At 63.4% G+C, this 52,544-nt stretch carries 50 protein-coding genes and 2 pseudogenes; 19 read left to right on the top strand and 33 right to left on the bottom strand.

Annotation, left to right across the window (positions count from 1 at the left end):
- From CQ12_RS07430 to CQ12_RS07355, 16 genes and pseudogenes are all read right to left on the bottom strand, one after another.
- A pseudogene (locus CQ12_RS07430) lies at window positions 1-467 on the bottom strand (hypothetical protein); the annotation flags it as partial.
- Entirely contained in the window at window positions 464-1,345 is an 882-nt protein-coding gene (locus CQ12_RS07425; protein WP_057834685.1) for an AAA family ATPase, read from the bottom strand. The pseudogene CQ12_RS07430 and the gene CQ12_RS07425, both read right to left, overlap by 4 nt.
- Before the next feature lie 9 nt (window positions 1,346-1,354).
- Window positions 1,355-2,377: a xanthine dehydrogenase family protein molybdopterin-binding subunit gene (locus CQ12_RS07420; protein WP_057834684.1), complete on the bottom strand. Its 1,023-nt coding sequence runs from the start codon at window positions 2,375-2,377 to the stop codon at window positions 1,355-1,357.
- A 2-nt stretch (window positions 2,378-2,379) separates the two neighbouring features.
- Window positions 2,380-3,975, bottom strand: a complete 1,596-nt coding sequence (locus tag CQ12_RS07415; protein ID WP_057834683.1) for a xanthine dehydrogenase family protein molybdopterin-binding subunit — start codon at window positions 3,973-3,975, stop codon at window positions 2,380-2,382.
- A gap of 11 nt (window positions 3,976-3,986) precedes the next feature.
- Entirely contained in the window at window positions 3,987-4,466 is a 480-nt protein-coding gene (locus CQ12_RS07410) for a (2Fe-2S)-binding protein (protein ID WP_057834682.1), read from the bottom strand.
- Between the two features lie 6 nt (window positions 4,467-4,472).
- Window positions 4,473-5,291, bottom strand: coding sequence for an FAD binding domain-containing protein (locus CQ12_RS07405; RefSeq protein WP_057834681.1), 819 nt, complete (start codon window positions 5,289-5,291; stop codon window positions 4,473-4,475).
- Window positions 5,292-5,307: 16 nt separating this feature from the next.
- A complete protein-coding gene (locus tag CQ12_RS07400; RefSeq protein ID WP_057834680.1) occupies window positions 5,308-5,751 on the bottom strand; it encodes an SRPBCC family protein in 444 nt (147 codons plus the stop codon).
- Between the two features lies 1 nt (window position 5,752).
- On the bottom strand, window positions 5,753-6,190 hold the full coding sequence (locus CQ12_RS07395; protein ID WP_057834679.1) for an SRPBCC family protein: 438 nt from the start codon (window positions 6,188-6,190) through the stop codon (window positions 5,753-5,755).
- A 9-nt stretch (window positions 6,191-6,199) separates the two neighbouring features.
- The gene (locus tag CQ12_RS07390) at window positions 6,200-9,091 is read right to left on the bottom strand and encodes a flotillin family protein (protein ID WP_057834678.1); all 2,892 of its coding nucleotides are present in this window, start codon (window positions 9,089-9,091) and stop codon (window positions 6,200-6,202) included.
- A 24-nt stretch (window positions 9,092-9,115) separates the two neighbouring features.
- Complete coding sequence (locus CQ12_RS07385) at window positions 9,116-9,949, bottom strand: phosphoenolpyruvate hydrolase family protein (protein WP_057834677.1); 834 nt, start codon at window positions 9,947-9,949, stop codon at window positions 9,116-9,118.
- Between the two features lie 2 nt (window positions 9,950-9,951).
- Window positions 9,952-12,177 carry an ABC transporter permease gene (locus CQ12_RS07380; protein ID WP_057834676.1) on the bottom strand — a complete coding sequence of 742 codons (2,226 nt, stop codon included), beginning with the start codon at window positions 12,175-12,177 and terminating at the stop codon, window positions 9,952-9,954.
- A complete protein-coding gene (locus tag CQ12_RS07375) occupies window positions 12,170-12,952 on the bottom strand; it encodes an ABC transporter ATP-binding protein (protein WP_057834675.1) in 783 nt (260 codons plus the stop codon). The genes CQ12_RS07380 and CQ12_RS07375 overlap by 8 nt, the downstream gene beginning before the upstream one ends.
- A complete protein-coding gene (locus CQ12_RS07370; protein ID WP_057834674.1) occupies window positions 12,945-14,027 on the bottom strand; it encodes a branched-chain amino acid ABC transporter permease in 1,083 nt (360 codons plus the stop codon). Before CQ12_RS07370 ends, CQ12_RS07375 begins: the two co-directional genes overlap by 8 nt.
- A gap of 1 nt (window position 14,028) precedes the next feature.
- Window positions 14,029-15,039: a branched-chain amino acid ABC transporter permease gene (locus CQ12_RS07365; protein WP_057834673.1), complete on the bottom strand. Its 1,011-nt coding sequence runs from the start codon at window positions 15,037-15,039 to the stop codon at window positions 14,029-14,031.
- A gap of 129 nt (window positions 15,040-15,168) precedes the next feature.
- A complete protein-coding gene (locus CQ12_RS07360; RefSeq protein ID WP_057834672.1) occupies window positions 15,169-15,996 on the bottom strand; it encodes an AraC family transcriptional regulator in 828 nt (275 codons plus the stop codon).
- 126 nt (window positions 15,997-16,122) lie between these two features.
- The gene (locus CQ12_RS07355) at window positions 16,123-17,373 is read right to left on the bottom strand and encodes an ABC transporter substrate-binding protein (protein ID WP_057834671.1); all 1,251 of its coding nucleotides are present in this window, start codon (window positions 17,371-17,373) and stop codon (window positions 16,123-16,125) included.
- A 331-nt stretch (window positions 17,374-17,704) separates the two neighbouring features.
- Between CQ12_RS07355 and CQ12_RS07350 the strand changes: the two genes are divergently transcribed.
- Window positions 17,705-18,568 (top strand): DUF2066 domain-containing protein, encoded by an 864-nt coding sequence (locus tag CQ12_RS07350; protein WP_245309783.1) that lies wholly within the window; start codon window positions 17,705-17,707, stop codon window positions 18,566-18,568.
- A gap of 79 nt (window positions 18,569-18,647) precedes the next feature.
- Complete coding sequence (locus CQ12_RS07345) at window positions 18,648-19,415, top strand: SDR family oxidoreductase (RefSeq protein ID WP_057834670.1); 768 nt, start codon at window positions 18,648-18,650, stop codon at window positions 19,413-19,415.
- Between the two features lie 75 nt (window positions 19,416-19,490).
- Here the strand turns inward: CQ12_RS07345 and CQ12_RS07340 are convergent, their stop codons facing one another.
- The 4 genes from CQ12_RS07340 to CQ12_RS07325 all read right to left on the bottom strand — a co-directional run bounded on the left by CQ12_RS07340 (window position 19,491) and on the right by CQ12_RS07325 (window position 23,097).
- Window positions 19,491-20,468, bottom strand: coding sequence for a TRAP transporter substrate-binding protein (locus CQ12_RS07340; protein WP_057834669.1), 978 nt, complete (start codon window positions 20,466-20,468; stop codon window positions 19,491-19,493).
- A gap of 12 nt (window positions 20,469-20,480) precedes the next feature.
- Entirely contained in the window at window positions 20,481-21,788 is a 1,308-nt protein-coding gene (locus tag CQ12_RS07335) for a TRAP transporter large permease (RefSeq protein WP_057834668.1), read from the bottom strand.
- 1 nt (window position 21,789) lies between these two features.
- Entirely contained in the window at window positions 21,790-22,335 is a 546-nt protein-coding gene (locus CQ12_RS07330) for a TRAP transporter small permease (RefSeq protein WP_057834692.1), read from the bottom strand.
- Window positions 22,336-22,578: 243 nt separating this feature from the next.
- Window positions 22,579-23,097: a GNAT family N-acetyltransferase gene (locus CQ12_RS07325; RefSeq protein WP_057834667.1), complete on the bottom strand. Its 519-nt coding sequence runs from the start codon at window positions 23,095-23,097 to the stop codon at window positions 22,579-22,581.
- 123 nt (window positions 23,098-23,220) lie between these two features.
- Here CQ12_RS07325 and CQ12_RS07320 point away from each other — a divergent pair, with 123 nt between their 5' ends.
- Window positions 23,221-25,413, top strand: coding sequence for a DUF3141 domain-containing protein (locus CQ12_RS07320; RefSeq protein ID WP_057834666.1), 2,193 nt, complete (start codon window positions 23,221-23,223; stop codon window positions 25,411-25,413).
- A gap of 29 nt (window positions 25,414-25,442) precedes the next feature.
- Here the strand turns inward: CQ12_RS07320 and CQ12_RS07315 are convergent, their stop codons facing one another.
- From CQ12_RS07315 to pflB, 4 genes are all read right to left on the bottom strand, one after another.
- Window positions 25,443-26,288: a formate/nitrite transporter family protein gene (locus CQ12_RS07315; protein ID WP_057834665.1), complete on the bottom strand. Its 846-nt coding sequence runs from the start codon at window positions 26,286-26,288 to the stop codon at window positions 25,443-25,445.
- 113 nt (window positions 26,289-26,401) lie between these two features.
- Window positions 26,402-28,003, bottom strand: a complete 1,602-nt coding sequence (locus CQ12_RS07310) for an aspartate:alanine exchanger family transporter (RefSeq protein WP_057834664.1) — start codon at window positions 28,001-28,003, stop codon at window positions 26,402-26,404.
- A 27-nt stretch (window positions 28,004-28,030) separates the two neighbouring features.
- Complete coding sequence (gene pflA / locus CQ12_RS07305) at window positions 28,031-28,858, bottom strand: pyruvate formate-lyase-activating protein (protein ID WP_057834663.1); 828 nt, start codon at window positions 28,856-28,858, stop codon at window positions 28,031-28,033.
- Between the two features lie 18 nt (window positions 28,859-28,876).
- Entirely contained in the window at window positions 28,877-31,144 is a 2,268-nt protein-coding gene (pflB, locus tag CQ12_RS07300; protein ID WP_057834662.1) for a formate C-acetyltransferase, read from the bottom strand.
- 272 nt (window positions 31,145-31,416) lie between these two features.
- On the opposite strand from pflB, the gene CQ12_RS07295 reads away from it, so the two are divergent.
- From CQ12_RS07295 to fabI, 3 genes are read left to right on the top strand one after another with little or no spacing between them, the layout of a single operon-like run.
- Window positions 31,417-32,454 (top strand): phosphate acetyltransferase, encoded by a 1,038-nt coding sequence (locus CQ12_RS07295; protein WP_083519170.1) that lies wholly within the window; start codon window positions 31,417-31,419, stop codon window positions 32,452-32,454.
- Window positions 32,455-32,459: 5 nt separating this feature from the next.
- Complete coding sequence (locus CQ12_RS07290; RefSeq protein ID WP_057834690.1) at window positions 32,460-33,674, top strand: acetate/propionate family kinase; 1,215 nt, start codon at window positions 32,460-32,462, stop codon at window positions 33,672-33,674.
- Complete coding sequence (gene fabI, locus CQ12_RS07285; protein ID WP_057834661.1) at window positions 33,671-34,462, top strand: enoyl-ACP reductase FabI; 792 nt, start codon at window positions 33,671-33,673, stop codon at window positions 34,460-34,462. Before CQ12_RS07290 ends, fabI begins: the two co-directional genes overlap by 4 nt.
- Window positions 34,463-34,566: 104 nt before the next feature.
- On the opposite strand, the gene CQ12_RS07280 is transcribed toward fabI, so the two are convergent.
- The 3 genes from CQ12_RS07280 to CQ12_RS07270 are packed head-to-tail and all read right to left on the bottom strand — an operon-like array spanning window position 34,567 to window position 36,350.
- Window positions 34,567-35,025, bottom strand: a complete 459-nt coding sequence (locus CQ12_RS07280) for a MaoC family dehydratase (protein WP_057834660.1) — start codon at window positions 35,023-35,025, stop codon at window positions 34,567-34,569.
- A gap of 23 nt (window positions 35,026-35,048) precedes the next feature.
- Complete coding sequence (locus CQ12_RS07275) at window positions 35,049-35,699, bottom strand: 3-oxoacid CoA-transferase subunit B (protein ID WP_057834659.1); 651 nt, start codon at window positions 35,697-35,699, stop codon at window positions 35,049-35,051.
- 3 nt (window positions 35,700-35,702) lie between these two features.
- A complete protein-coding gene (locus tag CQ12_RS07270; RefSeq protein ID WP_057834658.1) occupies window positions 35,703-36,350 on the bottom strand; it encodes a CoA transferase subunit A in 648 nt (215 codons plus the stop codon).
- 596 nt (window positions 36,351-36,946) lie between these two features.
- Here CQ12_RS07270 and CQ12_RS07265 point away from each other — a divergent pair.
- Together CQ12_RS07265 and CQ12_RS07260 are read left to right on the top strand one after the other, a co-directional pair.
- Window positions 36,947-38,077: an AI-2E family transporter gene (locus tag CQ12_RS07265; protein ID WP_057834657.1), complete on the top strand. Its 1,131-nt coding sequence runs from the start codon at window positions 36,947-36,949 to the stop codon at window positions 38,075-38,077.
- Window positions 38,074-38,535 (top strand): potassium channel family protein, encoded by a 462-nt coding sequence (locus tag CQ12_RS07260; protein ID WP_057834656.1) that lies wholly within the window; start codon window positions 38,074-38,076, stop codon window positions 38,533-38,535. Before CQ12_RS07265 ends, CQ12_RS07260 begins: the two co-directional genes overlap by 4 nt.
- On the opposite strand, the gene CQ12_RS07255 is transcribed toward CQ12_RS07260, so the two are convergent.
- Window positions 38,513-39,196, bottom strand: coding sequence for a helix-turn-helix domain-containing protein (locus tag CQ12_RS07255; RefSeq protein ID WP_083519169.1), 684 nt, complete (start codon window positions 39,194-39,196; stop codon window positions 38,513-38,515). The genes CQ12_RS07260 and CQ12_RS07255 overlap by 23 nt on opposite strands.
- Before the next feature lie 300 nt (window positions 39,197-39,496).
- Between CQ12_RS07255 and CQ12_RS07250 the strand changes: the two genes are divergently transcribed.
- From CQ12_RS07250 to CQ12_RS07240, 3 genes are all read left to right on the top strand, one after another.
- Window positions 39,497-41,299 (top strand): sensor histidine kinase, encoded by a 1,803-nt coding sequence (locus CQ12_RS07250; RefSeq protein ID WP_245309782.1) that lies wholly within the window; start codon window positions 39,497-39,499, stop codon window positions 41,297-41,299.
- 9 nt (window positions 41,300-41,308) lie between these two features.
- Complete coding sequence (locus tag CQ12_RS07245) at window positions 41,309-41,920, top strand: response regulator transcription factor (RefSeq protein WP_057834688.1); 612 nt, start codon at window positions 41,309-41,311, stop codon at window positions 41,918-41,920.
- Between the two features lie 195 nt (window positions 41,921-42,115).
- Window positions 42,116-42,487, top strand: coding sequence for a response regulator (locus CQ12_RS07240; RefSeq protein WP_347337418.1), 372 nt, complete (start codon window positions 42,116-42,118; stop codon window positions 42,485-42,487).
- Window position 42,488: 1 nt separating this feature from the next.
- On the opposite strand, the gene CQ12_RS07235 is transcribed toward CQ12_RS07240, so the two are convergent.
- Together CQ12_RS07235 and CQ12_RS07230 are read right to left on the bottom strand one after the other, a co-directional pair.
- A complete protein-coding gene (locus CQ12_RS07235; protein ID WP_057834654.1) occupies window positions 42,489-43,064 on the bottom strand; it encodes an invasion associated locus B family protein in 576 nt (191 codons plus the stop codon).
- 6 nt (window positions 43,065-43,070) lie between these two features.
- On the bottom strand, window positions 43,071-43,937 hold the full coding sequence (locus CQ12_RS07230) for an alpha/beta hydrolase family protein (protein WP_245309781.1): 867 nt from the start codon (window positions 43,935-43,937) through the stop codon (window positions 43,071-43,073).
- A gap of 146 nt (window positions 43,938-44,083) precedes the next feature.
- On the opposite strand from CQ12_RS07230, the gene CQ12_RS07225 reads away from it, so the two are divergent.
- Both CQ12_RS07225 and CQ12_RS07220 read left to right on the top strand, forming a co-directional pair.
- Window positions 44,084-45,757, top strand: a complete 1,674-nt coding sequence (locus CQ12_RS07225; protein ID WP_057834652.1) for a SulP family inorganic anion transporter — start codon at window positions 44,084-44,086, stop codon at window positions 45,755-45,757.
- A 267-nt stretch (window positions 45,758-46,024) separates the two neighbouring features.
- Complete coding sequence (locus CQ12_RS07220; protein ID WP_057834651.1) at window positions 46,025-46,465, top strand: hypothetical protein; 441 nt, start codon at window positions 46,025-46,027, stop codon at window positions 46,463-46,465.
- A gap of 241 nt (window positions 46,466-46,706) precedes the next feature.
- Here the strand turns inward: CQ12_RS07220 and CQ12_RS07215 are convergent, their stop codons facing one another.
- Window positions 46,707-47,501, bottom strand: a complete 795-nt coding sequence (locus CQ12_RS07215) for a PDZ domain-containing protein (RefSeq protein WP_057834650.1) — start codon at window positions 47,499-47,501, stop codon at window positions 46,707-46,709.
- Window positions 47,502-47,768: 267 nt separating this feature from the next.
- On the opposite strand from CQ12_RS07215, the pseudogene CQ12_RS43460 reads away from it, so the two are divergent.
- A pseudogene (locus CQ12_RS43460) lies at window positions 47,769-47,882 on the top strand (IS5/IS1182 family transposase); the annotation flags it as partial.
- On the opposite strand, the gene ppk2 reads toward CQ12_RS43460, so the two are convergent.
- Window positions 47,879-48,685, bottom strand: a complete 807-nt coding sequence (gene ppk2 / locus CQ12_RS07210; RefSeq protein WP_057834649.1) for a polyphosphate kinase 2 — start codon at window positions 48,683-48,685, stop codon at window positions 47,879-47,881. The pseudogene CQ12_RS43460 and the gene ppk2 overlap by 4 nt on opposite strands.
- A gap of 37 nt (window positions 48,686-48,722) precedes the next feature.
- On the bottom strand, window positions 48,723-49,175 hold the full coding sequence (locus CQ12_RS07205) for a hypothetical protein (protein WP_057834648.1): 453 nt from the start codon (window positions 49,173-49,175) through the stop codon (window positions 48,723-48,725).
- A gap of 161 nt (window positions 49,176-49,336) precedes the next feature.
- Here CQ12_RS07205 and CQ12_RS07200 point away from each other — a divergent pair, with 161 nt between their 5' ends.
- The 5 genes from CQ12_RS07200 to CQ12_RS07180 all read left to right on the top strand — a co-directional run.
- A complete protein-coding gene (locus CQ12_RS07200; RefSeq protein WP_245309780.1) occupies window positions 49,337-49,786 on the top strand; it encodes a hypothetical protein in 450 nt (149 codons plus the stop codon).
- Window positions 49,779-51,011: an HlyD family secretion protein gene (locus CQ12_RS07195; protein WP_057834646.1), complete on the top strand. Its 1,233-nt coding sequence runs from the start codon at window positions 49,779-49,781 to the stop codon at window positions 51,009-51,011. The genes CQ12_RS07200 and CQ12_RS07195 overlap by 8 nt, the downstream gene beginning before the upstream one ends.
- 13 nt (window positions 51,012-51,024) lie before the next feature.
- On the top strand, window positions 51,025-51,441 hold the full coding sequence (locus tag CQ12_RS07190) for a hypothetical protein (protein ID WP_057834645.1): 417 nt from the start codon (window positions 51,025-51,027) through the stop codon (window positions 51,439-51,441).
- An 86-nt stretch (window positions 51,442-51,527) separates the two neighbouring features.
- A complete protein-coding gene (locus CQ12_RS07185; RefSeq protein ID WP_057834686.1) occupies window positions 51,528-52,328 on the top strand; it encodes a DUF2092 domain-containing protein in 801 nt (266 codons plus the stop codon).
- The coding region (locus CQ12_RS07180) for a hypothetical protein (protein WP_057834644.1) at window positions 52,325-52,544 on the top strand (220 nt) is incomplete at its 3' end. The genes CQ12_RS07185 and CQ12_RS07180, both read left to right, overlap by 4 nt.

Genomic DNA, 52,544 nt, shown 5'->3' with positions numbered 1-52,544 from the left:
TGGCCGCGGCGGCGCGGCAGGCGGGCAGGGGCCTCGCGCGCGAGCCGGCGCAGGGCATCGCCAATTTGGCTTGGCGCGAAGCGACGTTCGACCAGCGCCTCGGCGCGGGCCGCAACAAGTCCGGATTCGTTGGCTTCGTCGGCCAGCAATGTTTCGTCTTCGCCGCGGCCTTCCTCCTGCAGGCGAACGATCTCCTCATCTTCCGCACCTGCATGATCCACCGCCTCGCTGCCGAGGAAATGGAGGTCGAACAGCCGATCGTAAGTCGCGCGGCGCTCTGGCGGTGGGGCGAGCGTCGCCAGCCCGGCCTGACGGATCGTCTCCATGCTGCGCGGGCCGAGTAGCTCAATCGCTGCCAGGAACGCCGTCGTCTGTTCCGGCGCGACCGCAAAGCCGTTGACGCGCAGCAGCGCGACAAAGGACACGAAGACGCCGGCGGCGCGCGGTAATCGAAGTTCCTCGCTCACGCGGCGGCCTCCGCAATCAGGGCGTCGAGCCGGCCCGAGATGAAGGTGAGATCCTCCTCGTCCTTCAGCGCCACGCCGATCGAGCGCTTGAAGGCGTCGGGCCAGCGCGCGCCGCGTGCATGCAGCAGCGTGGCTGCCTCCGCCCAGTCCACGGCTTCCGCAATGCCAGGCGCCTTGCTCAGCGGCTCGCGCCGGAGTTTTCCGACCGCGGCGACAACGGCACGGGCGGTGGATTCGGCAACGCTCGAGGCCCGCATCATCACGATGCGCGCCTCGCGCTCGGCGGTCGGATAGTCGATCCAGTGATAGACGCAGCGGCGGCGCAGCGCCTCGTGCAAGTCGCGGGTGCGGTTCGAGGTCAGCACGACGACAGGTCGTTCGGCGGCGCGCACCGTGCCGCGTTCGGGAATGGAGATCTGGAAGTCAGAGAGGAATTCGAGCAGGAAAGCCTCGAATTCCTGGTCGGCGCGGTCGATTTCGTCGATCAGCAGCACGGTGGAGTCGGGCGCGCGTAAGGCGGCGAGCATCGGCCGTTCGATCAGAAATGTTTCGCCGTAGATATCGATGCTCTCCTCGCCGGCTTGGCGGATCGCGAGCATCTGGCGCGGATAGTTCCATTCGTAGAGCGCGGCTGATGCGTCGATGCCCTCATAGCATTGCAGCCGGATCAGGCGGCGGCCGAGCACGGCGGCGATCGCCTTCGCGGCCTCGGTCTTGCCGACGCCGGGCGCGCCTTCGAGCAGCAGCGGCTTGCCGAGTGCGAGCCCGAGATAGGCCGCCGTCGCGAGGCCGTCGTCAGCGAGGTAATACGCCGTCCGCAAGGCCCGTTCGAGCGCCTCGGGACTGTCGATGCCGACGATGTTGCCGCGGACCGTCATGCCCTGACCTCAGCGCCGCGCCTGCGGCCGCGCGCCGCCCTGCGCCTTGATCGCCCGCAAGACTTTCTCGGGCGTGATTGGCAATTCATCCATCCGCACGCCGACCGCATTGAAGATCGCGTTGGCGACCGCCGGCAGCACGGGATTGGCGCACATCTCGCCGGGGCCCTTGGCGCCGAACGGTCCGTCGGCCGCGGGGCGTTCCAGCACCGCGATATCGTGCGGGCAGATGTCGCCGGGGCCGGGCATCAGGTATTCGACGAAATCGCGCGGTCCATGCGCCGGATCGGGATAATAGGGTTCGGGCGTTTCAAACAGCGCGTGGCTGACACCCATCCACGCGCCACCGACGAGTTGCTGCTCGACGAGGCGCGGATTGAGCGCGCGCCCGAGTTCATACGCGCTGTCCATGCGCACCATCGCGATTTCGCCGGTCTCGTCGTCGACCTCGACCTCGGCGACCAGGCAGGCATGCGCGTAGCAGGTGGCGGGCGACATCTCGCCGGTCTCGGGATTGACCTCGGACAGCGGCACCAGAAAGATGCCGCGCCCCGATATCGTCTTGCCTTGCTTGAACTGCGCGGCGATGGCGACGTCCTTGGTGGAGATCGAGCGATGCGGCGCGCCCTTGACGTGAATGTTGCCGCGCCCGTCGGTGTCGAGATCGGCGGCGTTGACCTCCAGTTCCTCGGCGGCCGCCTCCATCATGACGCCGCGCGCCTCCTTTGCCGCTGCCATGACGGCGTTGCCGACGCGGTGGGTGCCGCGCGAGGCGAACGAGCCCATGCAGTGCGGGCCGGTGTCGGAATCCGCGGTGTCGACATAGACGTCCTCGACCGGAACGCCGAGCGTCTCCGCGCAGATCTGCCGCGTCACCGACTTCATCCCCTGGCCAAGATCGATCGATGACAGCGACACGGTGAACTTGCCGCTGGGGTTGGAATGAACCAGCGCCTGGCTGGGGTCACCGCCAAGGTTCATGCCGATGGGGTAGTTGATCGAGGCGATCCCGCGTCCGCGATGCTTTGCCATGGTCAGCGTCTCCTGGTGCCGAAGACGGAAGAGAAGCGGGCGGCGCCGTGCGAGGGCGATGGCGCCTGCGGCCTCGGAGGAGGAGGCGCGGGCGGCGTCGGCGTAGGGGGCGACGGTTGCTGGATCGTTGCCGGCGGCGCGCGATCGTAGCTGGTTCGCTGCTGCGAGACGGCGGCGCGTTGCGGCGCAGGTTCGAGCGGTGTCGGCGATATCGCGGCACGGCTGCCGCCGCCATCCTTGCGCGACGACATCCGCTTCACCTCCTCGCGCAGCGGCCATTTTGCCTTCTCGGCGGCGACCTGCACGCATTCGATCAAGGCGGTGTTCTTGGCCTCGCGCCGGTGCGCCTTCATGTCGCCGTCGCGATAGGCGTTGAGGATGCGGAACTCCATCGGATCCATGCCTACGAGATGCGCCAGCTTGTCCATCTGGCATTCGAGCGCAAAGTCCATCGCGGTGACGCCAAAGCCGCGCATCGCGGTCGCAGGCGTGCGATTGGTGAACACGCAATAGACGTCGCCATGGACGTTCGGGATCGTGTAGGGGCCGGGGAGATGGGCCACGCATTTCACCACGGCGTAACTCGAAAGCCGGGTGTAGGCGCCGCTATCAAAATAGGCGCGGATCTTGCGCGCAACGATGCGTCCGTCGCGCATCACGCCGTCCTTGATGTAGATGCGCTCGGCGCCGCGCGGCGAGCCGAACTGCATTTCCTCTTCACGGCCGAGCTGATAGCGTACCGGACGCCCGGTCAGCATCGCACCGAGAATGGCGAGGGGTTCGGTGAGCGTATCCACCTTGCCGCCGAAGCCGCCGCCGACGGTGCCGCCGATGAAGTGGAACGTATTGGAAGGTACATCGAGGATCTTGGCGGACGTATCGAGCGAGAAGAACAGAGCCTGCGTCGAGGTGTAGACGACATAGCGGCCGTTGGTGTCGGGGGCTGCGATGGAGCCATTGGTTTCGGTCGGCGCGTGCTCGATCGGCGACATCTGATAGCGCTGTTCGAGGACGTGGTCGGCTTCGGCGAAACCGCGTTCGACGTCACCGAAGCGCAGTTTCTGGTGATCGTAGACGTCGTGATACACGAAGGTGTTCTTGGGGTAGACGTCGTTGACGACGGGCGCGCCCGGCTTCAGCGCGTCCTCGACGTCGAACACCGCGGGCAGCGGCTCGTAATCGACCCGCACTTTTGCCATGGCCTCAAAGGCTTCGCGCGGGCTGTCGGCGACAATGGCGACGATCGGCTCGCCCTTGTAGCGAACCTTGTCGACCGCGAGTGACGGCTCGTCGTCCTTGCCGAAGTTGATGAGGCTGAGGAGGGTGTTGAGATTGACCGGCACGTCGGCGCCGCGAATGATGCGCCGGACGCCGGGCGAGCGTTCCGCTTCCATCGTATCGATGCGGCGCAGGCGGGCGTGGGCGTGCGGGCTGCGAAGAACCTTGAGATGCAGCATGCCCTGCAGCTTGTGGTCGTCGAAATAGGTCGAGGTGCCCGTGACATGGCCCAGCATGTCCTGGCGCTGCGTGCCCTTGCCGATCTCTTTTAAGTTATCATCGCGCTCGTCGGCGAAGATGTCCTTGCGCAATTCCAGCATGGTCGTTTCCTCTAGGCGCGGGCGCGTCCGCTCGTGGCGGCGGTGAGAACGGCATTGATGATTGGCTCGTAGCCGGTGCAGCGGCAGATGTTTCCCGATATCGCCTCGATGACCTCGGCGCGGGTCGGCGAGGGGTTGCGGTCGAGCAGCGCCTTCGCCGCCATCAGCATGCCGGGCGTGCAGTAGCCGCACTGGGCCGCGAATTGCTCCATGAAGGCACGCTGCAGCGGATGCAGGTTGGGTCCGTCCTTCAGCCCGTCGAGCGTTTCGATCGAGCGGCCGTTCACGGTTTCCGCCAGCGTCAGGCAGGAGAGATGGACTTCTCCGTCGATCAGCACGCTGCAGGCGCCGCAGCCGCCCTGGCCGCAGCCGAATTTCGGCGTCATGTCGCCGATCAATTCGCGCAGCGCGACCAGGAGATTGATGCCGCCATCGACGAACACGGCAACGTCGCGGCCGTTGTGACGAAACTGGAGCGGGGTCTTGGTCATGAATGCTTACTCCAGGCCGGACAGCAGCCGGCGAAGGTGGACGCCGACGATCTCGCGGCGGTACCAGGCACTACCGAGCGCGTTGTCTGCGGGCGATACGCCTTCGGCGGCTACCGAGGCGGCAGCACTGATCGCGGCGCCGTCGAGCGGACGCCCCTCAAGTGCCCGCTCGGCGGCCCGCGCGCGAATCTGCGTCGCGGCCATCGAGCCGAGTGCGATGCGCGCGCCCGAGACGCGGCCGCCGCTCGACGGCAGATGTGCCGCCAGCGTGATCACCGAGCCGCCCTTTGGCTTGATGCGGGCGATCTTGCGATAACGGAAGGCGTCGGCGCTCGCGGGCCGCTGACAAGATACGGCCAGCACCAGCGCACCGCTCTGGCGCTCGCGGGATTGCAGGAACTCCTCGATTGGCATGTCACGGGCGCCGAGGCCGCCTTGCACGGACACGGTGGCATCGAGCGCAAGCAGGGCGACGGTGAAGTCGCCATAGGGATTGGGCGCGAACAGATTGCCGCCCACGGTGCCCATGTTGCGCACAGCCGGCCCGCCGATCGAGCGCGCCGGCGCGTGGAGAAAGGCGAGATCGCGCTCGGCCAGAATTCTGGCGAAAGTGACGCCGGCGCCGATGGTGACGCGCGAGCTCGCGATATCGATACGCATCAGCGCCGGGTCGGTGGCGCGCACCACCGTCGCGATCGAGACATCGCCCTCATTGAGCGCGCGCATCACCAGCGTGCCGCCGCCGAGATAGCGCGCGCCGCGATCGGACGACACCGCCGATGCGGCCTCACCAAAGCTCGCGAATGTCTTCACCGTCACGGGCATGGTTTCACCTCCGCTTTCATGCGGCCTCCTTGAGGTGTCGTCGAATGGCGTCGAAGCCGGTTTGGTAGATCTGTTCGGCGACCATCTGCGTCAGCCGCTCGGCATCCGCAGGCCGCGTGGTGAACCTGGATTCCCAATGCCAGAAGGTGCGGTCGCCGTCGGTGACCGGCAGCAGGCGGACATGGGCGACATAGTTGAACATCGGGATCGGCGTATCGAGCAGGCAGTAGCTGAAGGTTTGTTCGAGGTCCGACAGCGCCAGCAACTGCTCGCGCAGCTCCGAGCCATCCTGCAGCTTGAAGCGCCTGATACAGCCGACCTTGTCAGACGATTGCGCGCGCTCGATCGTGCTGGTGGCCACCGCCGGGTGCCAGCGGTCATGACCGTTGAAATCGCGCAGCACATTCCACACCGCGCCGGTCGGCGCGTCGAGAACAGTGCTTTTGACGATATGCGGCACGCTAGCCTCCGAATGCTCGCTTGAGCGCGTCGAAACCGCCCTGGAACACGCCAGCGCCGATGTTGTTGACGAGTTCGTTCTCGCGCTCGGGCGCGCAGTCGAACTCGGCGGTCCATTCCATAAAGGTCTGGTCGCCGTCGGTCACCGGCGTCAGGCGCAAGGTGGCGACGTAGTTCTCCACGCCCATCGGCGATTCCAGGATCGAGTAGGTGCAGAACATGTCGTAGTCGGAGAGCCCGAGCAGTTTTTCGCGGATACGATCGCCGTTGCGCAGGCGAAAGTCGCGCACGCAGCCGATCTTGTCTGAGGGCTCGCCGCCCTCGATGCGGCTCTCCGCTATCGCCGGGTGCCAGTTCGGCAGGCCGTTGAAGTCGCGCACCCGCGCCCAGACGCGGTCGTTGCGGGCGTTGACGACGGTGGAGACGTAGACCCGGGCCATGGCGTGATCTCAACCTTTCTTGCGCGGTCCGCGTTCGGCGGGAGGCTCGCCGGGAGCGTCTCCCGAAGGAGCGGCGTCCGATTTGCCCTTGCGCGTCGAATCCTTGATGCCCTGCATGTCGCGCGCCTCGCGAATGAGGCCAGGCATTTTGGCGAGGCTGCCGCCCTCGACGCCGATGTCGGAGAGGATCGAGTCGATCAACGGCGCCTGCACGCGATAGCGCAGTGCCGAATCGATCACCTCGTCGGTGGCACTGCGGCCGCCGCCGCCACCACCGATGCCGTTGCCGTTGAGGCCGTCGACACTGAGAATCCGGATGCCCTCGATCTTCTCCATCGGCTTGACGCTCTCGCGCACAATGCCCTCGATACGGTCGAGCAGCTTGCGGCGGAACAGCGAGTAGCGCGCCTGGTCGGTGAGCACGTTCTCGGCTTCGTTGAGCAGCCGCTGCGCCTCGGCCTCGACGGCGGCGCGCACGCGCTCGGCCTCGGCCGCGATCCTGGTTTCTTCCGCCTGCTTCTCGGCGAGCAGCACTTCCACCGTCTTGCGCCGCTTGGCGATCTCGCTTTCGCGGGCGGTGACGACACGCTCGGCCGCTTCCGTCGCCCGCACGCGGGCATCCTCGGCGGCCACCTTGGCGGCGGATTCCTCCAGCGATTTCTGATAGAGGGCGATCGCCTTTTCCATCAGCGCCGTCTCGACGTCCTTTTCGCGACCAACCTCCAACTTCCGCAGATCACGCTCGCGGCCGATGCGCGCTTCATCGAGGCCGCGGTCGGACGCAATGCGCGCGCGCTCGACTTCCTCGCGGGAGGCGATCTCGGCTTCCTGCAGCGCCTGGACGCGGGCGACTTCGAGCTGCTCGATCGCGCGCCGACGGGAAAGCCGGGCAGCCTCGAGCGCCTGTTCGCGCGAAACGTCTGACGTCTCGACTTCCTTGCGCGCGATGATCTCGGCCTGCTTGACCTGGCGGTCGGCATCGATCCGCTCGGAACGCTTGGCGGCGAGCGCAATCACGCGCTCCTCGTCGGCGATCTCGACCGCTTTCTTCTGATCGATATTGAGCACTTCGCGGGTCTTCGACGAGGCGATGCGTTCCGCCTCCAACGCCAGTTCCACTTCGACGCGCCGCCGCTCGATCGCATCGCGCCGCTTGAGTTCGGCGGTCTCGATGGCTTCGGTACGGTCGATTTCGAGCCCTCGCGTTTCCTTCTCGGCCCGGATGCGCTGGGCGGCAACCGTCTTCTCCTGGGAAATGCGCGCGGCCTCGATGGCTTCGCGCGAGGCGATGTCGGCCTCCTCGACGGCGCGGTTGCGCGCGATTTCGAGCGAGCGAACGCGCTCTTCCTGGGCAATACGTGACGCTTCGGTTGTCTCTCGTGCCGTGATCCCCGCGACTTCCAGCGCCTGGTTGCGCTCGATCTCCAGCTTGCGCGTGGTGTGTTCGGCGGCGATCCGCTCGGCGGCGAGCGTCCGCTCGCGGGCGATCCGTGCGGCTTCCACGGCCTTCTGCGCCTCGATTTCCGCTTCCTGAATGGTGCGAACCTGCGCAATCTCCAGCGCGCGGGTGCGCTCATCGGAGGCGATACGTTCGACGTTGACGATCGTGGTCTGGGCGATGCGGGCCTTTTCGGTGGCCTCGCGTGCCGCGATTTCGGCTTCCTCGACCGCACGGGTGCGCTCGATCTCGCGCCTGCGGGTCTCCTCCTCATTGGCGATCCGCGCGTCAGTGATGGCGCGGTCCTGCTGGATGCGCGCCTTCTCGACCGCTTCGCGGGCTGTGATCTCGGCTTCCTCGACCGATCGCGTGCGCTCGATGTCGCGTTGCCGAACCTCGCGCTCCGATGCGATACGCGCGGTATCGACCGCGCGCTGGTTGGCGATTTTTGCCTTCTCGATCTCCTCGCGCGCGAGCAGTTCCTTTTCCTCGACTGCGCGCGTCCGCTCGATCTCGCGGTGCCGTGTCTCGCGTTCGGAAGCGATGCGGGCTTCGGCGATGGCAAGCTCATTCGCAATGCGGGCTTTCTCGATGGCCTCGCGGGCGGAAATCTGCGCCTGTTCGGCCTCGGTCTCGCGCAGCGCGCGTTCGCGGGCCACTTCCGTGCGTTGCAGCGCGCGGCGCATTTCGATGTCGCGCTCCTGCTCGAGACGGGCGGTCTCGCTCTCGCGCTCGATCTCCAGCGCCTGACGCTCGGCTTCGAGGTTGCGGGAGCGGATCTTGATCATCGAATCCTGTTCGATGTCGTTGCGCAGCTTCCGCCTGGCCTCGATGTCCTCCATCAGCCGGGTCAGGCCCTCGGCGTCGAACCGGTTCGAAGGATTGAAATATTCGAGGTCGGTCTGGTCGAGGTCGGTGATGGCGACGGATTCAAGTTCGAGGCCATTCTGGGCCAGCGCTTCGGCGGCGGCGGCCTTGACGCGGGCGACGTATTCGCCGCGCTGCTCATGCATCTGTTCCATGGTCATTTCGGCAGCGACCGAGCGGATCGCGGAGACGAACTTGCCGGAGAGCAAAGCGTGCAACTGCTCGGGTTCGAGGGTGCGCCGTCCGAGCGTTGCGGCGGCAATCGCGACCGCCTCGCGGGTCGGCTGCACGCGGACATAAAAGTCCGCCTCGATGTCGATCCGCATGCGGTCGCGGGTAATCACCGCCTCGTGCTTGGCCCGCACGATGCCCATCGGCAGCACGTTCATGTTGACGGGCGTATAGTCGTGAATGAACGGCAGCACGAAGGCGCCGCCGTTGATGACGACGCGCTCGCCCAACAGACCAGTGCGGACGAAGGACACTTCCTTCGACGACCGGTGATAGAGCCAGTTCACGATATAGACGACGATGGCGATCACGACGATCGCAACGATCAGCCAGAGGATCAACTCGCCAACCAGAGTCCCCGACATCTTCTCCTCCCTTTGCCCTCGGCGTTACCGCGCGCCGATCGCCTTGAATTTACGAACCTGTTCCGTGAGCGCCCGCTCCACCGGCAGGCGCTCCATCGAGGAGGCGCCGTAGAAGCCGTGGCATTTGCGCGTGTGTTTCATGATGAAGTCGGCATCGTCGGGCTCGGCGATCGGCCCGCCATGAGCCAGCACCAGAATGTCGGGATTGACGCTGAGCGCTGCTGACGCCCAGGTGTCGATCTGCTCCGGGCAGTCTTCGAGCCTGGGCGCGGTATGCGCGCCGATCGCGCCGCCGGTGGTGAGACCGAGATGGCAGACGATGATGTCGGCGCCTGCGATCGCCATCGCGGCGGCCTGGCTTTCGCTGAACACGTAAGGCGTCGTCAGCATGTCCTTGTCACGCGCCTTGGCGATCATGTCGATCTCCAGCGCATAGGACATGCCGGTCTCTTCGAGATTGGCGCGGAAGACGCCGTCGATCAGCCCGACGGTCGGAAAGTTCTGCACGCCGGCAAAGCCCAGCGCCTTGAGCTGATCGAGGAAGGTATCCATGTCGCGGAACGGATCGGTGCCGTTGACACCGGCGAGCACCGGCGTTTTCGTGACGACCGGAAGCACTTCGCCGGCCATCTCCACCACGATGGCGTTGGCATCGCCATAGGGCATCAAGCCGGCGAGAGAGCCGCGGCCGGCCATGCGGTAGCGGCCGGAATTGTAGATGACGATCAGGTCGACGCCGCCGGCCTCTTCGCATTTGGCTGATAGACCCGTGCCGGCGCCGCCGCCGACGATCGGTTCGCCCTTGGCGACCATGTTGCGGAACTTCTTCAGGATCGCTGAACGTTCGAACTTCGCCATGGTCACCTCGCGACTTTCCGACGCGTCCCCGGGCGTCCGACCAGCGGGCGGAGCGCGTTGACGATGGCGGATGCAAATTCGGGCTCGTTGATGTGACGCTTGATGCGGATGAGCTGACGGTTGCCGGTCTGGCGCACGCTGCGTTCCAGCGCGGTAAACAGCGCGGCATCGGCTTCCGGATCCCAGAACGGCTGGCCCGGCGCATCGAGTGCGGAGACGCCGCCTTCGGGGAGGAAGAAGCGCACCGGCCCGTCCATCCGGTTGAGCTTGTCGCCGATCCAGCGTCCCATCCGTTCATTCTCCTCCGGCGTGGTGCGCATCAGGGTCACCTGCGGATTGTGAACGTGGAATTTGCGCTGGCGGTAACGTTCCGGAATCGTATCGGGCGCGCCGAAATTGACCATGTCGAGTGCGCCGACCGAGCCGATGAAGGGCAGGCGGCTGCGGATGATCGCGCCGAAGCGGTCGTCGGTCGCCGGGAATACGCCGCCCATCAGGAGGTCGCATACTTCCGTCGTCGTGAGGTCGACGACCGCGGCGAGCATTCCGGAATCGACCAGCTTTTCCATCGAGCGGCCACCGACGCCGGTGGCGTGGAAGACCAGGCACTCGAAATCGTTGCGCAGATCGGCCGCGAGCTTCTGCACGGCTGGCGTCGTCACGCCGAACATGGTGATTCCGATGGCCGGCAGATCGGCCTGCGCCCTGCGCTCATTCGCGGCTTGATTGTCGAGCCGTGCCTTGACCATGCCGGCAATGGCGTTGGCGCCGTTGGCGAGCACGGCGCGCGAGATCGAATTGAGGCCCTGCACGTCGGTGACCGAATACATCATGGTGATATCGGCAGGGCCTACATAGGGGCCGACATCTCCCGAGGCGACCGATGAGATGATGAGTTTTGGCACGCCGACGGGAAGGGCGCGCATGCCCGGCGCGACCAGCGAGGCACCGCCGGAGCCGCCGGCCGAAATGATGCCGGCGATATTGCCCTGGCGGCGCAGCCAGTTGGCGAAGGCGTCCGCCATCGCCGAGACTGACGCACCGCGATCGGCGCCGAACACGCTCGATCCGCCGCGCCCATGATTGAGCGCGATTTCCTGCGCGGAGACGTCGCAGGTGGAGAGCTTACCGCTGGTGGAGACGTCGACCAGCCGCGTCCGCAAGCCCTGACCGGCAAGCACGTCGCGGATGAACCGCAACTCCTCGCCCTTGGTATCGAGCGTTCCGACGACGAGGACGACGGGCGGTCCGGGTACCGTTTGCACGCCCGCGCCGGCCTGACGCTTTTGCCGCGCAGCATCTTCGATGCGCGTCACGCCGACCGAGAGCGTGCGCGCTGCGTTCTCGATGCGGGCGATGGGTATCGGCTGTGACCAGCGCGTCGGCAGCGTGGGATTGGAGATGTAGATCCGAACCGGCGCTGCACTCGGGGCGCGAGGCGGCGCGGGACGCGTTTCGGCGCGTGCGTCGGCGGCGGCGATATCCAGTTCCGGCTCGGCACCATGGACGCCGACGCCAAGCAGGCGTTGCTGCAACTCGCGATCGGCCGCAAGGCGCGCGGAGTCGATGATGCGGTTGACGCGGCCATTGACCATGATCGCGACATTTTTCGAGATCGCAGTGGCGACGCCGATATTCTGCTCGATCACCAGCACCGACATGTCGCCGTCCTCGCCGAGCCGCACGAGCATGTCCTCGACCTGGGCGACGATGACGGGCGCAAGACCTTCGGTCGGCTCGTCCATGATCAGAAGCTGCGGGTTGGTCAGCAGCGCGCGGGAGATCGCCAGCATCTGCTGCTCACCGCCGGAGAGCTGGCCGCCGCCATGGTCCTTGCGCTCGGCCAGACGGGGAAAGGTTTCGTAGATGCGGTCGATGGTCCAGGCGCCGCGCCGCATCCCGGCCGCCAACGCCAGATGTTCGGCGACGCTGAGCGACCGCCACAGCCGGCGGCCCTGCGGCACATAGCCGACGCCCGCTTGCGCGATCCGCGCCGGGCTGAGACGGGTGATGTCCTCGCCGCGCACGCGGACCGAGCCGCCGCTCGCCCGCAGCAGGCCCATGATGGTCTTGCACAGCGTGGTCTTGCCCATGCCGTTGCGGCCGACCACCGAGAACACGCCGGAATCCAACGTCAGGTCGACGCCCTGCAGCGCATGCGAGTGGCCGTAGTAGACGTCGAGGCCTTTGACTTCGAGCGCGGGGGCGGTGCGGCGGCTCTCAGGCATGACCGGCCCCCAGATAGAGTTCCTGCACCTCGGGATCGGCTTCGATCTCGTGCGGCAATCCCTCCTTGAATACACGGCCGTTGTGCATCATCGTCACGCTTTCGACGACGCGGAGCGCGACATCCATGTCGTGCTCGATGATGATGTAGCCGATATGGGCGGGCAGCGACGTCAGGATCTCGATCAGCTCGCGCCGCTCGGTGGGGGATAGCCCCGCGGCCGGCTCGTCGAACAGGATGAAGCGCGGCGCGCCGGCCAGCGCGAGCGCGATTTCGAGCTGCCGCTGCTGGCCATGGGCAAGTTCCGCGACGCGCTGTTCTCTGACCGCTGTCAGATGCACGGCCTGGATCAGCGCTTCGCTCGCATGCATGAGGGCGTCGTTGGTACCCGGGCGCAGCACCGAAAATCGTCCGCGGGAAACGCCGCGGCAGGCGAGATAGACATTGTCCCGCACCGAGAGGCCGGGGAACAGCGCCGAGATCTGGTAGGTGCGGCGCAGGCCGCGCCTGATGCGCTCATAGGGCGGGAAGTGCGTGATATCCTCGCCGAAAAAGCGGATGGTGCCGGATGACGGCGGAAAGTCGCCGGTGACGCAATTGAACAGCGTGGTCTTGCCGGCGCCGTTGGAGCCGAGCACGGCGCGGCGCTCCCCCGGACGAACCGTGATGGTGACGTCGGTCAGCGCCGCGAGCGCGCCGAACAGCCGGGTCACGCCGCGCAGTTCCAGCGCCGCGCCGGCAGCGACTGATGAAAAGCGTGGCGCGCCATTATCCATGCGGCTTCCCTCCGCCCGGACGCGCGTCAGTGGCCGCAGTACGGCGGCGCCAGCGCTCCCACAGTCCGATCACGCCATCCGACGACCAGAACACGATGGCGAGGAAGCCGAGCCCGATCAGCAGCCGGAAGCGGTTGCCGTCGAGACCGAACTTGACCAGCAGATCGAGCGCGAAGGTGCGCAGGATGACGAAGATCAAGGCGCCGATGAAGGGACCGACGGGACGGGAGATGCCGCCGACCACCGCAATGATCAGGATGTCGATGCAGGCGCCGACGCTGACCGAGCCGGGCGAGATCTGCCGGTAGTTCCAGACCTGCAGCACACCGCCGAGCGCGGCGATGAAGGCGGCAAAGGCATAGGCGGCCACGCGGTGTGCGTTGACATTGAAACCGAGCGCCGCCATGCGGCGGGGATTGTCGCGCACGCCCTGCAGCGCAAGGCCGAACGGGGCGCGCGAGACATATTGGACGGCGAAATAGCAGAACGCGGCGACGCCCAGCGTGATGTAATAGAAGGGAATGTCGGAACGCCAGTCGACGCCCCAGAATTTCGGCGTCGCGACCGTGTTGATGCCGGTATGGCCGCCGAAGATCGCCCAGTTCTGGTTGGTGAAATAATAGAAGGCTGCGCCGATCGCGAGCGTGATCATGATGGTGTAGATGCCCTCGGTGCGCACCGCGAGCGCGCCGCCGAGCGTGCCGAATGCGGTCGCGAGCACCAGCGCCATCGGCGTTGCGAGCCACCACGGCCAGCCAAGGCTGATATTGGTGTTGGCGCTCATGCCGAACACGGCGACCATGTAGGCAGCAAAGCCCGCGACGGTGAGCTGCATCAGGCTGACCATGCCGCCATAGCCGGCCAGGAACATCAGGCTGAGCGCGATGGTTCCGAGGATCAGCGTCGTGGCGAAGATCTCGATCAGGAAGAAACCGTTGGCGATGAACGGCATGATCAGGAGGATCACGGCGACCAGCCAGACCGCCGGCTTGTTGAATTCCGGCCACGCCAGCAGTATCGCGCGCGCCTTTGCCGGCTGACTGGTCTGAGGATGGGTGCCCTGGACCAGCGACATGTCAACGCCTCGCCAGAAGGCCCTGCGGCCGCAGCGCCAGCACCAGAACCATGATGAGGAAAGTCACGACGATGGCGTAGGTCGGGATGTAGACCGAGCCAAGCTGTTCGGCGAGACCAATGATGACGGCGCCGAGCGCCGCACCCGGGATCGACCCCATGCCGCCGACGATCACGACCACGAGCGAAGCCAGCAGGAACCGGGTATCCTCGCCGGGCGAGATCGACTGAAAGGTGCCGCCGACGACGCCTGCGATGCCGGCTAGCCCGGCGCCGAGTGCGAACACGGCCACGAAGACGAGCTGGATCGGCACGCCGGTGGCCGCGAGCATGTCGCGGTCGTCGACACCGGCGCGCACCATCATGCCGACACGGGTCCGGTTGAGCGCCAGCCACATCGCGATGCCGATCACGACGGCGGCGACGAAGATCACGAGCCGCACCATCGGATAGCGCAGATAGACCGCCTCGCCGGAGGATCTGACCGCGGTGACCAGCGGCAATTCGACCGGGCCGACCAGCCAGCTCGGGGTCTGGATCTGGTAGAAGTCGCCGCCGAATGCCCACAGCATCAGGTCCGCAAACACGATCGAGAGCCCGATCGTGACCATGGTCTGGCGCAGATCCTGTCCCTCCATGCGGCGGAAGACCACGATTTGCAGCACGATGCCGACCAGGGCGACGCCGAGAAACGCGATGACGAAGCCGAGGATCCAGGAACCGGTCCAGGCGCTGATGGCGTAACCGATGTAGCCACCGAACAGATAGAGCGAGCCATGCGCCAGATTGACGTTGCGCATCAGCCCGAAGATCAGCGTGAATCCGCTCGCCACGAGGAAGTAGAGGCCGCCGAGCGTGATGCCGTTGAAGACGGCGTTGAGAAAGACCCGCTTCCTGCCGAACGCTTCTTCGAGGCCGGGCGGCCAGACGGCAAGGATCAGCCACAACAGCACCGCGACCGCGATCAAGACGATCAGCGCCCATGCCGGATGGCGTTCGATGAATCGTGTCACGGTAGCAGCGCGGCCGTCACCATGCCGTCCTCCCAGACGCGCGGCCGTTTCGGCTCGCGTTTTGGGACCATCCTAATGGGGCCGCGGAGCTTGCACTTGATTGTCAGTATCTTTTCGCGCGCTCTGCGCTCAGGGGCGCAAGACTTTGGCGGCGCGGCGGTATTCCGTCGGCGCCATTCCGACATTGGCGGCGAAGAAGCGGGTGAAACCGCTCTGAGAGGAGAAGCCGAGATCGAAGCCGATATCGGCGATCGGCACCTCGGTCGCGACCAGCGCGTCCAGCGCCTGTTCCATGATCAGTGTATTGAGATAGAGGTTCGGGGTGACGCCGGTCTGGGTGCGGAACAGCCGGTAAAAGTGCGGGCGCGACAGCCCGGAGGCCCGCGCGATCGAATCCAGTTCGATCTCCGCGCCCGGACTTTCCGACATCAGCTTGATGGATTTGCGAACGCGAAAGTCGGTGATGGCGCTGGCAGTGCGCATCTCCTGCACCGGCTCGGAACTCTGCCAGCTCTCCTCATAGCATCCGTCGATCAACTGCCTGAGTTCGCTATCGAGACTGCTTAGCGAGGGTGCGCCGCAGACCAGCGCCGCGGTTCGCCGGATATGCCTGTCGAGGGCGACCGTACGCTTGAAACAGGTGTGGCCGAACCGCAGGCCGTGAGCCCGCGCCGCGTCAGGGGCGAACCATTCGGCGTTGACGTAGAGCACGAAGAAGATCGCGCCGTTCTCCATGTCCGTCGGGACAAAATTGTGTGGTTCCCAGGGGTTGATGGCAACAATGGAATCTTCCGCGAGAAGCCATCGCTCATCGCACACATCGATGCGCGCCGGTGTTCCCCCGACATGAAAGATCAGGTGCCCTTCGCGATGCGCATGCATGTTGAAGGGGCGGTTCAACTGATAGACCGTCGCGCGACCGAACCGGCCGTGGAAGACGGCGAGAGCCTTGCTCATGCCTTCCCTCCCGCGGGATGTTCTTGTCTTTTCCGCCAGCGTTCAACATCCGGGGAGCGAATGCAAGCTTAGATGGCGTTTGCCCGGGCCCCGGCGTGACCGGGGCCCGTTCGCAAATGCGAAGAGTCAGTACTTCTTACATTCCGGAACCGTTCGGCTCGGCAGCCCGATCTTGGAGAAGACCGCCGGGTCGTAACCGAGCGTCTGGTTCACGTTCGGGATCACCTTCACGACCTTGCTGAACAAGGCGCCTTTGCCGTCATCCACCACTTCGGTGACGAAATTGGTGCCGATGGCCTGACGGTTGGAGTCGAGCTTGATCTTGCCGTTGGGCGCATCGAGCTCGATCTTGGCAAGCGCCTCCCTGTACTTCGCCTGGTTGTTGCTGAGGTCGCCGTTGACCTGACGCAGCGCGAGGATCAGCGCCGCCGTCGAGTTGTAGTAGTTGGTGGCGAGCAGCGACGGGCTTGGGAAGCGCTTGTTGGGCGGGAAGGCATCCTGATACGCCTTCACGAACTTTTGCCAACCTGGATCTTCCCAGGTGTCAGCTTGGCCGCTGGCGGCGATGGTGCCGATCAGGGCATTCTTGGCATTCCCCTTGGCCGAAAGGATGGTCTGGTCGACCATGATCGAGCCGCCCATCAGATGCGCCTTGCCGCCCGCCTGCTGATACTGGTTCAGGAAGTTGACGGCGTCGGCGCCGCCGAGGCCGAGATAGATCGCATCGACGTCGTCGGGCAGGGCGGCAATGACGGAGGCAAAGTCCTTGGTGCCGAGCGGCACCCATTGCCGATTGGTGACCTTTCCGCCGGCGCCGCAGAACTCCAGCACCAGCCCAAACACTTGCGTGTAGATAAAGGAATAATCGTCTCCGACCGTCGCAATCTTGCGATAGCCCTTGGTTTCATAGGCGTATTTGCCAAGGCCGACCTGCCACTGGGCGCCGTCCATGTTGTAGCGGTAGAAGTTCGGCGCCGGGTCGACATAAGTGGTTTCCTGCGCGCCGGAAGCGGCGTTGATGAAGGTTAGTTCCGGGCGCGTCTTGGCAAAGTTCTTGACCGCGATGCCTTCGTCACCGGACAGGGGTGAAAGCAGGATCTGGACCTTGTCCTGTTCGATCAGCTTGCGCACGGCACGAACCGCGGAATCAGGCGTGGCATCCGTCGACGCGATGATGAATTCGATTTCCTTGTCGCCGACTTTCTTGCCGAGCGTGTTGATGGCCGTCTGATGTCCGCGTATGCCGTCCTCGCCGAGCACGGTATAGGTGCCTTCGAGCGTCGCGGTGACGCCGACCTTGATTTTCTCCTGGGCCATGGCGGCGCTGGAAAGCAACAGGCTGCTCAGCGCGACCAGTCCCGCACAGCTTTTAAACATCGAACCCCTCCCTTGTATCGCCGGTTTTTGTATCGTCAGGTCGTTCCAAACCCGCCATGCCGTGGATGGCCGATTGCTTGATCGTGCAGCCGGAATGCATGGCGACCGGGACCGCCGGGCGAAAACTAGCTGATGACGAGGGCAACGCACGCAGCTTCACCTCTCACAACTTGACCGGTAGTCTCATTTTGCATGTTGCGCCGCGACGAGGTTTGCAATGATCGAGGGTCGTGATCGAAGATGGTGGAGCGCAAGGACGACGCAATAAGTCCCTGATTTCGCTGGCAAGCCACGCTGTTTGAAAAGCTGGCGTTTCCGCAATGACGAACGAATGCCCAAGAACAAGCACAAGAACAAACACATGATCGAAGAGAGCAGCATCCGGCAGCGGAACCGCCCGATTGTCAGCACATTGCTTGCTGCCGTCTTGATCTGGTGCGCCGGCAGCATGGCTGGCGTGGGCGCCGAGCTTTATCGCACGAAGGTCACCGTGACGGGGCAGGGCGAAGCGAACCGCATCGCCGGCTTCACGACATCTCTGGAAGACGTTCTGATCAAGGTATCCGGCGCGCAGAAACTCGCCGGCGACCGGCGGTTGGCGCCCTACAAATCGAAGGCAAAGGATTTTGTCACGACCTTCAGCTATCGCGATCAATTCCTTGGCAAACCCATTCGCGATGAGCAGGGCACCCGCGATCGGCCCTACGACCTCACGGTCGATTTTGACGAAGGCAAGATCAACGAGATCCTCAAGAAGCTCGGCCTCAAGCCCTGGCTTTCACACCGTCCCGTGCTTGCAGTCTTTGTCGCGATGGAGCAGGGCCCAAGGAAGTTTATCGTGACCATCGATGGAACCCAGTCCGACCTGCAGCGCGACGCGTTGCTCGCCGCGGCTGACAAGCGCGGCATGCTTATCGTGGTACCCGGCGCGGCGGCGTTGGCGAAATCGAACATCACGGGCGAGACGCTCGGCACGACGCCGTTGTCGGCGCTTGCGCCTGTTGCAGCTGAACAGGACGCGGAGGCCGTTCTGACCGGGCGGCTGGTCTGGGATGACCGGCAACTCGGCTGGGCCACGCAGTGGCAGATCGATTGGGCCGGCCGGACCCACCGCTGGCAGGTTAGCGGCGTGACGTTCGATGAAGCCTTCCGGCGCGGCATCGGCGGCGCGGCTCAAGTTTTGTCGGGGCAGTAACGGGCAGATTTTGGCTTGACCGCGGTGCGCCGTATTTCTACGTCCATTCGAATCCGTTCTTCATGGAGAAGGTTGCACCGTGGCATTTGAACTGTTCAATCTCGCCGGCAAGCGAGCGCTCATCACCGGATCGTCCCAGGGGATCGGGCTCGCCATCGCGCGAGGGCTCGCCGAGCACGGCGCCGCCGTCGTCCTGAACGGGCGGGAGCGCAGCAAGCTCGATGCCGCCGCCGCGAACCTGACCGCAGCCGGACATGCGGTTGCCGTCGCCGGCTTCGATGTGACCGTCGCCGAGGATGTCCGCGAAGGCATTGCCGCGATCGAACGGACCAATGGGCCGATCGATATTCTCGTCAACAATGCCGGCATGCAGTTTCGCACCGCGCTGGAGGATTTTCCTGCGGAGAAGTGGGAGCAATTGCTCAGGACCAATGTATCGAGCGCCTTCTATGTCGGCCAGGCCGTCGCGCGGCACATGATCCCGCGCGGAAAGGGCAAGGTCATCAACATCGCCTCGGTCCAGAGCGAGTTGGCGCGGCCGGGCATCGCCCCGTACACCGCGACCAAGGGAGCGATCAAGAATCTCACCCGCGGCATGTGCGCCGATTGGGCCAAACACGGGCTGCAGATCAATGCCATCGCGCCGGGCTACTTCAAGACTCCGCTGAACCAGGCGCTGGTCGACGATCCCGAATTTTCAGCATGGCTGGAGAAGCGCACGCCGGCCTCCCGCTGGGGCAACGTCGACGAACTGATCGGCGCCGCCGTTTTCCTGTCGGGAGACGCCTCGTCGTTCGTCAACGGTCACACGCTGTATGTCGACGGCGGCATCACGACCTGTCTCTGATCCCGCCTCAGTCGCCGCAAAAAATAGCGTCCGGCGATCAACGCCGGACGCCACGAGCCCACAATAAGGAGGGCTTTACTTCTTATACGTGGCAATCACGGCCTCGCCATCGGCGCCGGCCTTTTTGAGCCAATCGGCCGTCAACTGCTCGCCGATCTTCTCGAGCCCCGTCTTCAGCGCGGCAGGTGGCGGCAGCACCTTCATCTTGTTGGCCTGAAGCTGTTCGAGATACCACTTCGCCTTTTCTTCCGCGAGTTTCCAGCCGCGCTCTTCGGCGACCGCTGCCGCCTTGAGGATCGCATCCTGGGTCGGCTTGTCGAGCGCGTCGAACGCCGCCTTGTTCACGAAGGTGACGTTCTTCGGAATCCAGGCCTGCGTATCATAGAAATGCGTCATGGTTTCCCAGGACTTGCTGTCGTAGCCGGTCGAGCCCGAGGTCATGAACGCGTTGACGACGCCGGTCGCCAGTGCCTGCGGCAGTTCCGCCGCCTGGATGGTGACGGGCTGGGCGCCGACAAGCTCGGCGATGCGCGATGTGCCGACGTTATAGGCGCGCCACTTCAGGCCTTTCATGTCCTCAACCGTGTTGAGGTCCTTCTTGGCATAAATGCCCTGCGGCCCCCACGGCACCGCGAACAGCAGCATGAGGCCTTGCGACGCGAGCTTCTTTTCGATCGCGGGTTTCGAGGCGAGCCACAGCTTCTTGGCTGCCGGGTAGCTCGTCGATAGGAACGGGATGACGTCGATGCCGAACATCGGATCTTCGTTCTCATGCAGCGAGATCAGGACTTCGCCCGCCTGCGCCTGTCCGGTCGCGACCGCGCGCTTGATTTCCGGGGCCTTGAACAGCGATGCCGCGGGATGCACGGTGATCTGCAGCTTGTTGCCGGTGGCGTCGGCCACGTCCTTGGCAAATGCGATCAGGTTCACCGAATGCGGATTGTCCGCCGGATAGGCCGCGGGAAGATTCCATTTTGTCTGCGCCATGGCGGGAGCGGCGAGCGCCGCGACGCAGGCGGCGATTGCGCAGGTCTTTATAAGTTTGAACATCACAAATACCTCTTTCTAGCCGGGGAACGCTATCCGCGGCAGCAGCATCACGATATCAGGAAAAACCGTGATGATGGCCACCGCCAGTACTAGCAAAAAGAAGAAGGGCAGGGCGGCCTTGGCGACCGTGTTGGAATCCTTGCCGCTCATGGTCTGCAGGACGAACAGGTTGAAGCCGACGGGCGGAGAGACTTCCGCCATCTCCACCACCAGCACCAGGAATATGCCGAACCAGACCAGATCGAAGCCGGCCTGCTTCACCATCGGAATCACGATGGCGGTGGTCAGCACGATCATGGAAATGCCGTCGAGCGCGGTGCCCAGCACGATGTACATCACGGTGAGCGCCGCAATAAGCGCATAGGGGCTGAGCTGAAGGCTGTTCACCCAGCTCGCGAGCGCGAGCGGGATGCCGGTATAGGCCATCGACGTGCCCATGTAGGAGGCGCCCGCCAGGATCAAGAGGATCATGCAGTTGACGCGCGTCGCGCCCATGACGCTGGCCCAGAAGGATTCCCAGGTCAGCGCGCCCTGCCACCATGCGATCGCGAGCGATCCCAACACGCCCCAGGCTGCGCATTCCGTCGCCGTCGCCCAGCCCATCAATAGCGACAGAAAGACGAAAATGATCAGCAGCAGGCATGGAATGAGATTGAGCGATTCCGAGATGCGCTGGCGAAAGCTCATCGGCGGCTCGGCCGGCGGCGTGCGGCTGGGATTGGCGAGCGACCAGATTCCGATGTAGCCGGAATAGAGCGCCATCACCAGCAGGCCCGGCAGAAACCCGGCGAGGAATACCTGAATGATGGAGACGTTCGCCTGCACCGCGTAGACCACCATGGTGATCGACGGCGGAATCAGAATGCCGAGCGTGCCTGCACCGGCCAGGGATCCCAAGCTCAGGTTTTCGTCATAGCCGCGCTTCTTCAATTCGGGCAGGGCGATCTTGGCAACTGTGGCGCAGGTCGCGGCCGACGATCCCGACACCGACCCGAACACGCCGCAGGCCAGCACATTGACGTGCATGAGCCGGCCCGGCAGCCAGTTCAGCCACGGCGCAAATCCGCGGAACATTTCCTCCGACAGGCGCGTGCGAAACAGGATTTCGCCCATCCAGATGAAGAGCGGCAATGCCGCGAGCGACCATGACGCGCTGTTGCCCCACACGGTGGTCGCCAGCACGCTGCCGGCCGGAATGGCGCCGCCGGCGAATTGCATGCCGGCCCATCCCGTCGCCATCAGGGCGACGCCGATCCAGACGCCGGCGCCGAGCAGCAGCGCCAGAAATCCGAGCAGGATGGCGGCGATGGAGAGCAGCTCCATGTCAGACCCCGCTCTGCATGGCGCGCTCGACGATTTCCTCGGCGCTCTGCGGCTTCGGCAATTCGTAGCGCGGCGTAAAGCCGCGCAGCACATGGATCAGCTCATCCACGAAGGCGATGAAAAGAATGACGAGACCGCCGCTGTAGCCGAGCTGCGGAATCCATAGCGGCACCGCGATGACGCCTTGCGAAATGTCGGAGAACTTCCACGACTGCCACGTCATGACCGCGGCGTGCCAGGCGAAAAAGCCGATAAAGCCGACGCCGACCAGAAGTGCTGCGATCTCGACATAGTGGCGGACACGATCGCTGAGACGGTCGATCAGCAGGCCGACGCGGATCATCTCGCCGTGTTTGAATGTGTGTGCCAGCCCGAGGAAGGCGGTCGCCGCCATGCACCAGGAGATGAAATCATCGCCCGCGGGAATATTGATTCCGAGCGGCCGGCCACCCGACAGCAGCAGCATCAGCACAAAAATCGCAATGAGGAAAAGTCCGGCGAGATAGCCGGAGAAAAGGTAGAGCCGATCGAGAAACACGCGGATCATATTCAAGTCCTTACCCCCTCGCACGCTTATCGCCCGGAAGCAATAGACGTACCAACTCCCCTAGCCGTTCCCTTCCGGAAGGGCCTGCCGATCCTGGCCGGGCCGAAAGTGGATGGCGGAAATCAGTCCCCAGAAGAGGGCGCAGGTTTCCGGAGTTGTGCGAGGACGTCAAGGCGGGAGGGGGCAAATCCTGCGGATCAGGTCGCGGGAAGGGCAGCCCGTCTTCGGCGGGTTGGAGTGCGTTCAGAGTGTGAACGCGAGATGCACAACCTGTGGGTCGCTGCCGCGGCGGACGTGGAAGCCGAATTTGCTGAACACCTTTCGCATCGCGGCGTTCTCGGGCAGTACCTCGGCGATCAATTCCTTCAGCCCCGCCTTGCGGGCGATGACGGCGAGGTGACGCATCAGCAGCGTGCCGATGCCCTGGCCCTGATAGTCGTCGATCACGACAAAGGCGATCTCGGCCTTGCCAGGCTCGGTGACGATGTAACGCCCGCCGCCGACGATGACCTTGCGTCCGTCTTCCTCGGCAAGCGCGACGAGTGCAACGTGATCGGCAAAATCGATGTTCATGAAGAAGGCGACCTCCTTCTCCGAGAAACCGCGTTTCGCCACGAAGAAGCGGCGTTGCAGCGACTGTGCGCCGGTGCGACCGATGGCCGCCAGCATGTCGTCCTTGTCATCAGGTCGCAACGCGCGGATTTCGATCCCGCGGCCGTCACGCAAGGATTCGGTAGCGGAGTAATTTTCGCGCGCCGTCATCGAACTTTCTCCCGGTCCAAGCGCCCAAGCAAGGACGGCGAGCGCGCGGGCGGGATTGACCTAAATCAAAGTCTGCGGGGTCCGGACCGCCTTCTATCCGCATTCGCCAGAAGGATCGAAATCATGACCTTGGAAAAGCCGGAACTGCCGGGCCGTGCGATGTCCGGGCTCGTTGCAAATGCGGTCGAATACATGGTGGATGCCGGACAGCGCAGCGTGCTGTTCCTCGACATCATGCGTCAACGTGGCGACCAGTACCGGGACCATGTCGCCCAAACCGCGCCGCATGTCCTGTCCTATGCTGCGGAACTGATCATGGACGGCCGGAAGTTCGATCAGCCCGTCAACTACGCGCTGGTGCGCATCATCCCGCCCAGGGGCGTGGAGATCGACCCGAAGCGCCGTCCCTTCGTCGTGGTCGACCCGCGTGCCGGTCACGGTCCCGGCATCGGCGGCTTCAAGGCTGACAGCGAGATCGGCGTCGCCATGAAGGCGGGCCATCCCTGCTACTTCATCGGATTCCTGCCGGAGCCGATGCCGGGCCAGACGATCGAGCGGATCGCGCGCGCCGAGGCGATCTTCATCGAAAAGGTGATCGAGCGGCATCCCGAGGCCGATGGCAAGCCGTGCGTGATCGGCAACTGCCAGGCCGGCTGGGCGGTGATGATCCTCGCTTCGCTGCGGCCGGAACTGTTCGGCCCGCTGATCATCGCCGGCGCGCCGCTGGCCTATTGGGCCGGCGTCCACGGCAAATACCCGATGCGCTATTCGGGCGGTCTGCTCGGCGGAAGCTGGCTCACGGCGCTTACCAGCGATCTCGGCGCCGGGAAGTTCGACGGCGCCTGGCTGGTGCAGAATTTCGAGAACCAGAATCCCTCGAACACGCTCTGGACCAAGCAGTACAACGTCTATTCCAAGGTCGACACCGAGACCGAGCGTTATCTCGAATTCGAACGCTGGTGGGGAGGCCACGTCAATCTGAACGCCGAAGAAATCCAGTTCATCGTCGATGAACTCTTTATCGGCAACAATCTGGCCGCCGGCCGGGTCAAGATGTCCGACGGGACTGCGGTCGACCTGCGCCATATCAGGTCTCCGATCGTGGTGTTCTGTTCCAAGGGCGACAACATCACCCCGCCGCAGCAGGCACTCGACTGGATTCTCGACCTCTATGCCGATGTCGACGAGATCAGGGCCTACGGGCAGACCATCGTCTACACGGTACATGAGAGCATCGGACATCTCGGCATCTTCGTTTCCGGCGGCGTCGCCAAGAAGGAGCATGCCGAGTTCTCCAGCAATATCGACCTGATCGACGTGTTGCCGCCCGGCCTGTATGAAGCGACATTCGAGGCGAGGGGCCCCGACACGACCAATGACGACCTGACTGTCGGGCAATGGGTGATGCGCTGCGAGGCGCGTACGCTTGACGATATCAGAGCCATGGGCGGCAATTCGCCGGAGGACGAGCGCCGCTTCGAAACCGCCAAGCGCGTCTCGGAGAGGAACCTCGAGGCTTACCGGAAGTACGTGCAGCCCTGGGTCAAATCGATGGTCACGCCGCAGATGGCGGAAATGATGCGCAACTGGCATCCGCTCCGGCTGCAATATCAGGCGTTCAGCAGCAAAAATCCGTTGATGACCGTGGTGGAGAACGCGGCAGACAAGGCGCGCGAGGAGCGCAAGCCGGTCGACGACGACAATCCCTTCTTCGCCCTCCAGGAGAGGATATCGAAGCAGATCGTCAGCTCGCTCGATCAATGGCGCGACCAGCAGGAAGCGCTCAGCGAGGCGATGTTCCTGGCGATCTATGGTTCGCCGGCATTGCAATCGGCGGTCGGCGTCGATCCGCAATCCACCCCCTCGCGCCTTCGCGAGATGGACCCGAAACACCGCGAGAGGCTGCAGGCCCGCATCGCGGAGCTGAAGTCGAAGATCGGCGCCGGTGGCCTGAGGGAAGCCGGCCTCCGCGCGTTGCTCTATGTCGGATCGGCCCGCGGGATGGTCGACGAACGCAGCCTTGAGGCGTTGCGGCGGCTTCGCCGGGCCGACGAGTCTGCGCGGCTCACGCTCGCCGAGTTCAAGACGCTGGTCCGCGAGCAGTTCTTCATGCTGCTGATCGATCGGGACGCCGCGCTTGCCGCCATTCCAAAACTCCTGCCCAACAACAAGGACGAGCGTCGCAAGACCTTTGCGGCGATCCAGGAGGTGCTGTCGGCCAGCGCCGAAATATCGGGCGAGGTGGCAAAGCGCCTGAAACAGGTGGCCGGGCTGTTCGGCCTCGATGAGGGGCATACGGCAAAGAAGGCATCATAGAAATAGATCGCTGAGGGCGAAGCCGGTCCTCAGCGTTTCGCTGCCCGGTAGATGAGCCAGTAAACGATACCGACCAGGCCGGATCCGCCGACGATGTTTCCGAGCGTCACGGGCACCAGATTGTGCACGATTCCCGCGAGCGTTATTGACGAGGCATCAAAGCCGGCCGGTACGCCGCCGGTTTGCGTCAGCAGCCACGCCAACGGCAGGAAATACATGTTGGCGACACAGTGCTCGAATCCCGCAGCGATGAAGGCGGAGATCGGTAATATGAGCGCCACAATCTTGTCGGTGACCGACCGCCCCGCATAAGCCAACCACACCGCCAGGCAAACCAGCAAATTGCACAGAATACCTTTGACAAACAGGGTGAAGGTATCTGGTTGAATCTTTGCAACGGCCGTATTCAGGATCGACAGACCGATGCGGCCGCCGTTCATGTCGAGATGATGAGAAAAGAACACCAGCAGGACGAGGCCAAGCGCACCGGCCAGGTTGCCGAAATACACAGTGACCCAGTTGGCCAGCATCTCCTTCATTGACACGCTACCGCTCGCCCAGGCCATGACGATCAGGTTGTTTCCAGTGAACAGCTCGGCTCCTCCAACCAGAACCAGTGCGAGCCCCAACGAGAATACCAATCCACCCAGGACCCGCGTTGTGGCGAAACCGAGCTCCGCATCGCTGGCGACGATCGTATAGTACAGGGCGCCCAACCCGATGCTTCCACCCGCAATAACCGCCAGCATGAAGGAAGCCAGGAACGGGAGCCTTGTCTTCTTGACGCCAACCTTCTCGATTGCCTCCTTGATCTCGGCCGCACTGTAAGCGTTCAGGCTAAAGAGGGCGGGTTGTTGTGCCTCTTTATCCGACATGCTGTCTCTCCTGTTCCCTGCTCGCCGCCGTGAGCGAGAGCGCGTTCGGCAAGGTAGGCAAGTGCAGTCGGCTCAAGTTCTGCGACGCGCGGCCGTTCGATTTCGGCCGCCGGTCAGTTGACGCTGCCTGCCACCGTCAGGAGGCCGACAATCTGTACTGCGATCACCTTCACCAGCGTCATCGACGGGAAGATCATGGCGTAACCGATGTCAGGCCGCTCGGTCGGGGCCATCTTGGTCGAGTAGACGAGGATGGCCGGATTGCCGGTCGCCCCCGACGCCACGCCGACGAGATCGTCATAGGGAATTCGCATGACGTAGTGGCCAACCAGCAGGACGATTGCGACCGTGGTGAGGAGAACGGCGGCGCCAATGAACAGCATGGTGAAGCCGGATTCGGCGACGGTGCGGACAAAGGGTTGGCCGGCATTGACGCCGACGGTGGCAAGAAACATCGCAAGGCCGAAGTTTCGCAGCACGATGTTTGCCGGAAGCGGCATGGTCCAGAGCATAGGCCCGGTGCGCCGCAATTTTCCGAGGATGAGCGCCACGATAAGCGGTCCGCCGCCGATGCCGAGGGTCACGATACCCACGCCCGGAATCGGGATCGGGATCAGACCGAGCAGAACACCGAGCACCATCCCGAGCCCGAGGGACACATAGCTGAACTCGGCGGTCGCCTTGATCGTGTCGCCAAAATGCTTGCGGATTTCTTCCTTGCGATCCGGCGGCGTCAACACGCCGACCCGATCGCCAAATTCGAGCATCAGGTCGGGCGAAGGCACGAGGTCAGCATCATAGCGCCGAACGTGCAGCAGGTGCGCCGGAACGCCCGACGGCATCGGCAGGCTGGAAAGCGGAATGCCGACCACGTTTGCCTTGCCGACGAAGACCCTGATGTAATCGAGGTCGGCCCGGTCGCTGGCCAGCCGGCCCGGCTCGAGCTTTCCGAGCCTGGCTGCGGCGTTCGCAATTGCATCCTGGCTGTCGGCCACGACCAGCACCGCATCGCCGGCGGACAGAACCGTACCATCCCCGGGAACAACATTCTGTCCCGCCTTCCGAACCATCGTCACCTGGACGTCCCTGAGAAACTCCTTGTTCAATTCGCCGAGCGTGCGACCGGCAAAGCCCGCGCCGATGGAAATCTCACCCATGTGAAAGCGCTGCACCTTCGCCGGAAATTTCGGCTGCACCAATCGTGTCATAAAATAGATGCACAGAATGGGGCCGATGACGCCGAACGGATACGCAATCGAATATCCGATCGACGGATCCTTGGTCTTGGTGACGTCAAGGGCAGCCTGCAGCGTTGCCGTGCTCGTCATCGATCCGGCATAGATGCCGAGCGTGTGACCGATCTTGACGCCGAATATCTGTCCGAGCCCGAGTGCCATGCCGAGGCCTGCCAGGCACGCGACCAGCGCAAGCAGATTATATTTTTGCCCGGAGCCGACCATGCCTTCAAAGAACTGTTTGCCGTAGAGAATTCCGATGCCGTAAAGGAACATGATCAGGCCGGTAAGACCGATGGGGCCTGTAATCTGGGCTTTCGGCGCGAATGCACCGATGGCGAGGCCAACGAACAGCACGGCGCCCACACCGAGCGAGAAGCCACCGATATTGATCTGGCCTACGAGATAGCCGACACCGATCGCGAGAAATGCCGTCAGGATCGGCTGGCTTCCGATGATATCGCGGGCAAGGTCCAACATCTGTTTCTCCGGATCGGTACTGATCTGCTAGCGGGCGCGGCAGCCGGCATCGCGAAACTGGCCGAGAACCCGGTTGACCAGCTCGCGCGAAGGAGGCGGCGTATCGTGGTGCTTGTAGTCGAGGCCCATTGCCTTCCACTTGAACGAGCCCATCTGGTGGAACGGCTGCACCTCGACCCATTCGACGTTCTTCATGGGCGCGACGAACCTCGCGATGCCTTCGACATTTGCGGGATCGTCGGTGAGGCCGGGCACCAGCGTGAAGCGGACCCAGACCGGTTTGCCGATCGACGCGAGACGCTCCGCGAAGCGCAGCGTCGGCGCGAGGTCCCGTCCCGTGACCCTTCGGTAGGTGTCCGGATCCGAGCTCTTGATGTCGAGCAGCACCAGGTCGACGACCGACAAAAATGAGTCATCGGCGCGATCGCCAAGGAAGCCGGACGTCTCGATGGCCGTGTGCAGGCCCATTTCCTTGGCGCCGGCGAAGATGCGCTTGACGAAGGCGAGCTGCACCATCGCCTCGCCGCCCGATATCGTCAGCCCGCCATCGATGCTTCGCAGCGCCGGAGCAAATTCGCCGAGACGGCGCAGCACCTGCTCGGCCGATACATAGGTCCCGTCCTTGAGATGCCAGGTGTCGGGGTTATGGCAATAGGTGCATCGGAGCAGGCAGCCCGACACGAACAGCACGACCCGCAGGCCGGGACCGTCGTACCGGGATGAGGTTTCGTACGAATGGCAGTATCCGTACGCGCCTTGCTCGTCCTTGAACTTGTCCTCATCGGGCGCGTCGGGCGAGGCGCCCGTACGCAGGTCGTGACGGCTTCCCGATTCGAGTGCACCCGGAGTCGACATCGATGACTCCTTTGGGACTCAGATCTGGCCGTGGAAGGTGCGGCTGATCACGTCCCTTTGCTGTTCCGGCGTCAGGCGAACGAAATTGACGGCATAGCCCGACACGCGGATCGTGAGTTGCGGATACTTGTCCGGATTCTTGATCGCGTCTTCCAGCGTCTCCCTGTCGATCACGTTCAGGTTCATGTGGAAGCCACCGCGCCCGAAATAGAGATCGAAGGCCTTGGTGGCTTCGTCGACGAGCTGGGTTTCGGAGAGATGCGCCTTCTGCGGAGCGACGGAAACGGTGTAGCTGATGCCGTCGAGCGCATCCTTGTAGGGCAGCTTCGCGACCGAGAGGCATGAGGCAAGCCAGCCGTGGCTGTCCCGGCCATGCATCGGGTTCGCGCCGGGCCCGAACGGCTCGCCCTTGCGGCGGCCGTCGGGCGTGTTGCCCGTGGCCTTTCCGTAGACAACATTCGAGGTGATGGTGAGGACGCTTTGCGTGTGCGTCGCATTCCGGTAGGTCGGATGCTTGCGGATCTTCTCCATGAAGCTCGTGACGATTTTCGAAGCGATCTGATCGACACGGTCATCATTGTTGCCGAATTGCGGGGTCGATATGTTGCCTTCGTTCTGGTAGTCGACCACCAGGCCCGCCGCGTCACGGGCGACGCGGATCTTTCCGTACTTGATGGCGGCGAGGCTGTCGGCAACCACCGACAGGCCGGCGATCCCGAACGCCATGGTGCGCAGGATGTCACGGTCGTGCAGCGCCATCTCGAGCCGCTCGTAGAAGTACTTGTCATGCATGTAGTGAATGCAGTTCATGGCATGCACATAGGTCTTGGCGAGCCACTCCATGGTCGAATCGAATTTCGCCATGACGTCCTCATAGTTGAGGAAGTCGCCGGCAACCGGCATGCTCTGCGGCGCGACCTGTTCGCCGGTAACCTCGTCGCGGCCGCCATTGATGGCGTAGAGCAGGGCCTTTGCGAGGTTCACGCGGGCGCCGAAGAACTGCATCTGCTTGCCGAGCCGCATGGCCGAAACGCAGCAGGCGATCGCGTAGTCATCGCCCCAGTACGGCCGCATCAGGTCGTCGTTCTCATATTGCAGCGATGATGTGTCACGACTCACCTTGACGCAGTAGCGCTTGAAGGCCGCCGGCATGTGATTGGACCACAGCACCGTGATGTTCGGCTCCGGCGCGGCCCCGAGATTGTACAGCGTGTGGAGCATGCGGTAGCTGCTCTTGGTCACCAGCGCCCGGCCATCGAGGTCCATGCCGCCGACGCATTCGGTCGCCCAATAGGGGTCGCCGCTGAACAGCGCGTCGTAATCGGGCGTGCGCAGGAAGCGCACGATACGCAGCTTCTGCACCAGCTGGTCCCAAAGTTCCTGCGCGCCTGCTTCATCGAGGACGCCTTCCTTCAGATCGCGTTCGATGTAGATATCGAGGAAGCTCGAGATGCGCCCGATCGACATCGCAGCGCCGTTGGCTTCCTTGATCGCACCGAGATAGGCAAAGTAGGTCCACTGGAACGCTTCCCGCGCGTTCATCGCGGGCTGCGTGATGTCGCGACCATAGAGCTTCGCCATCGATGCGAGGTCTTGCAGCGCGCGCATTTGCTCGGCGAGTTCTTCGCGCATGCGGATGACCTCGTCGGTCGGCCACATGTCGTCAATCTGGGCGCGCTCCTGGCGCTTGACCTCCAGCAGGCGGTTGATCCCGTAAAGCGCGACCCTGCGATAGTCGCCGATGATGCGCCCGCGACCGTAGGCGTCGGGAAGACCGGTGATGATGCCGGATCGCCGGCAATTCATGATTTCGGGCGTATAGGCGTCGAACACGCCGTCATTGTGCGACTTGCGGTATTTGGTGAAGGCTTCGTGGACCTTGGCATCGGGCTCGAACCCCGCCGCCTTGAGGCCCGTTTCCACCATGCGCAGGCCGCCACACGGGAAAATCGCCCGCTTGAACGGCTGGTCCGTCTGAAGGCCGACGATCACCTCGTTGTCACGGTCGATGTAACCGGCCGGATGCGCCAGCAACGTCGATGGATTCTGCGCGTCCGCTGCAAGGACGCCCTTTTTTCGTTCTTCAGCAAAGTAGGGCTGCAGCTTGGCCCACACCGCCTTGGTACGTTGCGATGCTGGGGCGAGAAACGTTTCGTCCCCCGCGTAGGAAGTAACGTTGCGGACGATGAAGTCGCGTACGTTGATGGTAGATGACCAGTCACCCTGCTGGAAGCCTCCCCAGCTGTCGGTCTTGGCATCCTGTTTGCGCGCTGCGCTACCCTTCATGATGCGTCTCCCATCCCGAGGAAATTGGTGTCAAGCCCGGCCGGCGGTACCATGTTGTTTTCCGCATGCTAGAGACGGCGCAGCGGCGCTCCGCTTGATCTATGTCAAGCCGAACGAGACCTTGGGCGTGCGTCAGCAAAATTTTGCGCAGCGGTCCGCCTTTGGGCGCGGTCGGTTTCTGCGGGCCGCCTTCGTGCAGCTGACGCTTGACCTAGATCAACGTCCCCATCGCGGCGCGCTCCAAGCTCCAGTGAATAAGCGATAGTGGGTCGATGCTGCAGCTCTGCGGGATCCGCGGCGTCGCGGGTCCCGCTGCAACTTGTCGGAGCAACATGATGAGCACCAAGCCAGCCGCAGCGATGGGGACGCAACCGGGATCAAAATACGACAAGCTTATCGCCGCCGCGAAAGGCGTTCCGACGGTGTCGACCGTCGTGGTGCATCCCTGCGACGAAAGCTCGTTGCGCGGCGCCATCGAGTCGGCGGAGGCCGGAATTATCAAGGCGATCCTTGTCGGGCCGGCTGCCAGGATCAAGGACACGGCCGCCAAGCACAATCTGAACATCTCGGGCTGCGAAGTCGTCGATACGCCGAACACGGAGGCGGCTGCCGCAACCAAAGGCGTTGAACTGATCCACCAGGGCAAGGGCGAGGTCCTGATGAAGGGCAGCCTGCACACCGACGAGATCATGCGCGCCGTGACTGCAAAGGTCGGCGGACTGCGTACCGAGCGTCGCATCAGCCATGTCTTCGTCATGGACGTGCCGGCCTATACCGACACCGTGTTCGTCACCGATGCTGCGATCAACATCGCCCCGGACCTCGACGCCAAGCGCGACATCATTCAGAACGCCGTCGATCTGTTCAATCATGCCGGTTTCGGCACCATGCCACGGGTCGCGATTCTGTCCGCGGTGGAGACGGTCACCGCGAAGATTCCGTCCACCATCGAGGCCGCCGCGCTCTGCAAGATGGCCGACCGCAAGCAGATCACCGGAGCGTTGCTCGACGGACCGCTTGCCTTCGACAATGCCATCGACCTCGAGGCCGCCCGCATCAAGGGCATCAAGTCGGAGGTTGCGGGCCGCGCGCAGATCCTGGTCGTGCCCGATCTGGAATCCGGCAATATGCTGGCAAAGAACCTCACCTATTTCGCCAAGGCAGACGGCGCGGGCGTTGTACTTGGCGCGCGCGTGCCCGTCGTGCTGACATCACGCGCGGATTCGCCGCGGTCGCGGATGGCCTCCGCTGCCATCGCCGCCCTTCAGGCCAATGCGCGCCGCAAGACCACTCCAATCGCCGCAGCGTGATCGCCATGGATACGATCCTCGTCGTCAATGCAGGTTCCTCCAGCGTGAAGTTTCAGATCTTCGGGATCGATGGCGACGGCGGACTTCGGCGCCAGATCAAGGGACAGATGGACGGCATCGGCAGCCGGCCGCGGCTGCGCGCCAGCGGTCTCAATGGCGATCCGCTGGCCGATCGGGCCTATCCGATCGAAACCGTGGCCGATGTTCCGGCCGCGATGGCGGTGGCAGGTGCCTGGCTGCGCGATGAGCTCAATGTAAATCCCATTGCGGTTGGCCATCGCGTCGTGCATGGCGGGCCCGATCATACGCGCCCGGTGCTGATCGACCACGCTATCGTGGCGCGCCTGGAACGCTTTGTCTCGCTGGCGCCGCTGCATCAGCCGCATAACCTTGCGCCGATCAGGACGCTGCTCGGCAAATTCCCGACATTGCCCCAGGTTGCCTGCTTCGATACCGCGTTTCATCGCGATCATGACGCCCTGGCGGACCATTATGCGATTCCGTATCAGCTTCACACCGAAGGCGTCCGGCGGTATGGCTTCCACGGGCTGTCCTATGAATACATTGCCAAGAGCCTGCCGCAGGTCGCGCCTGACATCGCCGGCGGTCGGGTGATAGTCGCTCACCTCGGAAGCGGCGCCTCGATGTGCGCGATGCGTGGCGGAAAGAGCGTCGAGAGCACCATGGGCTTTACCGCGCTGGATGGGCTCGCGATGGGAACCCGGCCGGGCCAGCTCGATCCCGGCGTGGTCCTCTACCTCATCGCGGAAAAGGGCATGTCGGCCTCGAACGTGCAGAATTTCCTTTACCGCGACTGCGGTCTGAAGGGGCTGTCCGGCGTCAGCAACGACATGCGGGAACTGGAGACGAGCGCAGACCCGCGTGCGGCGTTCGCGGTCGACTATTTCGTCTACCGCGTTGGCCTCAACGCCGGCATGCTGGCGGCAGCGCTGCAGGGCCTCGACGCCTTCGTGTTCACGGCCGGGATCGGCGAGAATTCAGTCTCGATCCGCGCCCGCATTGCCGAAAAACTGGCCTGGCTCGGTGTCGCGCTCGACCAGGCGGAGAATGCAAGGCACGCTACGAAAATATCCCGCTCCGACAGCCGGATTCCCGTCTACGTCGTGCCCACCGACGAAGAGCTGATGATTGCGCAGCACACGCTGGCGCTGCTGATGAACAGTCAATCGCCCAACCAGAAACGCGTGAGAGTGTCATGAACATTCCGGTTTTTCCCGAAACCAAGGTCGCGCTGAAGGGCAAAAAGGGATTGATCGTCGGCATTGCCAACGATCAATCGATCGCGTGGGGCTGCGCCAAGGCGTTTCGCGCGCTGGGAGCCGATCTCGCGGTCACCTACCTGAACGAAAAGGCGAAGAAGCACGTCGAGCCGCTGGCAAAGGCGCTGGAATCGCCGATCTTCGTGCCGCTCGACGTCATGGTCGAGGGCGAAACCGAGAAGGTGTTCGAGAAGATCGAGAAGGAATGGGGACAGCTCGACTTCCTGCTCCATTCCATTGCCTTCTCACCGAAGGGCGCGCTGCACGGCCGTGTGGTGGATGTCGATCGCGAGGGTTTTCAGAAGACCATGGACGTGTCCTGCTGGTCCTTCCTGCGGATGGCGCATCTGGCCGAGCCGCTGATGAAGAACGGCGGCACCATCTTCACCATGACCTATTACGGCAGCCAGATGGTGGTGAAGAACTACAACGTCATGGGCGTAGCTAAGGCCGCGCTCGAAGCGGCCGTGCGCTATGTCGCGGCGGAACTCGGCCCGAAGGGTATTCGCGTCCATGCCATCTCGCCGGGACCGCTCGCGACCCGTGCCGCGTCGGGCATTCCCGAGTTCGATGAGTTGATGGACAAGGCGCAGTCGCAGGCGCCGGCGCGCAGCCTCGTCAGCATCGACGACGTCGGCAGAGCCACCGCATTCCTTGCGCTCGATGGCGCCAAGCTGATGACGGGCAGCGTGCTTTACATCGACGGCGGCTATCACATCATCGATTAGGCGGGCTAAAGCGGGATGAGTTTTCTTCGAATCCTCATCCCGCTTTATCTTTGTTTGAGCATGATCTTTTCGGAAAACCGCTACACGCTTTTCCGGATCATGCTCTAGCGGTAGTGCAGGCCGATCACTTCGGCGACGCAGGCCGGCCGCTGGCCGCCCTCGATCTCGATCGCCACGCGATAGTGCACCCGCAAGCCGTTGGGCGGCACGTCCTCCGCTTCGGCGATGCTCACGCGGCCGCGCAGTTTTGAGCCAGCGGGCACCGGCGCGAGATAGCGGATGCGGTCGGCGCCATAGTTCAGCGTGTTCTTCAGCCCCTTCAGGCCCATCACCTCGCGGATGAACATCGGTGTCAGGCTCAACGACAACAGGCCATGCGCGATAGTCTTGCCGCCCGGCATTTCTTCCTTTGCTCGCTCCTGATCGACATGGATCCATTGTTCATCGCAGGTCGCCTCCGCAAACTTGTTGATGCGGTCCTGCGTGATCTCGATCCAGTCGCTGACGCCGACCTCCTTGCCGACGGCGGCTCTGAGGTCGTCGAATCCGTTGAATACCTGCATGGCGTCGACCCGCGTTCGCGTTTTTAGAGCTTCATCTCCGGCACCTTGTCCGGAATGGCGAGCTCGGCTTCCGTCACCGCCAGCACCTCGGCGACTTTCAGGCCCGGCGCCGTCTCCATCAGCGTAGCCTTGCCGCCGGGGAAGGCGATGACAGCCATATCGGTCACGACGAGGTCGACCGGACGTGCCGAGGTCAGCGGCAGGTTGCACTCGGCGACGATCTTGGACTTGCCCTTGGCGGCATGCTGCATGGCGACGATCACGCGTTTGGCGCCGGTCACCAGGTCCATGGCGCCGCCCATGCCCGGCACCATCTTGCCGGGAATCATCCAGTTGGCGAGATGGCCGCCGGCGTCCACCTGCAGGCCGCCGAGCACTGTGATGTCGACATGGCCGCCGCGGATCAGACCGAACGACATCGCGCTGTCGAAGGTGGCTGCGCCCGGCAGCGCGCTGATCGGCCTGCCGCCGGCATCGGTCAAGAGCGGATGCGCCATGCCCTGCTCGGGAATCGGGCCGGTGCCGATCAGCCCGTTCTCGGATTGAAAGAAGACCGCCAACCCTTGAGGAACGTAGTTCGCAACCAGCGTCGGAATGCCGATGCCGAGATTGACGAGATTGCCGGACCGAAGCTCCTGGGCCACGCGGCGGGCAATGAGGGTTTGTGCATCCATGGGTCACCCGTTCGCGACGAGATAATCCACCAGTGGGCCTGGCGTGACGACATGATCGGGAGCGATGACGCCGACCGGCACAATGTTTTCGGCCGTGACGATCACGGTGTCGGCCGCCATCGCCATCACAGGATTGAAGTTGCGCGCGGTAAGGGCGTAGGCGAGGTTGCCGATATAGTCGGCGAGGAATGCGTGCACGAGCGCGAAATCGGCGCGCAGCGCCGTCTCGATCAGATACGACTTTCCATTCATGTCGATCTTCTGCTTGCCACCCTCGACGAGGGTGCCGACGCCGGTCGGCGTCAGCACGCCGCCGAGGCCGCAGCCGCCGGCGCGGATGCGCTCGACAAAGGTGCCTTGCGGGATCAGGTCGACGGTGATCTGCTTGCCCAGCATCTGCTGCTGCGCCTTCGGGTTGAGCCCGATATGGGTGCCGATCATGTTGGTGACCTGACCGCCGTCGAACAGCTTGCCGACACCCTTGCCGGGCACCGCCGCATCATTGCTGATCAGGAAAAGGCCCGATTTCTTCTGCCGCACCAGTTCGTCGAGCAGGCGATCCGGCGTGCCCACGCCCATGAAGCCGCCGACCATGATGCTCGCGCCGTTGGGGATCATCGCGATGGCTTCTTCGGCGGAGACGGGCTTCATGATCTAACTCCGGCAATCGATCGGAGGCGGAACGGTTGATCGAAGATGTTGCTGCTGGGCCAAGTGGTGATCTTGATCTGGGTCAAGGGTTCGCGCGCTCGCGCGTCCGCTTCGCGCCGGCGGGCTTGAGGCCTAGCCGGCGGCCAGACTGATGATGTCGCGAAAGCGACCTCTGCAAGGTGTTGGCATAAAGCCCTGCTGCGCGCGCCACACCCCGCCCAGGGTGGTCGCGCCGATACCTCCGAACTTACTCAAACACTACGAAAACAGTGCGAAAGCCAATGCTGCGGTGGAGGTCAATGCTGCGCAAATCGCGCCTGCCGCAAAGATCAGTTCTCGGTACTGTTTCATCCGGTGTGCCCCGCTACGCATCACACCAACTCCGCTGAGAGGGCAATCATCCTCCCCAGGAGTTAAATCGGCAAATCACAACTGCGCGTTGATCGCTTTGGCTAGTTGGGTTGACCAATAGGCGTCGTTTGGAGGCAGCGGCTATCCGTTACCGGAAGGCTGCATGCCCCTCGGGTTGATCTGAGTCAAACCGTACCCACGCAGAAGGCGGAATTCTCGCCGCCGGCAGACACGAGGGGCACGGCTTGCGAACCATCCGACAACTCCTCGCAGGCGAGGATGAAATCCAGCTGGCGGTCCGGCTCGCGCTCCTCGCGCTGCTGATCTACTGGTCGTTCGTCGTAATCCGGCCGTTCGTGCCGATCCTCGCCTGGAGCGTGGTTCTTGCCGTTGCGCTCTATCCTGTCTTCGATTGGCTCTCCGGCCTGCTCGGCAACCGCCCCAGGCTTGCGGCAACCTTGCTGACCCTCGTCAATTTCGGCATCGTCATCGGTCCTGCGACCTGGCTCGGGCTCGGGGCGGTGGAGGGGCTTCGCGGTTTTGCGGCGCAGCTCAGTGCCGGCACGCTCGCCGCGCCGTCGCCGCCCGCGGGCGTCAAGGAGTGGCCGATCATCGGCGCGCAGCTCTACGCCCTGTGGGAGCAGGCATCGACCAATCTGCGCACCGTGATGCGGGAATTGGCGCCGCACCTGAAGCCGCTGGCCGGAACGATGCTGGGTCTTGCCGGCGGCGCCGGTATCGGAACTCTCAAGTTCCTCCTCGCGGTGGCGCTGACCGGCTTCCTGTTGCCGGCCGGTCCCCGGCTGGTCGCGGCAAGCAACCGCTTCCTGGCGCGCGTCGTGGCCGATCGCAGCGAGAGTTTCCTGGTGCTGGCGGGCGCCACCATCCGCTCGGTGGCGCAGGGCGTGATCGGTATTGCGGTTGCGCAGGGGCTGGTGATCGGGATCATCCTGAAGCTGGCTGATGTACCGAAGGCAGGACTGCTGGCCTTTGGTGTGATGATACTCGGTATCCTGCAGATCGGCTCGGCGGTGATCGTGATTCCCGTCCTCATCTGGGTCTGGGCGACCAAGCCTCTTGCGGTGGCGCTGCTGATCACGCTTTGCCTTGTGCCGGCCTCGCTCGCCGACAACGTGCTGAAACCCATCGTGATGGGACGCGGACTGACGACGCCCGCGCTCGTCATCTTCCTCGGCGTCATCGGCGGCACGCTGGCACACGGCATCGTCGGCCTGTTCATCGGGCCAATCATCCTGGCGGTCGCATGGGAATTGCTCACAGCGTGGGTGCGCGAGGACGGTGCGATGGAGGTACCGGCTGACACCGAGGCGGCGGCTCAAAAAAGTGCCGTACAAGGAATTGGAAAAGCGCGATGATGATCCAGCTCCTGGTCGGCTCTTCCGTCAGCGTCATCAACATCATCATTCATGCGTTGGCGACAGTCGCCGCCATCAGCATCGCCCGCTGGACCGCGCTCAAGGACGCACGGCGTCCGCGCCTCTTTCTGATGGGTATCATGGTCGCGACCGTGCTGGTGCTCATGCTGGCGCACACGATCGAGGTCGTCGTCTGGTCGCTGTCCTACGCCGTGGTCGGCGCAGCACCTGAGGGCAGCGATCTCCTGTATTTTGCGTTCGTCAACTACACGACGCTCGGCTATGGCGACGTCATACCCGTCAAGGAATGGCGGCTGGTCGGCCCGATGGCTGCGATGAACGGTATCCTGATGTTCGGATGGTCCACCGCGGTGCTGTTCGAGGTTCTGCTCAAGACGATCGAGCATCTCGGCCCGAATGCGTTACATAGGTCCTTCAGTGCTGGAGATCGTAGCTAGCGAGCTTGTCCCGGTCGCGCAGAACGATTTGCCGCTGATTGTTGCCGATGAAATTGAGAATGCCGAGATCGTGCAGCCGCGACAGCGCGCGCGATACCGTTTCCAGCGTCAGCCCGAGATAATCGGCGATGTCGCGCCGGCACATCGGCAGCGCGAGAATGCCCGCTGCCGTCGACCGGCGGTCCATCTCGATCAGGAAGGCCGCGACGCGCTCTAGCGAGGTTTTGCGTCCCAGCAGCAGCATGTGATCTTCGGCGTGTCGGAGATTGCTGGTCGTCATGCTGAGCAGATTGTGGGCGACTTTCGCATCGCTCTCGGCCACCAGTTCGAGGCTGCGTCGCTTCAGCAGGCGAACGGTGGTGTCGACGATCGCTTCGGCGGTAAAGCGATGCTCCGTTCCGATCTCGAGCCCGAAAATATCGCCGACGAGATGGAAGGCGCCGATCTGGCGGCGACCGTCGGAAAGCAGCTTGTAGCTCCGCACAGCGCCGGCCGCGACCTGGTATACATAGTCGGCCGGCTCCTTCTCGCCGAAGATTTCGGCGCCTTTCTTGTAACTGAATTCGTTCAAATTGATTCTGATTGGCGCCCCGCCTTTGGGGTCATATTCTCCAAAGATGCCGGGGAACTCAGCGAAGCTGGTGCTGACGCGGGCAAACATGGACCATCTCCTAGCTAAAACGAACCAAGCGCTCGGGTGGTGGTCTCGATTTTTCGCGTTCCGGAATGCGACGCCGCTGTTGCATTCTGCGAAAACCGTTTCACACGGCGGCTATTTTCTCGATCGCCGGCCCGTGGTCCATTGTCCCTGAGGACAGGAGCGGACAGGAGCGGATGCGTCAATATAGCTGCCACGGATTGGGTACTCCGCGGATAGGGTGTTCGAGGTCGCAGCCGGGTGCTAGTTTTGGCCATCATGCGTTCAGGGGCCATGGTCAGGATCAGTGGGTGGATCGTAGGGTTGCTTGCTTTGCTGGTGCCGATTTGCGTCTCGGCACAGCAGGCGCGGTCGCACTCCGTCCTCGTGCTCGACCAGTCGGATCTGCGCGGGCCGTTCCATTTTCAGCTTTGGGCGGGGCTGCGCGAGGTGCTCGATGCCCGCGCTGGTGTGCGCGTGACGATCTACGGTGAGAACCTCGATCTGCCCCGCTTCGGCGGAGCCGCCTATACCGAAAGCCTGAAGCGGCATCTCAAGGAAAAATACCGGGAGAGGTCGATCGATGTCATCGTGGCAATGGGCAGGGGAATGCTCGAGCACACATTGCACTGGCGTGCAGAATTGTGGCCAGGCACTCCCGTTGTGTTCGCCACGTTGAATGAGAAAGATCTAGCGAAGCTCGAGCGGCAAGCGGAAGTCACGGGGCTCATCCTCGAGAATACTCTGGCCGGTGCCGTCAAGACCGCGCGGGCAGTGGTGCCCGACCTCGACACCGTTGCCCTGGTGGGGGACACCTGGGAGCGGCAGGCTCTTTTCAGTCACTGGTCTGAGGAAATTCCCGTTGCAACATCCGGTCTGAACGTGATTGAGATCATCGGGCAGAAGATGTCCGACATCCGCAAACGGGTTGCCGAACTGCCGGAGCGGAGTGCCATTATCTATACGGGCGTGTTCTCGGATGGCGAGGGTACATTCTATCCCGCGGCGACTGCACTCGGGATAATTGCCGAAAAAGCCAACCGCCCCATCGTCGTTGGAGCTGAACCACTGCTGGCCACCGGCGGGATCGGCGGATACGTCTCAATCGCGAATGAAATCGGCGTGGAGGCCGCGAAGCTCGCGCTGCGCATTATCAACGGCGAACGCGCTGGAGATATCCCTCCGGCGAGCGGCGGCGTGAAGCCGCTCTTCAACTGGCCGCAAATGCAGCGCTGGAATGTCAGCGAAGCCAGCCTGCCGGAAGGCAGCGAGGTCCGCTTTCGCGAGCAGACATTCTTCGAAAAGTATCGCTGGCAGAGCATGGCCATTGCGGCGGCGGTGTTGCTTCAGGCGGGGCTGATCATTTTCCTGCTGCATGAGCGCCATTTGCGGCGCGATGCCGAGGTGGAATCGCGCAATCGGATGTCCGAACTGGCTCACATCAATCGAAATGCGACGGCCGGCGAATTGTCTTCCTCGATCGCGCACGAGCTCAATCAGCCGCTGGGCTCGATCCTGACCAACGCCGAGACTGCGGAATTGATCCTGAAGTCGGATAATCCAGATCTGAAGGAGGTCAGGGAAATCCTGGCCGACATCAAGCGCGACGATCAGCGCGCCGGCGAGGTGATTCGCCGGCTACGCGCCTTCCTGAAGCGCACGCCATTCGAAACACGGGAGGTTGACCTCAATGAGATCATGAACGAGGCGTTCAAATTCCTTTCGGTACAGGCTTCGGGTCGCAACGTTGCGCTCTACCTGCAGACCGCGCCGGGCGAGCTGCGTATCAACGGCGATCCGATCCAGCTGCAGCAGGTCATCCTGAATCTGGTGGTGAACAGCATGGATGCCATGTCCGCGATTCCCTACGGCCGAACCGTGATAGGCCGCACGGAATTGAACGGCGGATCCGTGGTCGAGATTTCGATTTCCGATTCCGGTCCCGGCATCCCGTCCGACAAGCTTAGCCAGGTGTTCGACCCGTTCTTCACCACCAAGGATCAGGGCATGGGGATCGGCCTTTCCATTGCGCGCAGCATCATTCTGGCCCACAAGGGAAATATCTGGGCCGAGAATCAGAGTGGCGGTGGGGCGACATTTCACTTCACGCTTCCATTGGCGGCATAGGAGATGAGGTTGCAGGGTCACGTTCACGTCGTCGATGACGATGCTTCGTTCCGGACCGCGATCGAGCGCCGCCTGAAACTCGCCGGCTATCAGGTCGCGACCTATCCGTCGGCGCAGCAACTGCTCGATTGCCTGCCTGATGACAACGAGCCCGGCTGCATCCTGCTCGACGTGCACATCCCCGGCCTGAGCGGCCCTGACTTGCAGGGACGCCTGAACGAACTCGGCTTGACCTTGCCGATCGTATTCCTGACCGGGCATGCCGACACTCCGACGACCGTGCGGACCATCAAGGCTGGCGCGGAAGACTTTCTCACCAAGCCCGTGGAGTCGGAGCAACTGCTCGGCGCCATTGAGCGGGCGATGGCGCGCCATGCCACCGTGCGCGACGAACGGTCCAGGCTGGGGGAGGTGCGGGCGCTGGCGGCGGAACTGACGCCGCGCGAGCGGCAGGTGTTCGCCCTCGTCGTGCGCGGCAAGCTTAACAAGCAAATCGCCCATGAGCTCGGCACGACGGAGCGCACCATCAAGGCGCATCGCCATCAGGTGATGGAAAAGATGAAGGTGCGATCTCTGGCCGAGCTAGTGACGCTGGCCGAGCGGCTCGGCATGCTCGGCTGATACGCGGAACCGTCACCTGTCCGGAAGGACAGTGTGAGCATGCTTTGATCGATGGTATTCTAATCCCCGACAATGCCCGCGAACTGAAAAGGCGGGGGGTTTGATTGGAACCTTCGTCCATTCCCAAAGTTTGCCGGGCAGTCTTGAGGCTCTGCCAATGATCGTTCCTGAATGAACTGAAAGCCGAGCACCTTGTTGCACCGCAAAGCCGTTTATATCGTTGACGATGACCCTTCCATGCTGAAGTGCATGCGTCGGCTGCTCGGATTGCACGGTTTTGAAACGGTGCCATTCGAAACAGCAGATGCGCTGAAGGATCATGACAATTTCGACCAGGCGTTCTGCCTCGTGCTCGATGTCAATCTGAGTGACGGATCGGGTATCGAGTTGCGCCACCACCTAGCGGAATCGGGCGTCAACGTACCGGTCATCTACATTACCGGCAACGACAGCGATGCTACGCGCATGGCGGCCATGGCTTCCGGATGCATCGCTTATCTGACGAAGCCATTTACCGCGAAGTCGCTGATCGAGCCTATCGAGCGGGCGGCGGCCGCCGCTGCTTAGCTCATTCGTCGATCTTCTGCTCGAAGACTTTCGCCGGCGGGCCGTTGCGAATGGCGGCAAACTTGTCGAGCGGCAGCGATGTCGTGACCTCGAGCAAGTTCGTGTCGACGACCTCCACCGTCAGGCTCGTGCCTGTCTCCAACTCGCCGAGCAGCGCAGGGCTGGCGACGTCGCCGGCAATGCAGGTGTTGGTGAGGCACCAGGTGAAGGGAATCTTGTATTCCGGCCCCTTGTCCACACGGAGCTTGACGCCGGGCGGCACGTATAGCCCGACGGGCAGGAACAGTTGCAGCCGTGCCGTGCTGTCGTTCTCGCGCTCGGTCACATAGACACGCACTGCCGTTTGGCCGGTCTCGAAGGTGCCGCTGATGGCGGTGCGGCAGACCATCTGTGCGCCGCCCGGCTTGAAGCAGACCTTTTGCCACTCACCATACCTGATGCTGCGCGCCTCGCGCTGGCCGCGCAGGGCGAATTCGTCTGCCGCGGGCCTTGCGGATTGTTGCGCAAGCGTCGGTTCGTTCGCCGCCAGGACAATTGCAATGCCGAAACATGGAGACAGCCTTGCCGAATGTCGCATGGTTGCTCACCTGTGCTTGTCGAGGAAAGCGCCGACTATCGGCGACCAGATCGCGACGGCGTCCGGCGAGCCGACGAAGAAGTGCCCATCGCCGCCATGAGGCGGAAACAGATGGTACTCGGCGTTGCCGCCGGCGGCGGTGAAAGCCGCATGCATTCGCTTCGACAGCTCCGGTCCGAAGAAGGTGTCGTTCTCGATGTACAGCCACAGCATCGGCACCCGCGACGTACGGCCGAAGTCGCCCGCTGCTTCCACCAGCTTGTCGGGTGCGCAGTTGTTATGGGGCTTTCCGTCGACGCGGCCGCCCCGTCCCGCCGCGAAGGTGACGATCGCCTTGACCCGCGGAGGATTAGCGCTCGACAAGGCGATCGAGCCCCAGCCGCCTGCGGACTGCCCGATCACAATGACGTTGTCGGGGACAATCCGCTTCAGCTCGGCCATGTAGTCGATAATCCAGAGATTGAGCTGGGCGGCTGCGAGCCCCGCATCGTGGAAGTTGGGATTGCTGCACTTGCCGATCTTCGAGAAGAACACGGTGAAGATTCCGGCCTCCGGCACGTCGAGAGCCGCCGCGCCGTAACCGGGGCCGGACGGCGCCACCACCATGTAGCCGCGCCGCGCGAACCACATCGCCGCATCGCGGAATTCGACCAGCGGAAAGAAGCTGCGCTGCCTGGAATCGAGCGATACGCCATGGTTCATGACGGCGAGCGGGAAGGGGCCGTCGCCGACCGGGCGCACCACATAGGCGATGGTCGGAATGGGCAGGGGAAGCGCCCACACCTCTTCCTGCAGTTGCGGTTCATCGGCCGCGGTCGCCAGCGACGCTGTCATGACGGCTGCGGCGATGATCAGCAGGCGTAGCAAGTGCATGCCTTGCATCCAGGTTCGGCGCCCTTCGGAAGTCTTGTTGGCCCGCAGGGCGAAACGTTGATCTGGATCAACGGAGAGGCTGCTCGTGCTGCTGCGCTGCGCGGCAGCTCGCCCGGTTGAGGCGAAGGGCGCGCTGAGGGATACTCATGAAATTGAGGGCGACAAAGCTTTTTCCTCCTGCGCAGTGGTTGGCCGAATACCGCGCCGGCTGGTTGCGCCACGACATTATTGCCGGTGTGACGCTCGCCGCCTACGCGATACCGGTGTCGCTGGCCTATGCGGCGCTCGCCGGGTTGCCCCCGCAGGTCGGTGTCTACGGCTATATGCTCGGCGGCCTCGGCTATGCGCTGCTCGGCTCGTCGCGGCAGCTTGCGGTCGGTCCGACCTCGGCGATTTCGTTGATGATCGCCGCCACGGTCGGGGCGCTGGCGGGAGGCGATTACGTCCGCTATGCCCAGATCGCGAGCCTGGCGGCCTTTAGCGTTGCAGTGCTCTGTCTGATTGCCTGGATTTTTCGGCTCAGCATACTGGTGCGCCTGATCAGCGACAGCATTCTGGTGGGCTTCAAGGCCGGCGCGGGGCTCACCATCATCATGACGCAACTGCCGAGCCTGTTCGGCGTCGCCGGCGGTGGACGCCATTTCTTCGACCGTCTGATCATGTTCGTGGGGCAACTTCACGGCCTTCAGTGGATCGTTCTGGCGGTCGGTCTTGTTGCAATCCTGCTGCTCCTGTTCGGCGAACGCGTCCTGCCGGGCAGGCCGGTCGGGCTTGCCGTCGTCGTGCTCTCGATTCTCGTCGCGACGGTGCTCGGCCTGCCGGCGCTCGGGGTTCCCGTCACCGGCGAAATCCCGAAGGGGTTGCCGAGCCTCGCCATGCCGACCTTCGGGCTGCTGGATTTCGATGAATTGTTTCCGCTCGCCGCCGGCATCCTGCTGCTCGCTTATATCGAAGGCGTCTCGGCAGCGCGGAGCTTTGCCGCCAAGCATGGCTACGCCCTCGACGTACGGCAGGAATTTCTGGGGTTGGGCGCGGCCAATCTCGCGGTATCGCTCGGCCATGGTTATCCCGTCGCTGGTGGATTGTCGCAATCCGCCGTCAACGACCAGGCCGGCGCGAAAACGCCGCTCGCGCTCGTCATCTGCTCGCTGACGCTGGCGATCTGCCTGCTCTTCCTCACCGGTCTTCTGACAAATCTTCCGAAGGCCGTGCTGGCCGCGATCGTCTTCACGGCAGTCTACAAGCTCGTCGACGTTGCCGCGCTCAAGCGCATGTGGCGGATCAGCCGGATCGATTTTCTTGCCGCGGCGATTGCCCTGGTCGCCGTGCTGCTGCTCGGCATCCTGCAAGGCATTCTGCTGGCGGCGCTCGCTTCGATCTTCCTGCTGCTGGCGCGGGCCTCGCAGCCCAACATCGCCTTCCTTGGCCGGGTGCGGGGAACCGGTCGCTATGCCGACAGCGCGCGCAATCCGGACGTCGAGCCGCTTGCCGGGATCATCGCCTTCCGACCGGAAGCGTCGCTGCTTTACATCAATGCGGAAACGGTCCTTGACGCCGTGCTGGCAAGGCTCACGGCAGCGCCAGACACCAGGCTGGTCGTCTGCGGCCTTTCATCCTCGCCCTTCATCGATCTCGCCGGCGCCAGGATGCTGCACGATCTCCATGATGAGCTTGCGGCACGCGGCATCGCCTTCCAGATCGTCGGCGCCCGCGGGCAGGTCCGCGACGTCCTGCAGGCCGATGGCCTCGCCGACAAGACTGACAGCGCCAACTGGACCCGAAGGATGGACAGTTTGCTCGGCGATTTGAAGATCGGCTGACCGTGCTGCACCGCCGCGTGCGGTGACGCGTCGAACGCGAGGCGCTGCGCTCAAGGCCAGCCTGCGTTGACTTGAATCAAAGGATGCCGCGGAAAGCGGAACAGCATCGGCCAACCGTCGCCGCAAGCTTTCCGGAGCTCATGTCTGAGGACACCAACATCCTGCTTACCATGTTCGGCTACGTCGCAATGGTCCTCGCGCAGTAGGCCGGCCGCAGTCTGGAGCCCGGATCATGGTGGTCCGGCTCAAACCCTAGAAGGAAATGCCATGAAGAAGTATCGGACGCGAATGATGCTGGCTGCCGTGCTCGGATTGCTGGTCTCGGCCGGAGTTGCGACCCCGACGATGGCGGAAGTTGGCTCGGTTGCCGTCGTGTTTACCAAGGGCGGTTTCATCGTCGGCGTCGGCGGCGGCGAGGGCGTCCTGACCTTCCGCGGCAAGAAGTATCCGTTCACCGTATCAGGCATGAGTGTGGGCTTCACGGTCGGCGCCTCCACGACAAAATTCACCGGTAGGGCATTGAACCTGCGCAGCCCAGGCGATCTCGCCGGCAGCTACGCCGTGGTCGGCGCGGGAGGTGCGGTGGCGGCAGGGGCCGGCGGTGTCCAGTTGCAGAATGCCAAAGGCGTCATCCTGCAGCTCAGCGGACCCAGGATCGGCGCCGAAGTCTCGGCGGCCGTCGGCGGCGTGACGATCGCGATGCGATGAACGAAAGCGACGGGAGCCGCCCTGCGTGGCTTCCGTTCGCGAGCCTAGGCCGTGTACCCGTGAACCGAGCGGCGTGAGGCGACCATGTGCTGTGATCATGCTCCTGGCCGCTGGCGCGAGACCGCGCTACGACGGCCTGCAACACGAGTTCGGAGGGTGCCGAGGACGGCGCGTGGCCCCGTCCCCGGCGTGCGTTCCCGCAAGACGCGTGATAATGCCGGAGGGAACGCCCTTTATCCGGTCAGACGCGAGCGATCGTAACGCCGACGAACCTCGTCCCCTTGTCCGACTTCAATTGCATCAGCACCGCGCGTTTGCCATTCACATGGGCATCCTTGATGGCATTGCGCACGTCGACCGGGTTGGAGACCTTCTTCCCACCGACGTCGAGGATGATATCGCCGGCCTTGAAGCCGTGTGCGGAGGCGAGCCCGCGGGGGTCGAGGTCGACCACGACCACCCCTTCGGAGCCTTTGCCCGTGGCGTGTTCGGCGGCAGCCAGCATCAGGCCGAGTTTCGGCACGTCGGTGCCGGTCGCGGCGGGCTGCGGCATGGCAGCAGCGCGCTCCTTCGGTATCTCGCCGAGCGTCAGCGAGATGCTCTTCTCCGCACCTTCGCGCCAGATCGTGACATTCACCGCAGCGCCGGGCGCCATGCCGCCGATCTGCATGGCGAGGTCACGGGCATCCTTGACTGGATTGCCGTTCACGGCGGTGATGACATCGCGCGACTGGATGCCGACCTTGGCGGCGGGACTATCCGCCATTGGTTCGGCAACCAACGCGCCTTTGCTCTCCTTCATGCCGAGGCTTTCGGCGATGGCGGAGGTGACCGGCTGAATCTGGACGCCAATCCAGCCGCGGCTGCTTGCTGCGCTCTCTGCGGCATTTGCTGCAGAGACCGTCGGAAGTATCGAGTGACGGAAAGAATCCGGCCCGACCAGCAGCGCGGCGATCGCGAGATTGCCGGCCGTGGCAAGAAGGATGAGGCGTCGCGCCGAAAGCGCGCGTCCCAGTTCGTATCTTGGGGTCGTCATGATGCTTACATCTCCCTTTGAATGGCGCGGTCGGCGCCGGTTCGCGGTTAGATATCGGCGCCAGCATTGCTCGGAAATTGCCGCGGAATTAATATTTATTCATACATCGCGCTGCGTATTGGTTTCGCAGCCCAGGCACCCGCGGCTCCCAGACGGCGATGTCCGAGTTGGGTCATGTTCGACGGATTCAGAGGAGGTGGCCGGCGGATTCATGTCCGCTTCTGCCCATCAGCGCGAAACCGCGGCCGAGCGGTTCTCAACAGGACCAAACAATGTCGTCGTGTGGCGACACGCTGCGACAGGCTTGCCGCCAACTATCTTGCCTTCGTTCAACTCGCGTCAATCTGGCTATGGCTGCGCCTTGATGAGTCCGCGTCCTAGTATCGCTCTTCGACGAACTTCATGCCGCGCAGGCTGGCCTGATCGTCATAGCGGCCCTTGTTGGAGCGCTTCGGCAGCTTGACCTGGTCGCGCGCGATCTTCTTGTAGGGGATCGTGTTGAGGATGTGCGAGATGACGTTCAGCCGCGCCTTTCGCTTGTCGTCGGAGCGGATCAGGCGCCACGGTGCATGCTTGGTGTCGGTTGCCTCGAGCATCATGTCGCGCGCCCGCGAGTAATCGTACCAGCGCCCGAATGACTCGGTATCCATCGGGCTCAGCTTCCATTGCCGCAGGGGATCCTCGATGCGAGCGTTGAAGCGGATTTCCTGCTCCTCCATCCCGACCTCGAGCCACAGCTTGATCAGGATGATGCCGCCGTCGACGGCGATTTTCTCGATCTGCGGGCACAGCTCCAGGAAACGCTTGTGTTCCGCCGGCGAGCAGAATCCCATGACATACTCGACGCCGGCGCGATTGTACCAGCTGCGGTCGAAGATCACGATCTCGCCGCCGGCGGGAAACTGCTCGACATAGCGCTGCAGGAACAGCTGGGTTTTCTGCCGGTCGGAGGGCGCGGGCAGCGCGACCACGCGAAACACCCGCGGGCTGACCTTTTCGGTGAGGGCCTTGATGGTGCCGCCCTTGCCGGCGGCGTCGCGACCCTCGAACAGGATGATGACCCGGAGTTTTTCCTGCTTGACCCATTCCTGCAGATGGCAGAGCTGCACCTGGAGCTTGCGCAACTCCTTCTCATACTCCTTCCGCTTCATCTTCGTCTTCGACTGGCTGCCGTTCTTGGACATGCGCAATGATTTCCCGGTTCAGTGGCGATCGGTTCCGCTAGCCGTCCCAGCTAATGGTGATGCTGATGTCGCCGGGCACGCCACCGGGAAAGTCGACGATCTGGTAGCGGATGCGATAGCCGCGCGGCTGCAGATAGTCGCTCCAGAGCTGGAAGATCTCCTTGGGAATTCCGTTCAGGGTCTTTTCCCAGCCCTTTTCCATCTGGTTGATGGCTCGGCCACGGTCGCTGCACAGCGTGTTCGGGAAGCGGTAGACTTGCACCTCCGTCAATCCGTTGCGCACCGCACGCTGGATCACGGTCGAGGCGAGCTTGACCTTCTCATCCTCGGACAGGCCCGACGGCTGGCTCAGCTTCTCGATCAAGGCATGCTTCTCGGCCTCTGTCGCAGCCAGCCGCTTGGCCATCTCGTCGGCCTTTTGCGCCTCCTTTAGCGCCGTCTGCTTCTGGATTTCCTTCGCGCTGGGGATCAGGTCGTCGATCTTGGCCATGTACGTCACTCCCGAATGACCGTTCGCCGCATTGGATGTTCCGACGTTAGGGCTGTGGCCGCAGGGGACTTCTTGATTCAGATCAAGCATTGGGAGACCATAGCTCCCACTGTGCACGCGGGGCGGGGCCTTCGGGCTACCTGACAGGGGGAGTACGAGCTTTGAGCGACCAGATGCATCCGGCAGCGCCCCACCATCTGCCGTTCTTCGTCCCGGGTCCGGACGGATCGGACACCCTGATGGTGGTGATGGGCATTTTCCTTGTGGCTGTCATCTTGTGGGTCGGCACCCTGTACTGGAAATTGCACAGCCTGCCGGAGCGCATGGCGCACCGTACGCACAAGCTGCAGTTAGAGATCGTCGCCGTTCTCGGCTTGATCTCGCTCTTTACCCACATGCACATCTTCTGGATTGCGGGCCTGCTGCTCGCAATGATCGACCTGCCTGATTTCAGCACGCCCTTGCGCAGCATTGCCGGATCGGTCGAACGCATTGCCGACGCTGCGCCGGGTGCGGCCGATGCTGAGCCCATTTCCGACGCCGCGGCTCCGCCAGGCGGAAAATCCGGCGCCAGAGGCACCGCGAAGGAAGAGGTGCACAGCCATGCTTGAGCTGATGATCTGTTCGCTCGTGACGATCGTGCCGGATTACCTCTACCGCCGCTATGTGCAGGGCAAGCGGCTCGGCAAGGAGATCACGTTCTTTTCGGTCTGGTATGAACTGCGCTGGGGCATCACCGGCTGCCTGATGCTGACCGTCGGGCTGATCACGATGATCTTCTACTACCATCCCTCGACCACGTCGGCGGCGATCTACTTCCGCACGGTGCCGATTCTTCCCGAAGGCTCGGGCCGCGTCGCCGAGGTGAATGTCGGCTTCACCGCGCCGGTGAAAAAAGGCGATGTCCTGTTCCGGCTGGACAGCTCAAGGCAGCAGGCCGCGGTCGAAACCGCCAGGCGCAAGGTCGCCGAAGTCGATGCCTCGATGATCAGCGCGAGGGCGGACGTGGTCAAGGCAGACGCCCAGGTTGGCGAAGCGAAGGCCAACTTGCAGCAAGCCAGGGACGAGCTTGACGTCAAGAGCGAGTTGCAGCGCCGCAATCCCGGCATCGTGCCGCAACGCGATATCGAAAAACTGCAGGTGCTGGTCGATCAGCGGCAGTCCGGACTCGACGCCGCAAACGCCGTCAGGGAATCGGCCAGCTTGCGCGTCTCCACGCTCTTGCCCGCCGAGAAGGCGAGCGCCGAAGCAGCACTCGCGCAGGCTCAGGTCGATCTCGACAAGACCTATGTTCGGGCGGGCGTCGACGGCCGGGTCGAGCAGTTTCTGGTTCGGACCGGCGATATCGTCAATCAGTTGATGCGACCGGCCGGCGTATTGATTCCCGAAGGTGCCGGCCGAAATGTCCTGCAAGCCGGCTTCGGCCAGATCGAAGCCCAGGTCATGAAGCCGGGCATGGTCGCGGAAGCAACCTGCATCTCGAGGCCCTGGGTGATCATTCCACTCGTCGTCACGACCGTGCAGGATTACATCGCGGCCGGGCAGTTCCGGAGCGGCGAGCAGTTGATCGATCCGCAGAACCTGCAAAGGCCCGGCACGATCCTCGTCTTCCTGGAGCCGCTTTACAAAGGCGGCCTCGAGGGGGTCACGCCGGGCTCCAGCTGTATCGTCAACGCCTATACCAGCAATCACGATGTGATCGCCGACCCGAAGACCGGCGCGCTGAAAGGCTTCCTCCTCCATGCCGTCGATGCCACCGGCCTCGTGCACGCGCTCTTGCTGCGCATACAGGCGCTGCTGATGCCGGTGAAGACACTGGTGATGAGCGGTCACTAAAGGGAAAGACGAGATGAATCGCCACCATACCAACGCCGCATCTGCGGCGCTCTTGCTTGGCGTCCTGCTCGGACCTTGCAGTTCCGCCGCCGCTTTTGACCTCAACGGCGCGTGGGCAAGCGACGCCGACAATTGCAGCAAGGTTTTCACGCGCAAGGGCACACAGATTACCTTCACCGATATGTCCGATGTCTATGGCGGCGGCTTCATCGTGGAGGGTGACCAGATCACCGGAAAGTTCGCGCGCTGCCGCATCAAGGCAAAGAAGGATGAAGGAGCGAACATCAACCTCCTTGCGGCCTGCGCTTCCGATATCATGCTGCAAAGCGTGCAGTTCAATCTCAGGGAAGTGGACGCCAACACCGTCATGCGCCTGTTTCCGGGGATGTCGGGCATGGAAATAAAATACGCGCGCTGTCCGGCGCCGTAGCAGAGAAACGGTCGGGCGATGCCTTGATTCAGGTCAAGGCCGCACTCCATGGGGCGCGCTGAATGCCTCGCACCATGGAGGACCATATGATCACTGAAACACATCGCCAGACATTGCGCCGAATTTCGGCGACGGCTGTCTCGATCGGCCTGCTCTCCGTTGTCGCAACGCAAGGAGCACGCGCCGACGATCCCGCCAAGATTCTCAAGGGCATGACAGACTATCTCGCCGGCCAGAAATCGCTCTCGGCAAAATTCGACAGCGACATCGAGATCGTCACGCCTGAGCTGCAGAAGATCCAGTTCACGAGTTCCGGCGAAATGAAGATGAATCGACCCGACAAGCTGCGGGTTCGCCGCACCGGCGGCTATGCAGATGTCGAACTGGTCTATGATGGCAAGACGGTCTCGCTCTACGGCAACAACGCAAAATCCTATGTACAGTCCGATCTCGCGGGCACCGTGGACCAGGTGATCGACACGCTGCAGTCCCGATCGGGCGCGGGGTTGCCCGGCGCCGACCTGCTGCTTTCGAATTCCTACGACCAGTTGATGGCCGACGTCATAGAGGGCAAGCATATCGGGCTCGGCGTGGTGGACGGCGTCGAGTGCGAACATCTTGCGTTTCGCGGTGTCGACACTGACTGGCAGATCTGGGTCGAGCCCGGCGCAAAGCCCGTGCCGCGCAAATATGTGATCACCAGCAAGACCGTTACCGGCGCGCCGCAGTACACGTTGAAGATCAAGGACTGGAAGACGGATGCGAATGCCGACGGCGATTTCGCATTCAAACCGCCGACCGAGGCGACCAAGGTCGCGCTCGATTCTGGCGTCATGATCGAGTTCGACGAAATTCCGCCCGGGACACCCGCAGGAGCAAAGAAATGACCGCCTCGCGCAAATTGACTCTCACTTTTGCCGCCGCCGCGGCGCTTGCTGTCGGCCTGTTCTGGAACGGCGGGACCGCCGTCGACAACGGCCTGGTCACATCGGCGGAGGCACGGATCGGACGTCCGCTGACGCCGATGAGCTATGCCGGCGTCGCGCGGCGTACCACGCGGCGGGCCGTTGCGGTCGGCGCGGGCGCCGCTGCTGCGGGGGCCG

Origin of the sequence: Bradyrhizobium jicamae (assembly GCF_001440395.1) — a bacterium.
In the GTDB taxonomy this organism is placed as follows: Bacteria; Pseudomonadota; Alphaproteobacteria; order Rhizobiales; family Xanthobacteraceae; genus Bradyrhizobium; species Bradyrhizobium jicamae.
Note: the sequence above shows the minus strand (reverse complement) of the source record. Positions and strands in the feature narration are given on the sequence as shown.

Bases quoted from the DNA above. Each gene is read 5' to 3' on its own strand.
- CQ12_RS07425 (WP_057834685.1), bottom strand. From the start codon at position 1,345: ATGACGGTCCGCGGCAACATCGTCGGCATCGACAGTCCCGAGGCGCTC.
- CQ12_RS07420 (WP_057834684.1), bottom strand. From the start codon at position 2,377: ATGGCAAAGCATCGCGGACGCGGGATCGCCTCGATCAACTACCCCATC.
- CQ12_RS07415 (WP_057834683.1), bottom strand. From the start codon at position 3,975: ATGCTGGAATTGCGCAAGGACATCTTCGCCGACGAGCGCGATGATAAC.
- CQ12_RS07410 (WP_057834682.1), bottom strand. From the start codon at position 4,466: ATGACCAAGACCCCGCTCCAGTTTCGTCACAACGGCCGCGACGTTGCC.
- CQ12_RS07405 (WP_057834681.1), bottom strand. From the start codon at position 5,291: ATGCCCGTGACGGTGAAGACATTCGCGAGCTTTGGTGAGGCCGCATCG.
- CQ12_RS07395 (WP_057834679.1), bottom strand. From the start codon at position 6,190: ATGGCCCGGGTCTACGTCTCCACCGTCGTCAACGCCCGCAACGACCGC.
- CQ12_RS07390 (WP_057834678.1), bottom strand. From the start codon at position 9,091: ATGTCGGGGACTCTGGTTGGCGAGTTGATCCTCTGGCTGATCGTTGCG.
- CQ12_RS07385 (WP_057834677.1), bottom strand. From the start codon at position 9,949: ATGGCGAAGTTCGAACGTTCAGCGATCCTGAAGAAGTTCCGCAACATG.
- CQ12_RS07380 (WP_057834676.1), bottom strand. From the start codon at position 12,177: ATGCCTGAGAGCCGCCGCACCGCCCCCGCGCTCGAAGTCAAAGGCCTC.
- CQ12_RS07375 (WP_057834675.1), bottom strand. From the start codon at position 12,952: ATGGATAATGGCGCGCCACGCTTTTCATCAGTCGCTGCCGGCGCGGCG.
- CQ12_RS07370 (WP_057834674.1), bottom strand. From the start codon at position 14,027: ATGTCGCTGGTCCAGGGCACCCATCCTCAGACCAGTCAGCCGGCAAAG.
- CQ12_RS07360 (WP_057834672.1), bottom strand. From the start codon at position 15,996: ATGAGCAAGGCTCTCGCCGTCTTCCACGGCCGGTTCGGTCGCGCGACG.
- CQ12_RS07355 (WP_057834671.1), bottom strand. From the start codon at position 17,373: ATGTTTAAAAGCTGTGCGGGACTGGTCGCGCTGAGCAGCCTGTTGCTT.
- CQ12_RS07350 (WP_245309783.1), top strand. From the start codon at position 17,705: ATGCCCAAGAACAAGCACAAGAACAAACACATGATCGAAGAGAGCAGC.
- CQ12_RS07335 (WP_057834668.1), bottom strand. From the start codon at position 21,788: ATGGAGCTGCTCTCCATCGCCGCCATCCTGCTCGGATTTCTGGCGCTG.
- CQ12_RS07330 (WP_057834692.1), bottom strand. From the start codon at position 22,335: ATGATCCGCGTGTTTCTCGATCGGCTCTACCTTTTCTCCGGCTATCTC.
- CQ12_RS07325 (WP_057834667.1), bottom strand. From the start codon at position 23,097: ATGACGGCGCGCGAAAATTACTCCGCTACCGAATCCTTGCGTGACGGC.
- CQ12_RS07320 (WP_057834666.1), top strand. From the start codon at position 23,221: ATGACCTTGGAAAAGCCGGAACTGCCGGGCCGTGCGATGTCCGGGCTC.
- CQ12_RS07315 (WP_057834665.1), bottom strand. From the start codon at position 26,288: ATGTCGGATAAAGAGGCACAACAACCCGCCCTCTTTAGCCTGAACGCT.
- CQ12_RS07310 (WP_057834664.1), bottom strand. From the start codon at position 28,003: ATGTTGGACCTTGCCCGCGATATCATCGGAAGCCAGCCGATCCTGACG.
- pflA (WP_057834663.1), bottom strand. From the start codon at position 28,858: ATGTCGACTCCGGGTGCACTCGAATCGGGAAGCCGTCACGACCTGCGT.
- pflB (WP_057834662.1), bottom strand. From the start codon at position 31,144: ATGAAGGGTAGCGCAGCGCGCAAACAGGATGCCAAGACCGACAGCTGG.
- CQ12_RS07295 (WP_083519170.1), top strand. From the start codon at position 31,417: ATGCTGCAGCTCTGCGGGATCCGCGGCGTCGCGGGTCCCGCTGCAACT.
- CQ12_RS07290 (WP_057834690.1), top strand. From the start codon at position 32,460: ATGGATACGATCCTCGTCGTCAATGCAGGTTCCTCCAGCGTGAAGTTT.
- fabI (WP_057834661.1), top strand. From the start codon at position 33,671: ATGAACATTCCGGTTTTTCCCGAAACCAAGGTCGCGCTGAAGGGCAAA.
- CQ12_RS07280 (WP_057834660.1), bottom strand. From the start codon at position 35,025: ATGCAGGTATTCAACGGATTCGACGACCTCAGAGCCGCCGTCGGCAAG.
- CQ12_RS07275 (WP_057834659.1), bottom strand. From the start codon at position 35,699: ATGGATGCACAAACCCTCATTGCCCGCCGCGTGGCCCAGGAGCTTCGG.
- CQ12_RS07270 (WP_057834658.1), bottom strand. From the start codon at position 36,350: ATGAAGCCCGTCTCCGCCGAAGAAGCCATCGCGATGATCCCCAACGGC.
- CQ12_RS07260 (WP_057834656.1), top strand. From the start codon at position 38,074: ATGATGATCCAGCTCCTGGTCGGCTCTTCCGTCAGCGTCATCAACATC.
- CQ12_RS07255 (WP_083519169.1), bottom strand. From the start codon at position 39,196: ATGTTTGCCCGCGTCAGCACCAGCTTCGCTGAGTTCCCCGGCATCTTT.
- CQ12_RS07235 (WP_057834654.1), bottom strand. From the start codon at position 43,064: ATGCGACATTCGGCAAGGCTGTCTCCATGTTTCGGCATTGCAATTGTC.
- CQ12_RS07230 (WP_245309781.1), bottom strand. From the start codon at position 43,937: ATGCACTTGCTACGCCTGCTGATCATCGCCGCAGCCGTCATGACAGCG.
- CQ12_RS07225 (WP_057834652.1), top strand. From the start codon at position 44,084: ATGAAATTGAGGGCGACAAAGCTTTTTCCTCCTGCGCAGTGGTTGGCC.
- CQ12_RS07220 (WP_057834651.1), top strand. From the start codon at position 46,025: ATGAAGAAGTATCGGACGCGAATGATGCTGGCTGCCGTGCTCGGATTG.
- CQ12_RS07215 (WP_057834650.1), bottom strand. From the start codon at position 47,501: ATGACGACCCCAAGATACGAACTGGGACGCGCGCTTTCGGCGCGACGC.
- ppk2 (WP_057834649.1), bottom strand. From the start codon at position 48,685: ATGTCCAAGAACGGCAGCCAGTCGAAGACGAAGATGAAGCGGAAGGAG.
- CQ12_RS07205 (WP_057834648.1), bottom strand. From the start codon at position 49,175: ATGGCCAAGATCGACGACCTGATCCCCAGCGCGAAGGAAATCCAGAAG.
- CQ12_RS07195 (WP_057834646.1), top strand. From the start codon at position 49,779: ATGCTTGAGCTGATGATCTGTTCGCTCGTGACGATCGTGCCGGATTAC.
- CQ12_RS07190 (WP_057834645.1), top strand. From the start codon at position 51,025: ATGAATCGCCACCATACCAACGCCGCATCTGCGGCGCTCTTGCTTGGC.
- CQ12_RS07185 (WP_057834686.1), top strand. From the start codon at position 51,528: ATGATCACTGAAACACATCGCCAGACATTGCGCCGAATTTCGGCGACG.